Genomic DNA, 49,965 nt, shown 5'->3' with positions numbered 1-49,965 from the left:
GCCGAAGGACAGGGTCATGCGGTACTCCTCGAAAGGGTCACGTCGAATGGGTTGTGAAACTCATAAAACATTTCGAGGCGTGATTTTCAAACGAGGCGAAACTAATTTTCGTAGAGGGATAAGGGTTGTCGCGCAGAGGCATGAGCCGTCGTTGTTTTTGAAACTGGGCCAGGTGGATTTTCATCACACCTGACCCGCGCCGTCAGGCTTTGGCGGCCATCGCGGTGACTTCCACGCGCATGCCTTCGACCGCCAAAGCGGCCACACCGACGGCGGCACGAACCGGCCACGGTTTGGCGAAGAAGCGTTTATAAACCTCGTTGAACGCGGCGCGGTCGGCCATGTCGGTGAGGTAGATGGTCAGGTGCAGCACCCGGTCCATGGAACTGCCGGCGCCTTCTAGCGCGACCTTTAGCGCCTGCAACGTGCATTCGCTCTGCAGGGTGATATCGCCCAGCTCCAGGCTGCCGTCGGCGCGGGTGGGAATCTGCGTGGAGACCAGAATGCCGCCGAAGCCGGTGACGTCGGAGGAGATGGAATCCGCGTCAGGATCGGGGGTGAACGCGATGTCTTGGTTTGCCATGAGGGATCTCTTGCTTGAGGTGGTAAAGAGGCGGTCGATGCCTTTTGCGCGGACAGTTTACAGTCCGAAGCCTGGATTGCGTGCGCGGCTGCTCCCAGGAAAAAATCTCGAACTCCCTCCCGGGTGCTGTATCCAATGTGTAGGTCAACGGAGGTACGCACGATGAACAACGATGACAGTGTCAGTAACAGCGAAAGGGATCGGAAGGACAGGGACGCCGAAGAGGTCGATGAAACAACGCCTCCCGAAGAGAATGAAGCCGAGGCGATCCAACGAAAAGTAGACGAGATACAACGCAAAGTGGCGGATGGGAACTAGCGTGAAGGCCACCCCGCTTATCTTCAGCGGAGGTGGCCAACAGGCTGACCAAATGCTCTGCGCCTAGTTCGGGTCCAACAACCCGCCACTCCAGTTGCGCGAAATACGGCTCCCGGTGAATTTCGCCACCACCATGCCCTGCGACACGAACCGGTCCCGATAGCGTGTGACCATCCGCCCCGCTTGCTCGGCCACCAGCACCACTTCGGAAGAAGGATCACCGGGCCGCCGCAGAATCCGCGCAAAGCGCTGCCCTTCTTCGACGAAGTCGCCCAGTTCCTTTTCAAAGATCAGCACCCCGGGTTGCGGCGCGAGGATGGTCTCCATCTGGCCCATTTCCATCGCTTCGACGGGCCAGTCAGCGGGTGACAGCGCTTCGTCGATGACCCCGTAACTGCACAGCCAGGCGTAAAGTCCCGCGGCATCCTGCTCGGCCAACCTGTCGCTGACATCGCCCTGCCCGCGCAGCTCCAGGGTCGCGGCCATGCGCTGCTCGGTGATGCCGTCACGCAGCCACGGCGCAATGATGGTTTCTTCGAAGGAGCCGTCACCGCCGTCATCCCAGATGATCGCCACGTCCATCTTCATCGCCGCCGCCAATTCGCGGCCACGGGGCCAGAAACGGCGGTGCACGTAGAGGTAGGGCAAGGCTTCGTCATCAGTGTGCAGGTCGAGCATCACCTCTGCGGTAGCCGCCAGTTGCACCAGGCTTTTTTGCCATTCCTGGACGTTGGTCGACGGTTGCTCCATCACGGCCGACTGGTCGAACGAGCGGTTGAAGTTATGCCCGGTCGCGTCGTGAAAACGACCCAGGATTCGCCCTTGGCGGAACTGCCCGATGCCCAGGGGATTGGCTTGCGGCACCACGGTTACACTGCCCTTGAGACGGCCCTCGGCCTCGGCGACCTGAAGCCGTTGCATCAACAGATGCAGCACCAGCATCCCGGCGATTTCGTCGGCATGCACCCCCGCCTGCAAATGCACCTTCGGCCCGCTGCCGTCGCCCTCGAAACGCCAGGCGCCGACCTGCACCGGATCGCCGTTGTTGTTGCGAACACTGAACGAAATATCCTGCGCCATCTGCTTATCCTCCCCCGTCATAAACGTTAAAAACCGATGCATCGCTGCGGCCAACACTGGAGATTGAACGCATGTTCAACTAAGCTCGCCAACCTGGCACTGCACCCAAGGATTCCCTTGTGACAACCCCCTCTCCAAAGAACCGTCGCGCAGAACCCGATGAGCGCCGCGAAATGCTGGTGGCCGCCACGGTACGATGCTTGGTCCGTGATGGTCATGCCGGCATTTCCGTGCGCCGTATTGCCACCGAAGCCGGGGTGTCCGTCGGCCTGCTCAATCACCATTTCGGCAGCATCGATGCGTTGATCGCCGACACGTATCAGAAGATCGCGAACGAACTGACCACCGCCCTGCGCCAGGAAATCCAGCAGGTCGCCACCCCAGCCGAAAAGATGGACGCGTTTCTCAAAGGCTCTTTTTCGCCGAGGGTCATGGACTCGCAATTGCTGAGCGTCTGGGTGGTGTTCTGGAGCCTGATCCGGCACTCCGAACACGTCAGCCAGTCCCACGAAAAAAGCTACCGCGCCTACCTCGATCTACTGCGCCAGTTGCTCGATGACATGGCCGCCAGCGAAGGTTTCGTGATCGGTGACACGCGCCTGGCCGCCATCGGTTTATCGGCGATGCTCGACGGACTCTGGATCGAGTGGTGCCTCAACCCCGAAACCTTCAGCCCCGCCAACGGCCTCCACATCTGTCGCTGCTGGATAAAGGGGCTGCGTCACGGAGCATTCAGCACCGACGACATCCTGTGAGGGATGGCGGCCGAAGATCATCGCCAGGGTGCCGCTGACCGCGATCAGGCCGGCACCGATCATCAGCGACACATCCATCAGCGTGCCCCAGATCAAGCTCGACAGCAGGAACGCCCAGATCAGCCCGGTGTACTCGAACGGCGCCAGCAAGGTGGCGGTGGCCCGCTGAAAACTGGCAAACAGCAGGAACTGACCGATACCGCCCACCAGACCGGCAACCAGCATTCCCAGCCACGCCGGCGTCGGTGCCGGGGTGAACGTCCAGGGCAGCGCGACCGTCATGCACAGCACGAACACCACGTTGGTGATCAGCATCTGCTCCAGCACCGAGGTCTGGTCATCTACCTGGCGCAACTGGATGTAAGTGAACGCCCAGCACATCGCCGCCAGCAGTGTCAGGACAATGGGCCACGGGTCGGCGATGTTGCTCGGGCGGCAGGCGATGATCACCCCGACAAACCCGAGGATCAGGGAAAACCACTGCCAGCCGCTGGCCTGCTCCTTGAGAATCACCGCCGCCAGCACCGTGACCATGATCGGCGCGGAAAAATACAGGGTGGTCATTTCCGCCAGCGACAGGTCCCGGGCGGCCGTGTAATACAGCAGCCAGGCCACAATCGACAGCAAACCGCGCACCACCAGCAAGCGCCGACTCGGCGAACGCCAGGCCCGCTGGACCAGGCGCAGGCGCCCGGCCAACAGGCACGCGACGACCACCACCAGGCTGCGCCAGAACAGGATGGTGACCACCGAATAATCGGCCACCAGCCACTTGATGACCGCGTCCTGCAACGCCAGGAACGCGTACCCCAAGGTGCACAGGCCAATGCCCTGCAGCGATCGGTCGACGACCTGCGACGTGCTCATTACACCGACCTGCGCACAGGCGTCCCGCGCCGTTCGGCAAAGGCAAACAGCGCCTCGATCAGGAAGGTCAGGCAGACGTAGACCCCGGCCACCAGCAACAGCGGCTCATAAACCTGCAAGGTCTGCGCCCGCACCACGTTGGCGGCACCCAGCAGATCGACAATCGCAATCGTCGAGGCCAGGGCCGTGGATTTCAGCAACATCACGGTTTCCCCGGCCAGTGTCGGCAACAGCAACCGCAGCGCCCGAGGCAAACGCACTCGCAACAGCGATTGGCGCGGTGTCATGCCAAACGCCGAGGCCGCTTCCATCTCGCCTTTGGGCACCGCCAACAGCCCGCCGCGAATCACTTCACCGACATACGCGCCCACCGACAACACCAGGGCGAACACGATGTACCAATAACCATCGCGCAAATACGGCCAGAGAAAACTGCCGCGTATCAGCGGGAACTGCGCAAACACGCTGCCGAGCCCGTAGTAGAAGATGTAGATCTGGATCAGCAACGGCGTACCGCGCAACACGCTGGTGTAGAACAGGCTGGCCTTGGCGATCACCTTGTTTTTCGAGATCCGCGCCAGCGCCACCAGCACCGCCAGTGCAAAACCGAACACACTGGAAATCAACAGGATGGTGATGGTCGTTTGCAGTCCCCGGCCCAACAGCGCCGCGTATTCAACTATCCACGCTGGAATCATTTCATTCACTCAGCCAAAGGCATCCAGCGACGAATACGCCGCTCGAGCCGTCCAGACAGGTAGTTGGACACCAACGTCACCGCGTAATACAACGCCGCGGCCGTAAGGTAGAACAACAAGTAATGACGCGTCGAACCCGCCCCTTGCTTGGCGGTGTACAACAGCTCGTTGGTGCCGACCACGCTGATCAAGGCGCTGTCCTTGATCAGGTTGATCCACAGGTTGGCCATCCCGGCCATCGCATACGGTGCCATGATCGGCAGCGTGACGCGTCGGAACAGACCGAAACCGCTCAGGCCGAAGGCCTTCGCCGCTTCAATCTGGCCGAAGGGAATCGCCTGGATCGCCGCGCGGAAAATCTCCGAAGCGTAAGCGCCCTGCACCAGCCCCAGTACCACGATGGCGGCTAACGGGCCGCTGACATTGACGACGCCATAGCCCATCTGCGTCATCAGCGAATTGAGGAGCATGGAGCCGACGTAGTACAGCAGCAGGATCAGCAGCAACTCCGGAATCGCCCGGAACAAGGTTGTGTAACCGCGCATCAGCGCTGCAATTGGCTTTGGCGCGCCGAGCTTCAGGCAGGCCACCACCAGACCGATGAACAGCCCGACCACAAAGGCCCCGGCCGATATTTGCAGGGTCATCCAAAGACCCTTCAACAGCGCACTGCCCCATCCTGTTTCGCTGAAGTTGATCAATTCGAACATGGCTGGCATTTCAGTCTCCAGTTAGCGCACATCCCCTGTGGGAGCGAGCCTGCTCGCGATAGCTATCTATCATTCAACTAAGAAGTCGACTGATCCGCCGCCATCGCGAGGAGGCTCGCTCCCACAGGTTCCGGGTCAGGTCAGAACGCGGGTTTCACGCTGGTACCGAAGTAATGCTGGGACAGGTCGTCATAGTCTTTGCTGGCCAGCAAGGAGGTGATTGCCTTGTCGAGTCTGGCCTTGAGTTCGGCGTCGTCCTTGCGCAGGCCGGCGCCCACGCCTTTGCCGAAGATCGGGTCATAGGGCACGGCGCCCAGGTATTCGAGGTTGCTGTTGCGGGCATCCGGGGTCTGGACGAAAGACGCCATCGCCGTGCCGTCCGCCATCATCAGGTCGATGCGACCGGCAATCAGGTCGGCGTTGGCCGAGTCCTGGGTGTCGTAATACTTCACGTCAGCGATTTTTTCGTAGTACTGCTTGAGGTAGCTGGCGCTCACGGTGGAGTTCTGCACACCGATGATCTTGCCCTTGAGGTCATCCGGATACTTTTTCACCGACGTGCCCTTCGGCCCGACAATCGCAATCACGGAGTCGTAATACGCCTTGCTGAAGGCGATCTGTTTTTCGCGTTCTTCAGTCACCGACATCGACGAGAAAATTACGTCGATCTTCTTCGCCAGCAACGATGGAATGATCCCGTCCCACGCCACTTCCTTGATCTCGCACTCGGCTTTCATTTCGCTGCACAGCTTGTGGATCAGGTCGACTTCAAAGCCTTTCCATTCACCGTTGGCCTGCTTCTCGGTGTACGGCGGATAGGGTTCCGCTGCGACTGCGAACCTGATCGGCTGGGCCTGGGCCGCGCTCATCCCGGCCAGTAATACGCAGGCCACGCCCGTCATCCAGTTTGCCAAACGTCGATTTCCCATGATGTTGCCCCGTCTTTTTATGATGTTATTAGCGAGTCTGATGAGCGTTGACGAATTGTCGGCAACGCTCGCTGCGTGGGTGTACGAAAACGTCGTCCGGCGAACCGGTTTCCTCGATCAGCCCCTGGTGCAGATAGGCGACTTTGGAGGAGACATCGCGGGCGAAAGCCATTTCATGGGTCACCAGGATCATGGTCCGGCCTTCTTCCGCGAGGGAGCGGATCACCCGCAGCACTTCGCCGACCAGTTCCGGGTCGAGTGCCGAGGTGGGTTCATCGAACAGCATGACCTTGGGCCGCATGGCCAGGGCCCGGGCGATGGCCACCCGTTGCTGCTGTCCCCCGGAGAGAAACGCCGGGTACTCGTTGCGCTTGGCCGCCAGCCCCACGCGTTCGAGCAAGGCTTCGGCCCGTTCAGTGGCCTCGGCACGGCTTTCACGCAGGACCTGGGTCGGCGCCTCGATGAGGTTTTCCAGCACCGTGCGATGGGGCCAGAGGTTGAAATTCTGGAACACCATGCCCAGGCTGGAACGGATGCGCACCAGTTGCTTGGCGTCCTTCACCAGCGGCGCGCCCGGACGATCGAAGTTCAGGTGAATGCTTTCGCCGTCCACCAGAATGCGTCCCTGGTCCGGCACTTCGAGCATGTTGATGCAGCGCAGCAAGGTACTTTTGCCCGAGCCGCTGGCACCGATCAGTGAGATCACATCGCCTTCGCGAGCCGTCAGGGAAACGCCTTTGAGGACCTCGATATTGCCGAAGCGTTTGTGCAGGCCATCGACCTCGATCATGGTCTTGGCCTTGACCGGTTCAGCGATCGCTTCGCAAGTGACACGGCTGATCACCGGCCGCGGCGCTTCGCCTTTCAACACCAGGACAAAGTCGCGAATACGCTGGCAGGCCTGGGCCAGTCGTTCTTCACCCAAAGTGAACGAGAGCCGCACAAAGCCTTGGGCAGGCTCACCGAAAGCCGCCGCATCCAGCACCGATACGCGCGCCTCGCGCAACAGCCGCCAGGCGAATTCCAAAGAGGTCAGGCCGGTGTCACGCACGTCCACCAGCACGAACATGCCGGCATCGGGAGTGAGCACAGAAATACCCGGGCAATCCGACAGGCTGGTCACCACCAGGTCGCGACGACGGCGGTAGATGTCGCGCATGCCGTGGGTCACCTCTTCATGGGCTAGAACAGCCTTGAGCGCAGCATCCATGACAAAGCCCGGCAAGCCGTAAAGCATGCTCAACACCAGGGTTTCGGCGTGAGCCACGAGGGCTTCATCAGCGACGATCCAACCGGTACGCCAGCCGGTCATGGCATGGGATTTCGACAGACTGCCGACCACCACGCAGCGCTCGGCCATGCCCGGCAACGCCGCCAGGCTGAGGTGCTCTCGCTCGAACGTCAGGCTCTCGTAGACCTCGTCCACCACAACCCACAGGTCATGCTGGATGGCGAGGTCGGCGATGGCTTGCAGCTCTTCGCGGTTGAGCACCACTCCGGTCGGATTATTCGGATTGGAGAAGAACAGCGCCCGGGTGCGCGGGGTGATGGCCTTGGCCAGCACGGCGGCATCGAGCCGGAAACCTGAATCCGCCGAGCACGGCACGCGCACCAACGTGGCGCCGGACGCCTTGAGCGTTGCCTCGTAGGTCACGTACATCGGGTCCAGGGCAATCACTTCGTCGCCGGTATTGAGCAGGCACATCGAGGTGATGAACAGCGCGTTCTGTGCCCCCGCCGAAATGATGACGTTTGGCGCCGTCACCTCACGGTCGAACAGCACGCTGTACCGAGCGGCGATGGCTTCACGCAAAGCCTGGCGACCGGCGATTTCAGTGTAATGGGTGTCACCCTCGCGCAGCGCATGAATCGCGGCATCGGTGATGAAATCAGGGGTGGGGAAATCCGGGTCGCCGACGCTGAGAATGATCACATCCTCACCGCGGCGCTGGGCTTCAAATGCCGCATTGTGAATATCCCAGGCGGCGACACCGTCGCCTGAAATCCGCTCAACAAAGGGTGAAAACCGCATGCCAGTGCCTCGTTCGAAAAGAAGAAACGCAAGCCCGCGCAACCAGCCGGGGAGGTGGAACGAACATAGTCGAAGCTGAACACTCGTTCAACAGAAAAGTGACCAGGGTTCGCGTTCAGCGTAAACAGGTCGTTTTTACGACAGTCGTGCCGTTTCCAGGTCCTGCGCTTTTGTCGTGAGCAGTGGGTCTGGTCGTTCGTTCGAAGTTGGCCACCGCGGCAATAAAGAATCTGACATTTTTCAAAACATGAAGACTCGGTAACCGATGACCAACTCATCACCAAAAAGACAGGCCGCGCCTTTTTTATCCACTACTTATTTTTTCATCACCTGAACCCGGCATTATTTGTTTCAGAAATGAGTCTATTGTTTCAACTTTGGCACACCTGACTGTAACGCAAGTAAGACAGTAGACAACCAGAAACTGCAGGACGTAATACCCCCCTAAAAACCGTTTGTAAATTCGAACTAAAACAGCCACTTCAACTGAAAATACCAATACCAATCTTTATATTTAATATTTTTTACAATCATCATCTTACACAACAAAAACAACTCGCAATCACTGCCCCCACTGAAAACCAGCTTCTTCATTCCAATTGATCATAAAAAAAATTCGAACGATTTTAACTCTTCTAATATGCTCAATCCGAAACACCTAATAAGCACACTTTAATAACGCTTTCCGCAACACCCTGGATGAATACTTGTTTCCACCTATGGAGTGTTAATAGCCCACCACGTAAAAACATCCGTTTTCTACGTCGCCGGCAAGTTTGCTGTCAGTGCAAGGGAATGAACATGAAAATCAAAATTCTATGTATACATGGCATAGGCCACGAAGAAGCAGACGAGAGTTTTCAGGCGTCCTGGCACCGGGCGATTACTACGGCAGTGGCGCGAGTGGCGCCGAATACCGACGTCGAGCTGGATTATTTTCAATACGACGAACGCTTTTCCTCCAGTGGACTGGGGGCGGCCGACATCGCCGAGGCCACGCTGCGACTTCTGACCAGCGCGGTCATCCATTCAGTGGGTGACGTGTTCCGGCGCAATCGCGGCATCGGGCAGTTTCCCGATCGCCTGCGCTGGACGGCCGGCATGGTTGCCCAGTGGTCCGCGGACGAAGCGCTACGGACCACCCTGCGTAAGGACCTCGCCAGTGTTATCAGCGATTCGCAACCGGACATCGTCTGTGCGCACAGTCTGGGTACGCTGGTTGCCTATGACACGTTTCGTCGGGATCCCTCCCTGATGAACAACCGGGTGCTTATCACGTTCGGCTCGCAGATTGCCAACCCGGCAGTGCGCGAGACATTTGGCGGGCGCATTGAAGGCATCGACGATGCGCGCAAGTGGTATCACCTCTACAACGAGCACGATCAGGTTTTTACGGCGCCGCTGTATCTGCGCGATACCAACTTCACCCAGGTCATGACGCCGTTTGATAAGCCCGGCGACGTCCTCAATCATGACGCGACTTACTACCTCGGCCATGCCGAGACCGTGACCAATGTCTGGGGTCCCCTGTTGCAGGCCGGCAAAGCGAAAGGCTTCGACAAGCGACTCGCCGCCGTCGACAAGTCACTGGGCATTGCTGTCCCCAAGGCGCGCACGGTGCGGCGCTCGCGGGACAAGGCGTTGCTGATCGGCATCAACAACTACCCCAATCCGTCCGATCGACTCGAAGGTTGCGTCAATGACGTTTTCCTGATGAGTTCTTTGCTGCAAGAGTCGAAATTTTCGCCGGACGATATCCGCGTCGTCCTTGATGACCGCGCTACCGCTGCTGGCATTCGCGATCGCCTGCATTGGTTGCTCGACGACGCCCAGGCCGGTGACCGCCGGGTACTGTTTTATTCCGGGCACGGTGCGCAGATTCCCAACACCAATGCCACGGGTGAAGCCGACCGCATCGACGAATGCCTGTGCCCGTGGGACTTCGACTGGACGCCGGAACATGCCATCGTCGACAACGATTTCCGCGACCTCTACATCCAGCTGCCCTACAGAACGCAGTTCATCACGATCTTCGATTGCTGCCATTCGGGCGGCATGACGCGTGAAGGTGCTCGCCGCGCACGCGGGCTGACGCCGCCGGATGACATCCGCCATCGCGCGCTGCGCTGGGAGTCCGGGCTGCAAATGTGGGTGGAACGTGACTGGGTGAAACGGGCCCGCAAAAGCGCACAGAAAGCCGAATCGGCCAACACCGTGAGCAATCGCGACGGTATCCGGCGGGTCGGCCAGGCCATCGCGGTGCGCGGTTACGACGATAAGCTCTACGACAAACGACGCGCCGCTTATAAACACGAAGGGCCCTTTCTGCCGATCCTCATGTACGCCTGCGGCGAATCCCAGTTGTCTTACGAATACCGCCACGGCGTCATTTCCTACGGTGCGTTCACCTACGCGCTTGCCCAAACGCTGCGCTCATCCAAGCACAGACCAACGTTCAATGCCCTGGTTCGCGCGACGGGCAAGCTCCTGGCCGAGCTGGGTTATGACCAGAAGCCGGCGATCGTCGGGCCGAAGGATTTGCTCGGCAAAGTCGTTCCCTGAGTCGCCATCGTCTGGAGATTGATATGAGCAGTGAAACGGTAAGAAGTATTCAACAGGCACTGATTGCCGACGGCTTTTTTCCCGGCGAAGTGGACGGGATCTGGGGGAGAAGAACCATCGCCGCAGTGAAAGCCTTTCAGGACAGCGTTGGACTGGAGGCCGATGGCATCGTCGGTCCCAAAACCTCCTCCGCCTTGTTTTCTGACGTTGACCATATCCCTGCGGGACCACTTTTACCGTGGCTCGCGGAAGCAGAGAATTTGATAGGCACCAGGGAAGTCCTTGGCCGCAAGAACAATCCCACCATTCTGGATTGGGCCGACGATCTCGACCTTCACTATCCCGGCGACGAGGTGCCTTGGTGCGGTCTGTTTGTAGCGCATTGCGTGGGTTCTACGATGCCCGAAGAAGTGCTTCCTTCGAATCCCCTGGGTGCGCGGCAATGGGAAAAGTTTGGCGAATCCACCGTGCCACGACTCGGCGCGGTGATGGTCTTCTGGCGTGAATCAAAAAACAGCGGCAAGGGTCATGTCGGGTTCTATACCGGCGAGGATAGCAACGCGTACCGGATTCTGGGCGGTAATCAAACGGACAAGGTGTGCCTGACATGGGTAGGCAAAGATCGATTTCTCAAAGCGCGCTGGCCGCGCAAGGCAAGCTCTTTGGGTGGAGGCGACGCCATCATCGTCATGAACAGAACCGAGGATTTGTCCAGGAACGAAGCTTGAAATCGAGTGCGCCCGAGCTTTCCGGCGAAGGTGCCCTCAGGCCCACCCTTCCAGGCGCAACGTGGCCCGGACCAGGCGCTGCTCCTCGCTTTCGATTTCCCTGAGGTTCTCGCAGATGCTCTGGATGTGCGCGATGGCCGCCTTGCGCGCCTGCTCCGGCATGCGGCCGGTCACGGCGTTGTAGAGCCGGGCGTGCTGACGGTCGATCTGACGTTTTTGCGGTGCGCGGTGGTAGAGGTTGTTGACCGAGGCGAACACGGTGTTGAGCAGCAAGTCGGTCAGCGAGCGCAAGGTTTGCACCAGCACCGGGTTGTGCGAGGCCTCGCAGATCGCCAGATGAAAGGCATGATCGAGCCGGGCGTGTTCGCTCGCTTCCATCGACCGCGTGCGGGCATCGAGCAACGCTTCATAGCTGCGGGTGATGAGGACAAAATCCGCCTCGGTCCCGCGCAATGCGGCCAGGCGAGCGGACTCTCCCTCAAGCAGGCTGCGCACCTCGAACAAATCGTAAAGCGTGCGCGGTTGTGAGCTGAACAAATGCATCAGCGGCGACGCGGCGCCGTGGCCCGACAGTTCAGCGACAAAGGATCCCTTGCCCTGCTCCGTCTTGATAATCCCCCGGGCGCGCAACAAATTCAGGCCCTCGCGCAGCGCTGTGCGCGAGACGCCGAGCTTCTCCGTCAGGCGCCGTTCCGAAGGCAACAATTGACCGGTCTTGAGGACCCCGTCGACGATCAGGCGTTCTATGCGCTCACAGACCACGTCTGCGACTTGGGGATTACGGGGCACTTTCGCACTCTCCATCGAACCTCCTACTGGTATGACCAGCCTCACCAATAAAACCCGCCACGTTCGAATACAACCCTAAGCTTATGTTTAGACGGTTATTTTTCTCAGAAGCGTGGAAATACCCCCTGAAGAACTGGTTCGACCACTCAAACAACACATGGACAGTAGGACGCGTCAGGCCAATGATGCAAGTGAGCTTTCACCGCAAGCAGACCTCTAATAAAAACAAACGGAGGGTCGTGAACCGCCTATGAACATCCTCTACGATGAACGCGTCGACGGCGTTCTGCCTGATGTCGACAGAGCCGCCCTGCTCCAGGCACTGAGCGCTCGCCTGCCGGACCTGGAAATCCTGCATCAGCGCGAAGAACTCAAGCCGTATGAATGCGACGGACTGTCCGCTTACCGCACTACGCCGATGCTGGTGGTGCTGCCGCGCCATATCGACGAAGTCCAGGGCGTGCTCAAACTTTGCCATGAGTTTCATGTGCCGGTGGTCGCTCGCGGTGCCGGCACCGGTTTATCCGGCGGTGCGCTACCGCTCGAGAAAGGCGTGCTGCTGGTGATGGCGCGTTTCAACAACATCCTGCACATCGACCCCGCCGCACGCACGGCGCGGGTTCAGCCGGGCGTGCGCAACCTGGCGATTTCCCAGGCCGCCGCACCGTTCGGCTTGTATTACGCGCCGGACCCCTCCTCGCAGATCGCCTGTTCCATCGGCGGCAACGTGGCCGAAAACGCCGGTGGCGTGCATTGCCTGAAATACGGCCTGACCGTGCACAACCTGCTCAAGGTCGACATCCTCACCGTCGATGGCGAACACCTTACCCTGGGCTCCGAAGCGCTCGACTCGCCCGGGTTTGACCTGCTGGCGTTGTTTACCGGCTCCGAAGGCATGCTGGGGGTGATCACCGAAGTCACGGTCAAACTGCTGCCGAAACCGCAGACGGCCAAGGTGCTGCTGGCGGCGTTCGACTCCGTCGAAAAGGCGGGTCGTGCAGTCGGCGACATTATTGCCGCCGGCATCATTCCGGGTGGTCTGGAAATGATGGACAACTTGGCCATTCGCGCCGCCGAAGATTTTATTCACGCCGGTTATCCGGTCGACGCCGAAGCCATTCTGCTGTGCGAACTCGATGGCGTTGAAGCCGACGTCCACGATGACTGCGACCGTGTGCGTCAGGTGCTGGAACAGGCCGGTGCGACCGAAGTCCGCCAGGCTAAGGATGAGGCGGAACGCGTACGTTTCTGGGCCGGGCGCAAGAATGCGTTCCCGGCGGTAGGCCGCCTCTCGCCGGATTATTACTGCATGGACGGGACGATCCCGCGCCGCGAGCTGCCCGGCGTGCTGCACGCGATTGCTGCGCTGTCGGCCGAATACGACCTGCGGGTGGCCAACGTTTTCCATGCCGGTGACGGCAACATGCACCCGCTGATTCTGTTCGACGCCAACCAACCCGGCGAACTCGATCGCGCCGAAGCCCTGGGCGGCAAGATCCTCGAATTGTGCGTGAAAGTCGGCGGCAGCATCACCGGCGAACACGGGGTCGGCCGCGAGAAAATCAATCAGATGTGCGCGCAGTTCAACAGCGATGAGCTGACCCTGTTTCATGCGGTCAAAGCCGCGTTCGATCCGGGCGGCCTGCTCAATCCGGGCAAGAATATTCCAACCTTGCATCGCTGCGCCGAATTCGGTGCGATGCACGTTCACCTGGGTCAGATGCCCTTCCCTGAACTGGAGCGTTTCTGATGCGCAGCGAACACGATATCGATGACAGCGGCGCGCTACTGGACCAGGTTAACCAGGCCCTGCAAAACGCCACGCCGCTGCGCATCCAGGGCGCCAACAGCAAAGCGTTTCTGGGCCGTATCGCGGCGGGTGAAGTGCTCGACACGCGCAGCCACCGCGGCATCGTCAGCTACGACCCGACCGAGCTGGTAATCACCGCGCGCTGCGGCACGCCGTTGGCAGAACTGGCCGACGTGCTGGATGCAGCGCAGCAGATGCTGCCCTGCGAACCGCCCTCCTTCGGTGAAGGCGCCACCGTGGGCGGGATGATTGCCAGTGGGCTGTCCGGGCCGCGACGTCCGTGGTCAGGCTCGGTCAGGGACTTCGTCCTTGGGACACGAGTCATCACCGGCCACGGCAAGCATTTGCGCTTCGGCGGCGAAGTCATGAAAAACGTCGCCGGCTACGACTTGTCGCGCTTGATGGCCGGCAGTTATGGCTCGCTCGGCGTGATCACCGAAGTCTCGCTGAAAGTGCTGCCCAAACCTCGGCAAGCGTTAAGCATCAGCCTGGAAATGGACAGCGATCGCGCCTTGCTGCGCCTCGCCGAATGGGGACAGCAACCGCTGCCGATCAGCGCTGCGTGCCACGACGGTCAGCGCCTGCATCTACGGCTTGAGGGTGGCGAAGGCTCCGTGGCGGCGGCGCACGACCGACTGGGCGGCGAGCTGCTGGAGGCTTCGTACTGGGCGGATCTCAACGAACATCGATTGAGCTTCTTTGATGAAGACCAGCCGCTCTGGCGCCTGTCCGTCCCGCACAACACCCCTCGACTGTCCCTGCCCGGCCTGCAAATGATCGACTGGGGCGGCGCCCAGCGCTGGCTCAAATCCGATGCCGAAGCGGCGTTCATTCGCTCGATCGTCGCGGAAGTCGGCGGGCACGTGACCTGCTACAGCCACGGCCTGATTGACAGCCCGTTCCATCCGCTGCCCGCAGCACTGATGCGCTACCACCGCAACTTGAAGGACCAACTCGATCCACGGGGCCTCTTCAACCCCGGTCGCCTGTACGCGGAGCTTTGACCCATGCAGACCACCTTGAGCGAACAGGCCCGCCAACTGCCCCGCGCAGAAGAAGCCGAAAGCATCCTGCGCACGTGCGTGCACTGCGGTTTCTGCAACGCCACCTGCCCGACCTATCAATTGCTCGGCGATGAACTGGACGGGCCGCGTGGGCGCATCTACCTGATCAAGCAGGTGCTGGAAGGCAACGAAGTCACCCAAAAGACCCAGCAGCATTTGGATCGCTGCCTGTCCTGCCGTAATTGTGAAACCACTTGCCCCTCGGGCGTCGACTATCACAACTTGCTCGACATTGGCCGCGCGGTGGTCGATGCGGCCGTGCCGCGCTCGCTCGACCAGCGCTTGTTGCGTGAAGGCTTGCGCAGCGTGGTGCCCAATTCGGGGTTGTTCAAAGCGCTGGTCAGCAGCGGTCAGGTGTTCCGTGCGCTGTTGCCCAACACGCTGCAAGCCAAGTTGCCTCGCCACGTGTACCCGGCCAGACAGCGCCCGGTCGTCCGCCACGCCCGGCAGGTGCTGATGCTCGAAGGCTGCGTGCAGCCGAGCCTGTCGCCGAACACTAACGCGGCCACCGCGCGCGTCCTGGATAGACTGGGGATCAGCGTGACACCGGCGCGCGAGGCCGGTTGCTGCGGCGCGGTCGATTACCATCTGGACGCGCAAGCGGCCGGCCTTGATCGCGCCCGCCGCAACATCGACGCGTGGTGGCCGCGCATTGAGCAAGGGGCCGAAGCCATTGTGCAAACCGCCAGCGGTTGCGGCGCCTTCATCAAAGACTACGGCCACCTGCTCAGCACCGATCCGGCGTATGCCGAGAAGGCCAGAAAGGTCAGCGCACTGGCCAGGGATCTGGTTGAAGTGTTGCGCGACGAGCCGCTGGACACGCTCGGCATTCACAGCGACCAGCGCCTGGCCTTCCATTGTCCCTGCACCTTGCAGCACGCACAGAAACTCGGCGGTGCGGTTGAAGCGCTGCTGACGCGCCTGGGTTTCAACCTCACGTTTGTTCCCGACGGTCACCTGTGTTGCGGCTCGGCGGGCACCTATTCGCTGACCCAACCAGAGCTGTCCCGGCAACTGCGCGACAACAAACTCAATGCGCTGGAAAGCGGTCATCCCGAAGTCATTGTCACGGCCAATATCGGCTGTCAGTCGCACCTTGACGGTGCGGGCCGAACCCCTGTGCGCCACTGGATCGAACTGGTCGAAGCGGCGTTGCCCTCATCGAGCCCTGGAGTATCCCCATGAAAAGCAAAGCCGTCCTCAGCCAGACCGAAGTCAGCCGGATTCTCAGCGCCGCACGCAACGAAGCGCAGAACAATCAATGGGCCGTGACCATCGTGATTGTCGACGACGGCGGCCATCCACTAGCCCTGGAGCGCCTCGACGGTTGCGCCCCGATCGGCGCCTACATTGCCACCGAAAAAGCCCGCACTTCGGCCCTTGGCCGGCGTGAATCGAAAGGCTATGAGGAAATGGTCAACGGAGGACGCTACGCGTTTTTGTCAGCGCCGTTGCTGACCTCCCTTGAAGGCGGAGTACCGATCATCGTCGATGGCCAGGTGATCGGCGCGGTCGGCGTGTCCGGCGTCAAGGCCGAGCAGGATGCCCAAGTGGCCAAGGCCGGGGCGCAGTGCCTGAACTGAGCTGTAAACCAAATCAACACCGCAGAACCTGTGGGAGCGAGGCTGGCTGGCAACAGGCTTCACCCTGTTTTTTCACTTACGCGCCAACTTGTACCGCACGCACTCTTCATAAAAGCTCTGCCGGACGTCCGCCGGCTTGTACCGCGACTTGCTGTCGTAGGTCTGCTCGGTGATGCCCATCGCCATCATGCGCATCCACGCCTTGCTGAATTTGTAGGCCTGTATCTTCTGCCGGGCGGCATACAGGGAGACCCCGGCCAGCTTGAGTTCCTGGGCCCTCGCCGCCGTGCCCGCCCCCCAGCTGCACATATACCGTTCATTAGACGCCAGCTCCTTGGCATGGGCAGAGGCTGCAACGCTGGCCAGGGCAAACGAGATCATCGTGACAAATACTCTTCGCAATTGCATTCCGCCTAACCACCTGAAAATGAAGTGATTTTGGCGACAACTGTGACGCTTCGGGGCCAGCAAAATGCCTCTTTTTCACCCCCCCCGCGACAGCATCGTGGGCGCCTTTGCGTTTTCGGCCGTAATGCCTGCGCCTAAACATGAATCAGCCAGACACTGGCGGTCATGGTTTAAGATCCGTTTGAAGCGTCCTCCGGACTCGACAACACCTCCATGCGCTTAAACCTGAAGGTTCGTATGCCCTCCTCGCTACCCTTGCCAGTTCAATGCCGCCACCTGCCAGCCCGCTCGTGGCTGCGGTCACTGCTGTTGCTGAGCGTCATCCTGCCAGGCATCGCCAGTGCTGAGCCAAGACCCGACAACATGGTCTACCTGCGCACGATTGATCCGACCATCGTGCAAGACATTCGCTACGCCAGCGCCCATAACTTCACCGGACACTCACTCGACGGATACGCCGCTGCCGAGTGCCTGCTGTCGCTGGACACCGCCCAGGCCCTCGCCCGGGTGCAACAGGCACTTCAAAAGCAAGGCTATGGCTTGAAGGTGTTCGACTGCTATCGACCCAGCCGGGCGGTGGCCGATATGGGCCGCTTTGCGACTGAGCCGGGGGACCCGCGCAAAGCCGAGTTCTATCCGCGCGTGGACAAGCAGGACTTCTGGCGCCTGGGGTATGTGGCGCGGGTGTCGAATCACTCCAGAGGCTCGACCGTGGACCTGACGCTCATCGGTCCCAAGGCTCTGCCCGCCGATACCTGGACACCCAAGGCCGCGCAAGTTGATTGCACCGCGCCTTATGTCCAGCGCTGGCACGACGGCGCACTCGACATGGGCACCGGGTACGATTGCTTCGATGAGCGTGCGCACACCGCCAACCCGACGATCAATGCGACGGCGAAAGAAAACCGTCAGCGACTCAGCCGCGCCATGGAAAAAGAGGGTTTTGCCGGCTACTCGAAAGAGTGGTGGCACTTCACTTTCGGTGGAGACGGAGCACCGAAGAATGTGATGGATTTTCCCATCACGCCGTTGAGTGCCAGCGAGGTGCTGGACAGCAGCCACCAACTGATTGTGGTCACCACAAAAAACTGGGATGACATTCAGGGCACTGCCCAGCGCTATGAACGAGACGGGACCAGCTTTCGAAAAGTCGGTGACGGGTTTGCGGTGGTGGTCGGCAAGAACGGGTTGGCGTGGGGTAAGGGTTTGGGCAACGTTGAGCCTGGTGAAGGACCGGTCAAGCGTGAAGGCGATGGAAAAGCACCTGCGGGGATGTTCAAGCTTGGAACGGCGTTTGGCTACGATGCAACGGGCGATACAAAACTGCCTTATCTCGCGCTGACCTCGGCCACCGAATGCGTGGATGACAGCAAATCCGAACGTTACAACGAACTGGTCGACGGCGCGGCGATAACCAAGGACTGGAACAGCTCCGAGCAGATGCGCAAAGAGGCTGGGTATCGCAAAGGGATCTTTATCGAGCACAACACGCCGGCGTCACCGGGTGACGGCTCGTGCATCTTTTTCCATATCTGGCGCGGGCCTGCCTCGCCGACGTTGGGGTGTACGGCGATGGACCAGGGTGATATTTCGCGGTTGTTCGAGTGGCTGGATCCGCGTGAATCTCCGGTTTTGGTGCAGATGCCTGAGGGGCAATATGAGCAATGGCGCGAGCGATGGAAGTTGCCGCAGCGTTGATCGAATGCGGGATAACCACGTTCCAGCGAGGTATCACAGAGCCCCTGTAGCAGCTGCCGAACGCAGCCTCGCAGGCTCGGCAGCTTATTGATGAGGGAGGTTGTTATGCGTTGGTCAACCCTGCTTCAAATCGAGGCAGTAGGTGTAATACCCCGGATCGCGCACGTAACCCAGCGACTCGTATAACCGCTGTGCGCCGAAATTATCCGTGGCCGTTTCCAGCACCATGCCCTTGGCGCCTGTCGACAGTGCAAAGGCTCGGGCAGCGTTCATCAGCAGCCTCCCCACGCCCTGCCCCCGGGCCTCGGGAGCGGTGAAGAGGTCGCTGAGCAGCCAGGTGCGGTGGGCGTCAATGGAGGAGAACGTCGGGTACAGCTGGACGAACCCCAGCGCATTACCGGTAAGGTCCGATGCGAAAAAGATCACGGATTCATCCCGGGCAATGCGTTCAGCGATGAAATCCCGGGACTGTTGAAGGTTCGAGGGCTGGCCGTAGAAGCCTCGATAAGCGTCGAAGAGGTGGGCGATTGTGTCGATGTGCGTTGCCTCGACACGCAAGACTTGAACGGCCATGCCTGGGGTCTCCGTAGGGGTTACTTCGGTTGCGCCACCGTGCGCAAATAAGGTTTCACCGTCTTGAAACCATCCGGGTATTTCTTTTTCGCGTCCTCATCGGACACCGACGTCGGGATGATCACGTCCTCACCCGGACGCCAGTTTACCGGGGTCGCAACGGTGTGTTTGGCGTTCAGTTGAAGCGCATCGAGCAGGCGCAGCACTTCATCAAAGTTACGCCCGGCACTCATCGGGTAGATGAGCATCGCCTTGACCTTTTTGTCCGGCCCGATGATGAACACGGAACGCACCGTGGCGTTGTCCACGGCCGTGCGTGCGCCGCCGCTGGCATTCGGGTGGATCATGTCGTAGAGCTTGGCCACCACCAGGTTTTCGTCGCCGATCATGGGGTAGTTGACCGCATGCCCCTGGGTTTCTTCGATGTCCTTGGCCCAGCTTGCATGGTTACTGACGGGGTCGACGCTGAGCCCGACGACCTTGGTGTTGCGTTTGTCGAACTCCGGCTTGAGCGCTGCCATGTAACCGAGTTCAGTGGTGCACACCGGGGTGAAGTCCTTGGGGTGCGAGAACAGAATCGCCCACTTGTCGCCGATCCACTCATGGAAATGCAGCGTGCCTTCGGTGCTTTCGACGGTAAAATCCGGTGCTTCGTCGCCAATGCGGATGGTCATGATCGTTCTCCTGAGGGTGAGTTCGTAGGGAAGCCGTCGGAACGCGAGTCGCTGTTCCAACGGCATTCGGGATCTGTGTTGAACCGGTCAACGCGGATCAGTATAGGAGACGCTTCAAGACCTGCCGGTGACCGGCGCATTCACTTTGTAAGTCCTTGATTCAGGCCTTTGAAGGCTGCTCAGGCAACACCGCCAGCGCTGATGTTCTCGCCAGCAGGTAGTAGAGAATGCCCGGCACCACCAACCCGACGATCCAGGAAATATCGACACCGCCGAGCTGCGCGACCATCGGCCCGGAGTAGAAATGCGTGTCGACGAAAGGCAACTGGATCAACACGCCGACGACATACACGCTGATGCCGCGCACGTTCCAGCGACCATAACGGCCCGCCGGATCGGACAGCGCCGCAATGTCGTAGCGCTCTTTGTTGATGAAGTAGTAATCCACCAGATTGATCGCGCTCCACGGTGTGAAAAAGGTCAGCAGAAACAGGATGAAGTACTTGAACGAGTTGAGGAACGAATACTGACCGAGCAACGCCAACGTGGTGGACGCCGCGACAATCAACAACACAAACACCATGCGCTGGCGGGCGGTGATCTCGAGACGGCTGCGAAAGCCACTGATGATCGTCGCCACGCACATGAAGCTGCCATACGCGTTGAGCGTCGACACCGTGACCTTGCCGAACACCACGCTCAAATACAGCAGCGAGGCCATCACCCCGGTGCTGCCCAGGCCGACGATGGTTGCCACTTCATGACCGCGGAAATTCGCACCGGCCAACGCTGCCGCGAATACGCCGAGCACCATGGACGCCTGGGCACCGAGCACGGTCCCCAGGCCGACGGCAGCGAAGGTCTTCCAGGACGAGGTTTTGCTCGGCAAATAGCGTGAGTAGTCGGCCACGTAAGGGCCGAAGGCGATTTGCCAGGACGCGGACAGCGACACAGCCAGCAAGAAGGTGCTCCAGCCGAAGTGACGGTTCTCCAGCAACAGGCCAATATCGTTGAGCGTCATCAGCCGGGTAAACAGGTAGGCGAAGGCAACGATGCCCAGCACGCTGGCCACCCGTCCGACCAGGTGAATGACCCGATAGCCGAAGATCGTCAGGAACGCGATGCAGGCGGCGAAAATCAGGATGCCGGCGCTGTCGCTGACATGGATCAACTGGGCAATGGCCTGCCCCGACAGTACCGCGCCGGTAGCGCTGAAGCCGAGGTACATCAGGCACACCAGGACAATCGGGATGGCGGCCCCATAGACCCCGAACTGCACACGACTGGAGATCATCTGCGGCAGCCCGAGTTTGGGCCCCTGGGCGGCGTGCAAGGCAACGACTGCGCCGCCGAGCAATTGGCCGATCAGCAAGCCGATGAGTGACCAGAACACGTCTCCGCCCAGCACCACGGCGAGCGCGCCAGTGACGATGGCCGTGATCTGCAGGTTGGCGCCGAGCCACAGGGTGAACTGGCTGTAGAGGCTGCCATGACGCTCGGCCTCGGGGATGTAATCGATCGAACGGGTCTCGATCAGGGGACTTCGTTGTTGGGTCATTGCGGTGTTCTCTTGTTATGGGTAGACGCCAATGTCCGGCGGTTAAACGCGATCCATGTGGGATCGAGCCTGCTCGCGATGAGGGCGTGTCAGTCGATATTAACGTCGCTTGGCACACCGCCATCGCGAGCAAACTCGCTCCCACAGGGATTAGGTTTGACCCACGGGCCTTGGGGCAGGCAGTTGTTCTTACTGTTGTTGAGTCATGGCCACTTGAGCCGTCCGCTGTTCAAGCCCCACAAACGGCGCCTTCGCCCACACGATCTTGCCTCCAACCATCGTCAGCACCACGTTATTGCGCGCCAGTTCTTCCTCAGGCACCTGCATGAAGTTCTTGTCGAGGACGATCAGGTCAGCAAACTTGCCCACTTCCACCGAGCCGACCACCGCGTCCAGCTTCAGCTGCTCGGCGGCGTTGATGGTGATGGTGCGCAGCACCTCCGTGCGCGACAGCGCTGGGTCGGCATTCAGCCGGCCAGCGTACTTGGGGCCGTAGCTGTGGGGGTTTTGCGGGTCGCCTGAGCGGGTGACGCCGATCTTCAGCGCCAGGAACTCGTCGAGCGGGTCGACGGGCCAGTCGCTGCCATACGCCACGCGCCCGCCGGCACGGGCGATGCTGCCCGACGGCTCCATGCGGGCGAAACGCTGGACGCCCAGGTGATCGCTGGTGCCGTCGACCGTGGACGGCGCCTGCTGGGCCCACTGGAAGGACATGTTGGCAGTCACGTCGAGTGCCTTGAAACGTGGATAGTCGGCAGGATCCACGGACTCGTTGTGAGTGATGGCCGGGCGAAAACCATTGCCGGGTAATTGCTGGCGCACGTATTCGATGCCGTTCAGTGAGTCGCGCACTGCCCGGTCGCCGGTGGCGTGCAGGTGCGGGTCGAGGCCGGCCTGCACGGCTTGCAACAGCAACGGATTGAGCACTTGCGGCGGGAAGTACAGCTCACCGACGTTGGTGCCGGGAGTCCACTTCGGCGCCTTTTCGGTGCCGGCATTGCGCAGGTACGGCGTCAGCATGGCCCCCGTGTCTGCCGGCGCATTGATGATGCCGTCCATGAACAATTTGACGTGGCGCATGCTCACTCCCGGCGCGGGTTTGGCTTCTCCCTGATCGTAAGTCGTGGCCAATGCCTTGGCGTCGGCGATGGTTTTTGTCGGATCCGCAGCGGCGGCAGGGTCCAGTTTGATCGCCAGCAAGGCTCGGGCCGTCAGCTCGCCTGACTGCTGCAGACTGGTGAAAGCTTTGCCGCTTTCGGGCCCCGACAAGGCATCGAAGAAGCTGGTGATGCCTTGCTGGCGCATCGCGTCGAGCGCCGCGCGGGTCTGGTTGAGTTTCTCTGCGTCGGTGGCGGGCGGCACCACGGCAGCCATGGTATCGGCCGCGCCGTCTTCGCAGATGCCGGTCGGGTTACCAGCGCTGTCGCGCACGTATTTACCATCGCTCGGATTGGCGGTGTTTTTGTTGATGCCGGCCACTGCCAGGCCGCGGGAGTTGGTCAGCACGGTATGGAAGTCGGTGGAACGAACCTGAATCGGCCGCTGGGTCTTGAGCGCGTCCAGCGTCGATTTGTCCGGGTCGCCGTCGAGTCCGTCCATGCCCATGCGGTCCCAGCTGCCCACTTCGAGCCAGACATCGGGGCCTTTGTCCTTGTCGGCGTCCAGGCACGCTTGAATGGTTTCCTGGAACACCTTGCGCGTCATTGTCTGGTATTTGAGGTCGCACAAGGTCATGGCGCGGCCGCCGTCCCCCGGGTGCATATGCGCATCGATGAAGCCCGGCATCAGCATGCGCCCGGCCAGATCGATCAGTTGGGTCTGCTTGCCGATGTACGCAGAAACCCCTTCGTCGCTGCCGACATAGACGATCTTCCCACCCGTCACGGCAATCGCCTGCTGTACGGAGTTCTGGCCATCGACGGTGTAGATGTAGCCGTTGCGCATCACCATTTCAGCGGGCATCGAGCCCTGGGTCTGACACCCCACCAGCGCCATGGAAGAAACTGCCGTAGTGGTCGCAATCGCGATAAACAGCCTGGAAAATTTCAACTGCCTCACCTCTGTTTTTATAGTTTTGGAAGTGGCTCGGGCAGACTGCCGTGCAAGCCCCTGATCTGCAGGGCCTACCCTATAGAGCGCGGCCGCCTGCGGGACCTCCACAAATGAGGAGGGGCAACACAAATAGACCAAAAGGAAATAATGTTGATCAGTTAAGCCGAAACGCGATCCGTAGCCGCAGGCTTCGCCAGCAGCTACAAAAGTTGCGTCACCTTAGAAATTGCTTAGCTGATCAGCAATATCCACAGAGCATTTGCATTTTAGTTGGGGAGATTGGCGAAGCTAATCGCGGCGCGTTGCGTCGCGCAGGACGGAACCCAGTTCTACCTTGCTTTTGACGCCAAGCTGCAAGTAGCAGTTGCGCAGATAGGTGCGCACGGTCGCCGGGCTCAAGGTCAGGATTTTCGCGATCTCTTTGTAGGAATGACCGGCAGCAAACAGCATCGCCGCCGTCCGCTCCCGTGGCGCGAGCACTGCTGCGCGTGACTGCGCTTCGAGCGAGAGAATCACATGCTCCGAGTTCGGGCTCAGCGTCAGCGCACAGCGGCCCAGACGCATCACACACGGGGCTTTTTGCAGTTGCGCAATCACCTCGGTCGGCAGCATCGAACCGCTCCACCCGGGCAACTCGCGCTGAATGGCGGCGCACAGGCTTGCGCCGACGTACAACAGACTGCCGTCCAAACGCGCCACGCCGAAGTCGGTCGCGCCGTTGCCGGTGTCGATGCGGATCATGTCTTGCACCTGGAACCGCCACAATTGCAACAGGTGGTCGCAGAAGGCCGAAAACAACCCGGCCTCGCTGTCGTTGAACGCCGGAGCATCAATGCCGCGGTAGAGACAGACGAAAAACATCAAACCGCTCTCCGGCAACTCGAAGGTGATGCACATCGGGTGGTAGAGGTCGTGGCGCCGAGCGAAGGCGTCCACGGCTTCATCGGGGTCGGTGAACCCGCTGTCGCGCACGACCGCACCGGGTTGACTCAAAGTGTCATGGGAGAACTTGTCGCGGCCCGCGCTCTTGTGCCATTCGGCGGCGAACGATTCGGGCAGGTTGATGCGCCCGTGCATCCAGCTTTTAGGCGGTGCGTTGGCGGCTGACGCGGACATCTCGCCCCACCACGCCGACGCAAAGGGCACCAGCTGGCGGAACGCTTGCAGGCCTTCGGCGATGAACTGCGAGGCGCCCCGTTCCCGAGCCAGCCGCCCCAGATGGAGCACGCAACGATTGAACGCTTTCAGCGTTGCCATCGACGGCGTTGCGCCGACTTCATCACCCTCCTCCATCGTTCTGATCCTGTTCGCTGTACGACGTATTTTTTTCGACGATGCCATAGGCGCAGACGCAACGCCATTGGCTTTTTCGACGCCTGCCATTCATGCGTAATCCGGCAACAGTGTTTGTCCAGCGGGCCGCTATTTGAGGGTTCGGTAAACCCCTAGCATCGTCTCTACCCGGTGAGCCAATGGAGTCCGTCTCCATCGGCTCACGCCGGGTCAATCAAGACGAAAAGGTGAACGACATGAAAGCTTTAAAAATTGCGCTGTTCCTGGCGCTGGGCGGTATAGGCGCACAGGCCTTTGCAAGCGACAACCCGTCTAAGGCCGAAGCCATTAAAACGCCGGTTGAAAGCTACTCCTACGGTACAAAACTGGACATCAAGAAAATCATCACCGTGACAGAGATTGCAGACGAGTGCGGCCCGGTCCCGGCCCGAATGACCTATGAAGATTCCAAGGGTCAACGCCATGTCCTTCAGTACCAGGTCATGGGCACTGGATGTTCAAATGGTTGAAGCCAGTCAGGAAAATGGAGGGTCGACACTCCATGCCTGCAACGTCATCTTTTTTTCGCTGAGCCGACGATTTTTTCATCCGCAGCCAGCACGTCCGGAATGGAGTATTTGAGAAACTCCACCCAGGTCTTTATTTTTGCATCGACGAACTTTCGTGACGGATAGATCGCATACAGATTCAGCGCTTCAAGGTGGTGCCCGGGCAATACGCGCACCAAGGTGCCGGCTCGCAGGCCATCGACCGCAGACGCGATGGGCTGGATACCAATCCCCATGCCGTTGGTAATCGCGACGGTCATGCCATCGGCGGTGTTGATGTGGAACGGTGATAGCGGAACGCTGACGGTCTCCACGCCATCCGGCCCCTCCAATACCCAGTTTTCAACCGGCATCACCGTATTCACGATTTTCAGACAGTCATGTTCGGCGAGCGCGGCCGGGGATTCCGGCTGTCCGCGTTTTTTCAAGTACGCCGGCGAGGCGCAGAGAATGCTGTAGGTGATGCCGAGTCGCTGCGCCACGAAGCCTGAATCGGGCAAGTCCCGGGCCAGCACGATCGACATGTTGTAACCCTCCTCCAGCAGATCCGGCAGTCGATTGGTCAGTGTCAAATCAAACATGACCGTCGGGTGCAGCTCTCTGTACCTGGCAACGGCATCGATCACGTAGTGATTGCCGATGGCGGCCATCGCGTGAATCTTCAGGCGGCCCACAGGTTGGGTGTTCGCGGTGCCCGCTTCCTCATCGGCCTCCCGCACCTCTTCAAGAATCCTCTCGCAACGTTCCAGGTAACGCAGGCCGGCTTCGGTCAGCGCCAGACGGCGGGTTGTGCGGTTGATCAGGCGTGTGCGAAGCCTGGCTTCCAGGCTGGAAACCGCTTTGGAAACGTTGGTCGTGGTGGTGTCCAATACCTCCGCCGCCGCCGTAAAGCTGCCGCTTTGGGCCACCGCCACGAAAAACCGCAGGGTCTGGAACACGTCCATGGTTTTCACCTCGCAGGGATGGAAAGAAGAGGCGGCCTTGTAAGGCCGCCCCGTCATCATGGGTTACTTCTTGCGCGGAATAAATCCTGGGACACCGGTTTCCACCACTGAGTTGAATCGAATCCTGGTGGTGATGTCGTTCTGAATTTCAACCATGGCCCTTTGCGGCAAGGTCGAAATATCGAAGTTTTCCCGGATATGACTCGGTGTCGCAGACGTGGTCAGGAACGCCACTCCACGCTGCACCGACCAGGCCAACGCCACTTGCGCCGGGGTCTTCTGCACACGCTGGGCAATCTGGGTGATCACCGGGTCTTGCAGGACATTAGGCTCCATGCCGTGACCCAGCGGCGCAAACGCAAGCACGATAATCCCATGCTGTTTGCAGAACTCGAGCAGTTCCCATTCCGGCAGGTACGGGTGGGACTCGACTTGCACCACGGCCGGTTTGATCCGCGCCACTTCGACTATTTCCTGCAGTTTTTCCAGGGTGATATCCGACAAGCCGATGGCCTTGCAGCGGCCTTCATCCACCAGGCGCTCCATTGCCCTCCAAGTCTCGATGAGCGTAACGCCGTCGTCGTAGATCACGTGGCCCGATTCATCCCTCGGATCCTGGTTGTCGCCGGGTTGAAAGGCAAACGGCGTATGGATCAGGTAGCAATCGATGTAGTCCACCTGGAGGCGTCGGCAACTGGCCTCGAACGCCGGTTCGACGCGCTCGGGACGGTGGTTGGTGTTCCACAGTTTGGTGGTGATGAACAAGTCTTCGCGGCGGACGTTTCCGGCATCCAGCATTTCCTTGAAGGCCACGCCGACCTGTTCTTCATTTCGATAACGCTCGGCGCAATCGAAATGGCGAAAGCCCGCTTCCAGCGCGTCTTTGACCGCTTGGGTGGTGACGCTGAGGTCGCGAAACAGGGTGCCAAATCCCACGGCCGGCATTTCAACGGAGCCGTGGTTCAGTGCAAATTTCGTGTCGCGAAGGTCATCGTTGAAGGGTTCGTAAGTCATGTCTGTACTCCAATCTCTGGCTATTGATACGAAGGTTTCGCTGCTTCACGACTGGCAACGCGCTGCTCGAACGCGCCGACAGAATTACCGCCAAGCGCCACGTACAGCTGCACGGTGTCGAGGTATTGCGCGGTCTTCACGCGGATCTGGCCGAGTAACGCCTGCTCGTAGGCACGTTCGGCTTCCAATACCTGTAGGATGCTGTTCTCACCTTGCGCGTAGGCTTGCTGGTTCAAGCGAAAGCTGGTGTCGGCGGCGCGCAGCGCGTCTTCCTGCGCCAGGTTTTGCTCGGCGTCGTGGTTGATCGCCTGGAGCGAATCCGCGACCTGGCCGAACGACTGAATGACGGTCTGCTGGTAGCCGGCGAGCGTCGCCTTGTAGCCGTCGACCGCCGCCTGACGCTCAGCCTTGAGCGTTCCGCCATCGAACAGCGGCCCTGCAATCCCCGCCGCGAAGCCCCAAAGCGCGGCGCCGCCATTGCCTGATGCGGCTTGCGCCAGCGACGCGGACAGCGTGACGCGGGGATAGAGATTGGCGGTGGCGATGCCGACTGCCGCGCTGGCCATGTGCAGTTCGGCCTCGGCTTGCAGGACGTCCGGCCGACCGTGGGCCATTTCCGACGGCACGCTGACGGGCACGTTCGCCGGCAATACAAACTCGGCAAAATCGAAGTCCGGCGCGCTCCAGTCGCCCGGGCCTTTGCCCGTCAGAATCGACAACGCGTGACGTGCGGCATCGCGCTGCTGAGCGAGGGGCGGCAGCAGCGTGCGGTCCTGGGCAAGCCGGGTTTCGGCCAGGGAAACGTCGATCTGCGTGGTGGTGCCGTTGGTGTGGGCCATGCGCACGAGGTCGAGGTTCTTCGCGTCATTGGCCAGCAGCTTTTCGACGGCCGCGATCTGCGCGTTGGCGGAAGCCACCAACAACGCCTGGCTGGCGACATCGCCGGTCAGGGTCAGGTACGCCGCTTCGTAACGATGCTTTTGCAGCGCGGCAAATGCTTCTTGCTGTTCGATCACGCGTTTGTTGCCACCGAACACGTCAAGGTCAAAGCCGACCCGTGGCCCGATGGCATAGAAGTTGGAAGTGGCAGGCTCCTTCGCGTTGTGTACCCGCTGGCGACCTGCCGTCGCGCCAAAATCGACTTGCGGATACAGTGCACCTTCTGCTGCGGCCACTGAAGACGCGGCTTGCCGGATCGTTGCGTCCGCCGCCACGAGCTCAAGATTGCCCTCGATGGCGCGACGCACCACGTTGTTGAGCTTCGGCGACTGGAAGGCTGTCCACCAGTCACCGCGGACCTTTTTACCCAAGTCGATGCGTTGTTCGCCGGGCGTGTTGCCGCCCTGGCCGAGGCGTTGCTCGGCCTGTTGATCATAGTGCTGCGAAAAGCTCGGCGGCGGCAATTGGTAGTCAGGGCCGACGGTGCAAGCGGTCAGGAATACCAGCGCCGATACCGCACCGAAGGTGGTTTTGAACAGCTGTCTGTTGAGGAAGTGCGCATTGGATTTCATTGGGCAAACTCCACGAAAACTAGTTGGTCGGAACGGGCTTGCGAAGAAAGACAACCAGTGGGCTCACCACCAGCATCGCCACCATCAAAATCTTGAATTGGTCGACCACCGCGATAAACGCCGCCTGGTGGGTGATCATTTCGTTGAGCCCCGCCAGTGCTGGCAGGGACATCGGCGCGACGGAATACGGCGTCACGTTACTGACGAGTGCCATGTGCATCGCTTGCGTGTTGTTGAAGAAATACAACTGCACAATCGCCACGCCCAACGTGCTGCCGTACACACGGGACAGATTGAACAGACCGGTGCCTTCGGGGCGTAACGTCGGGTCAAGCGTGCTGAACGCGACCTTGGTCAGCGACGGCATCAAGATGCCGATGCCAATGCCCTGGACCGCACCGGCCAACGCCACGGGCGACCAGTCCATCAACGGCGAATAACCGAGCATCAGCCAGTTGGCATAAATCACCACGCCAACGCCTGCCGCCACGAACAGCCGACGGTCGAAACGCTCGGGCACACGGTTCATCAGCAGGAACGCGCCGACCAGCCCGATACCACGGGGGATGGTCAGGGAACCGGTGGTGTCCGGCGGATAGCCGAGAATCTCGTCGAGCATTGGCGAGGTCAGGGCCATGGTCGACAGCAGCACGAAGCCGACGGCGAAAAAGATGATCGTCGACAGCACGAAATTGCGGTCGTTGAACAAGCGCTTGTTGAGGAAATGCACCTTCGCGGTCAGCACGTGCACCGCAAACAGGTAGGCCCCCAATGCGCAGCCGATGGCTTCCAGCCAGATTTCGGTCGAGGCAAACCAGTCCAGGCGTTCACCGCGGTCGAGCAGCATTTGCAGGCTGATCAACCCCAGCGTGAAGCTGCCGAAGCCAAAGAAATCGAACGTCGGCCGCTTTTCGGCTTTCTTCTCATTCAGCAACAGCGCCATCACGAGGAAGATAAAGACCGACAGCGGAAGGCTGATGTAGAAGATCGGGCGCCAGTCGAAATGCTCGCCGATCCAGCCGCCCAGGCTCGGGCCGCTGACGATGCCGAACAGCACGATGGCGGTCCAGGTTGCACCGAATTTTGCACGCTTCTCCAGGGGCAATGTCTCCAGCGAAATCGCCATCGACAGCGGCGCCAACACGCCACTCGCCAGGCCCTGGAGAATGCGCGCCCCGATGAATTCCAGCGACGTCGTTGCGTGGGTGGAGAGCAGCAAACCAAGGACGAAAAAGGCCAGCGCGGTTTGATAAACCCGCTTCAGCCCATAACGCCCGGCGAGCCATTGCGCGATCGGCATGGTGATGGCGCTCGCTGCCAGGTACGAGGTGAAGATCCAGCCCGCCTGGTCGTCGGTCATCGACAGGCTGCCTTGAATCAACCTGAGCACAGCATTCGGAAGCGGCAGGTTCGCCGACTGCATGTAAGTCGCGAGCAGCGCGGCGAACCTTAACGTTCCCGCACCTTGAGGTCCGGCAAGGTTGGCGTTCATCAGAAGTTACCTGCGGTCAACAGAGCCTTGAGCGGTTGCCACCACGGCGTGCGGTAGCCGGTATCGACCTTGACCGTGGCGCTGGTGCCCGAGAACAGCGGCAACGCAGGATCGGTCTCATCGAGTTCGAGCCGCACCGGTACGCGCTGCACCACCTTGACCCAATTGCCGGTCGCATTTTCCGGTGGCAGCAGGGCGAAGTCCGACCCGGCACCCGGGCTCATGCTGGTCACGTGGGCTTTGAAAACGTGATCAGGATAGGTATCGATACTGACCGTCGCCGCCTGGCCGGGGCGCATGTGGGTGACGTCGGTTTCGCGGAAGTTGGCTTCCACCCAGATCTCGCGATCCGACAGCAGGGCAAAGGCTGGCGCGCCGTTGTTAACGTAGTTGCCGACCTGCAAATCGTCGACCTTGGCGACGATGCCGTCATCCGGCGCATACACCGTCGCGTAGGAAAGGTAGAGCTGCGCTTCGTCGAGCTGAGCCTTGGCTTCACGAACCGTCGGGTGGGTATCGGCGTCGATGTTCGGATTGCCATTCAGCGCAACAACGGTACTGGCGATCTGTTGTTCAACCGACGCAATCCGTTGCCGGGCCACTTTGAAGTCGGTGTCGGCGCGTTCGTAAATGGCCCGCGAGACGAACTCGGTCGCCACCAGCGCCTTCTTGCGAGCAAATTCCCGTTGATCGAAATCGGCCGACTCTTTGGCCGATTGCAGTTCCGCCTGTTGCTGACGGTAGCTGGCCTTGAGTCCATCGATACGCAGGCGCGCCACGCTCAACTGCGCTTCTGCGCGGTTGACGGCGATCTGCAACGGTTTCGGATCGATGCGGAACAGCACCTGGCCTTTGTGCACCGGCTGATTGTCCTCGACGGCGATTTCAACCACTTGCCCGGAAATCCGCGCGTTGATCGAGGCCTTCGCCACCCGGGCGTAGGCGTTATCGGTCGAGATAATGGCGGCGCCGGCCTGATAACGAGCGAATCCGACGACGGCGAAAATCAGCGGCAGACCGACAATAAGGAACGGCCGCAGTTTCTGTTTGAACGGTTTTTTGATGGGCGTATCGCCAAGGTTCGGTGCGGGGTGCTCGAAGCTCTGCGAAGCCGGGATGTCGAACTGTTTAGTCATGATCGAATACACCTTTAACCGGGACATCGGGCCGGCGAAAAGTGTGGCGGCCCCGACGTCAATAGTTGCTGTGATGAATCAAGCCCGAGCACGGACGGGAGGATCGCTCCGCCGCACCTGTTTCGTCGCCGCAACACTCAGTTCGAGCTCCGCTTCAACAAACCGTAAACCAAGGAATTTCTGGTTCCTTAATTTTGTGCGATGGTGTAAGAATATCCCCACACAAACACTCCATCAAGGTTTTTATACGACATGGCACAAAAAAAGATTACCGAAGGAAAAGGCCGCGGCCGTCCACGCGCTTACGACCCGCAGACAGCTCTGCAGCAAGCGCTTGGTGTGTTCTGGAGCACCGGCTATTCCGGCGCGTCGCTGGACAGCATCGCCACCGCAGCGGGCATGAATCGCCCCAGCCTCTATGCGGCATTTGGGGACAAACACGCGCTCTACATAAAGGCGCTTGAGCAATATTGGGAATTTGCCGCGGCGGCGATGCACGAGGCGCTGACGGACAACACCCTGCCCCTGCGCGATGCGTTGATGCGTTTTTACGAAGGGCAGTTATCGATCTACTTCTCGGGCGACGGCCAACCGCGCGGCTGCTTCGCGATCGGCACAGCGACCACCGAAGCGGTCGAGGATCCGGAAATTCGCGAAGTACTGTCGGACCGGCTCAGCAGGCTCGATGCCGATCTGGAAACGCGTCTGCGCACCGCCATCGATTCCGGCGAACTCAAAGGCGATGTCGACGCCGCCGCCCTCGCCGTCCTCGCGTCCTCCCTGCTGCACAGCATTTCGATACGCGCACGGGCAGGCAAATCCCGAGAGGAATTGACGGAGCTGGCACGCAATGCGGTCGGTGTGATCTGCGGTGCGTGAAGGCCTCGAAGACATTCTGGCTGAACAGCTGGCGGTGATTTTTTGCGGCATTAATCCGGGCATGACGGCCGCCGCTCAAGGGCACCACTTTGCCGGCAGAGGCAATCGCTTCTGGCGCACGCTGCATCTTGCAGGCTTCACGCCTGAGGAAGTGCGCCCGGAAAACGACCGGACGATCTTGAACTATCACTGCGGATTGACGGCCGTGGTGGATCGGCCCACGGCGCGTGCGGATCAGTTGTCCCTGCATGAATTCACCGCCGCCGCGGCGAGTTTTGAACAGAAGATCGCTCGTTATGCGCCGCGTTATGTCGCGTTTCTCGGTAAAGCGGCGTATGGCGCGTTATCCGGCCAGCGCGACATTGCCTGGGGGCTTCAATCAAAAACCTTTGCCAATGCCCAGGTCTGGGTCCTGCCTAACCCGAGTGGGCGAAATCTCGCGTTCAGCCTGGATCAACTGGTGGACGCGTACCGCCAACTTTGGTCGGCAGTGAATTAGCCTGCACCGAGGACTCCCTCGGCAAGGCTCGGCCTGATTCACCCGGCGTCGTTCACCAAAACTTGCGTTCGGCGGCCGTAGGCTAAGCTTAGAGCAGCTTATTGCACACGATGCTCACGTCTGCAGGTTTGGGGTTGTTCTGGAGAGCGTCTGCAACAGCTATTTCAGACAGGCCCAACCTATTCACGCAGGACTACGTGATGACCGAGCCCCTTCTCAGTTTTGATCAACTCAAGCGTGCTGCCGCCTCCGGCGAAATTGATACTGTTCTTGTTTGCATGGTCGACATGCAAGGCCGACTGGTCGGCAAGCGATTCCAGGTCGAGTTTTTCATCGACAGCGGCCACGAAGAAACCCACTGCTGCAATTACCTGCTGGCCGACGACATCGACATGGAACCCGTACCGGGTTACGCCGCCGCCAGTTGGAGCAAAGGCTACGGCGACTTTGTCCTCAAACCCGACATGTCCACTTTGCGACGGGTGCCCTGGCTGGAATGCACGGCGCTGGTGCTGTGTGATGTGCTTGATCACCACCATCGACGCGACCTGCCGCACAGCCCGCGGGCGATTCTGAAAAAGCAGATCGAGCGACTGCGCGAACGCGGCTACACCGGCATGTTCGCCTCGGAACTTGAGTTCTATCTGTTCGACGAAAGCTACGAGGCCATCCACAAGCGCAACTACCACAAGCCGAAAACCGCCGGCCACTACATCGAGGATTACAACATCCTCCAGACCACCCGCGAAGAGCCAGTGCTGCGGGCGATTCGCAAGCATCTGCAAGCCTCCGGCATTCCCGTGGAAAACTCCAAGGGTGAATGGGGACCCGGCCAGGAAGAGATCAACATTCGTTACGCCGATGCGCTGACCATGGCCGACCACCACGTCATCATCAAGCACGCCTGCAAAGAGATCGCGCAGCTGCAAGGCAAGGCGATCACGTTCATGGCCAAGTGGCGGTATGACGCCGCCGGGTCCAGCAGCCACATCCACAATTCGCTGTGGGACAAGAACGCCAAGAAGCCGCTGTTCTTCGACGCCAAGGCCGAGTTCGGCATGTCGAAACTGATGCGCGCGTGGGTGGCCGGGCAGCTTAAATATGCCAACGACATCACCTGCTTTCTCGCGCCCTATATCAATTCCTACAAGCGTTTTCAGGCCGGCACCTTTGCGCCGACCCGGGCGGTCTGGAGTCGCGACAATCGCACCGCCGGCTTTCGTCTGTGCGCGGAAAGCAGCAAATCCATCCGCATCGAATGCCGCATTGGCGGCGCCGACCTCAACCCTTATCTGGCCTTTGCCGCGTTGATCGCTGCGGGGCTCGCCGGTATCGACGAGAAGCTCAACCTCACACCACCCTTCGAGGGCGATGCCTACGTCGACGAACACTTGCCGGAAGTGTCAAAGACCTTGCGCGAAGCCTGCGCCGCGCTCCAGGGCTCGACCATGTTGCGCGAGGCATTCGGTGATGAAGTGATCGACCACTACGTGCACACCGCCGAGTGGGAGCAGAAAGAGTACGACCGGCGCATCACCGACTGGGAATTGCAGCGCGGTTTCGAGCGCTATTGAGACCGCCATCATGACTGCAACGATTCAACTCATTTCACCGGTCAATGGCCGGGTCTATGCCGAACGTCGCTGTGCCAATCCTGCGCAGATCGAGCAGGCGCTGGCGGCTGCCGCAACTGCCCAGGCGTCATGGAAGCGCCGACCGCTGAGCGAGCGCGCCGCCTTTTGCAATGCTGCGGTGGACGCGATGCTGGCCATGAAGGACGAGATCGTCCCGGAACTGGCCTGGCAGATGGGCCGCCCCGTGCGCTTTGGCGCGGGCGAACTGCGCGGCTTCGAAGAGCGCGCCCGGCATATGATCGCCCTTGCACCTGAAGCGTTGGCAGCCATTGAACCCACGCCTGTCGACGGTTTCCGCCGCTGTATCAAGCGCGAGCCGATGGGGACGGTGCTGGTCGTCGCACCGTGGAATTACCCCTATCTGACGGCGGTGAATACGATTATTCCGGCGTTGATGGCCGGCAACAGCGTCATCCTCAAACACGCTTCGCAAACGCTGCTGGTGGGTGAACGGTTCGCCGAAGCGTTTCGCCGCGTCAATCTGCCCGAAGGCCTGTTTCATAACCTGCTGCTCAATCATGACCAGACCGCCGCGATCATTGCTTCCGGCCGTGTGCAACAGGTGAACTTCACTGGTTCGGTCGGCGGTGGCAGAACGATGGAAAGCGCAGCGTCAGGCCACTTCCTCGGCCTGGGCCTGGAACTCGGCGGCAAAGACCCGGCCTACGTCCGCGCAGACGCCAACCTCGACCACGCAGTGGAAAACCTGGTGGACGGCAGCTTCTTCAACTCCGGGCAAAGCTGCTGCGCCATCGAGCGCATCTATGTCGATGAAAAAATCTACCCGGCGTTTGTCGAGCGATTCGTCGCGCTGACGAATCAATACGTGCTGGGTAGTCCACTGGACGAAGCCACCACACTCGGCCCGATGGTGAACCCAGGCGCTGCGGAATTCGTGCGCGGACAAATCGCCGATGCGCTGGCCAAAGGCGCAAAAGCGCTGATCGATCCGAAGGCCTTTCCCCTCGACGCACCGGGCAGCGCCTACCTCGCGCCGCAGGTGCTGATCGACGTCACCCATCACATGTCGGTGATGCGCGAAGAAAGTTTTGGCCCAGTGGTCGGCATCATGCCGGTGACCGGCGATGACCACGCCATTGCCTTGATGAACGACAGCGAGTTCGGGCTCAGCGCTTCCATCTGGACCCAGGACCTCGCCGCCGCCGAACACCTGGGCAACGCGATCGACACCGGCACCGTGTTCATGAACCGCTGCGATTACCTGGACCCGGCCCTGGCCTGGACCGGGGTGAAGAACAGCGGCCGCGGCGTGACCCTGTCGCGCCTGGGTTACGAGCATCTGACCCGAGCAAAATCCTTCCATTTGCGCCATGAGATCTGAGCCATGAGCCTGACCGGGAACTGGAACTACCCCACGAGCATTCGCTTCGGTGTCGGCCGCATCAGCGAGCTGGCCGAGGTCTGTCGCAGCCAGGGTATCCAGCGACCGCTGCTGGTCACCGACAGCGGCCTGGGGCGCGCGCCGATCACCACGGCGGCTTTAGACTCCTTGCGTGCCGCCGGCCTTGGCGTCGCGCTGTTTTGCGACCTCAAGCCCAATCCGGTAGAAGCCAACCTCGCGGGCGGGCTCGATGCCTGGCGCGCCGGCAAACACGATGGAGTGGTCGCCTTCGGCGGCGGCAGCGGCCTGGACATGGGCAAGCTCATTGCCTTCATGAGCGGCCAGACCCGGCCGGTCTGGGATTTCGAAGACATCGGCGACTACTGGACACGCGCCGACGCCAGCCAAATCGCCCCGGTCATCGCGGTACCGACCACAGCAGGCACAGGTTCGGAAGTAGGCCGCGCAGCGGTGATCATCGATGAACGCACCCACACCAAACGCATCATCTTCCACCCGAAAATGATGCCACGCGTGGTCATCAGCGACCCGGCCCTGACCGTCGGCATGCCGGCCAAAGTCACCGCCGGCACAGGCATGGATGCCTTGGCACACTGCCTGGAAGCCTACTGCGCGCCTGGTTTTCACCCGCTGGCCGACGGCATCGCGGTGGAAGGCATGCGCCTGGTGGCCAACGCGTTGGTGCGGGCCGTGCACACCCCGTCCGACCTCGACGCGCGCGCGCAAATGCTCGCCGCCGCCGCGATGGGCGCCACCGCATTCCAGAAAGGCCTGGGCGGCATGCACGCCCTCTCGCACCCGGTCGGCGCGCTGTACGACACCCATCACGGCATGACCAACGCCACCTTTATGCCCTACGTACTGCAATTCAATCGCCCCGCCATCGAAGAACGCATCACGCGCCTGGCGGCTTATCTGCGCCTGCCCTCGCCCGGCTTCGACAGTTTTCTGGCCTTTATCCTCAAACTGCGCAAAGACATCGGCGTGCCGCACACGCTGGTCGAGTTGGGCGTGGATGACCAACAGGCCGACCTGATCGCGGACATGGCCATTGTCGACCCCTCTGCCGGCGGCAACCCGCTGCCATTGACCCGGACTGGCGCGGCAAGCATTTTCGACGCGGCTTATCACGGCCGTATTTAGAGCAGTTGTCTGTCCAGACATAGGGCATGGACAGGGTGTACCGGTTGGAAAAGGAGCAGTACGACAAGGGGTTGAAAGCCAGCCCATCCGGGACCCGGATGGATGCGTATCAAAACCTGAAGGGGCACACAACATGAAGCCAGCAAGCCAAGCCGGCACCGACGCGTCGCACGACGATGACGTCAAGGTGCTGCACAGCATGGGCTATGCCCAGCAACTCTCGCGACGAATGGGCGTTTTCTCCAACTTTGCCATTTCCTTTTCGATCATCTGCATCCTCTCGGGTGGCATCAACTCACTCGCCCAGGGCACCTCGGGCGCGGGTGGCGCGTCCATCGGCATCGGCTGGCCGATCGGTTGCCTGATCTCCGGGGTGTTTGCCATGGCCATGGCGCAGATCTCATCAGCCTACCCCACCGCCGGCGGCCTCTATCACTGGGGTTCGATTCTCGGTAACCGCTTCACCGGCTGGCTGACAGCCTGGTTCAACCTGCTGGGGCTGGTCACCGTTCTCGGCGCGATCAACGTCGGCACTTATTACTTCTTTTTCGGTGCTTTCGGACCAGCACTGGGGATGGAAGACACCATCACGACACGGATGATTTTCCTGGCGATCCTCACGGGCCTGCAAGCCTTGTGTAACCACCTGGGGATTGGCCTGACTGCGAAACTCACCGACTTCTCGGGGTACCTGATCTTCGCCACGGCACTGGCGCTGACCATCGTCTGCCTGATCTCGGCGCCCAGTTATGAATTCGCCCGGTTGTGGACCTTCGGCAACTACTCCGGCGAAGCGGGCGGCAGCGTCTGGCCGCAGGTGTCGAACGGCTGGATCTTCATGCTCGGCCTGCTCTTGCCGATCTACACCATCACCGGCTATGACGCCTCCGCGCACACCTCCGAAGAAACCCGCAACGCCGCCCTGTCGGTACCGCGCGGCATGGTCATGTCGGTGGTCTGGTCGTTGCTGTTCGGCTGGGTCATGCTCAGCTCCTTCGTGCTGATGCTGCCGAACATGGACGAAGCCGCGAAACATGGCTGGACCGTGTTTTTCTGGGCGATGGACACGCAAGTGAACCCGACAGTAAAAATGGCGCTGTACGTGGCCATTTTCATCTCGCAATTCCTCTGCGGACTGGCGACCGTGACCTCGGTGTCACGCATGATCTTCGCCTTCTCCCGTGACGGCGGCCTGCCGTTCTCCAGAGCTCTGTCCTCGGTTTCGCCAACCCTGCGCAGCCCGGTGGCTGCAATCTGGACCGGCGCCACCCTCGCCGTGTTATTCGTGTGGGGCTCGTCGGTGATCTCGGTCGGCGAAACACCGGTCTATACCATCGTGGTCTCCTGCACGGTGATCTTCCTGTTCTTCTCCTTCATCATCCCCATCGTGCTCGGCCTGTTCACCTACGGGACGTCGAAGTGGCCGACCATGGGGCCGTGGAACATGGGGCGCTTCTGGTACACCGTGTTCGCCCTCCTCTCGATCCTTTCGATGGTCATCATCTTCGTCATCGGCATCCAGCCACCGAACGAATGGGCGCTGTACATCACCATCGGCTTTCTGGTGCTGACCGCCATCGTCTGGTTCGGCTTCGAAGCCCGCCGCTTCCAGGGCCCGCCGATAGGCGACGTGATCATCAGGCGCCAGGCTGAAATCGCTGCGGCGGAAGAGGCGCTGAACAAACACGCCGGAGGCTGATACCGACCACCGCCATAAAAAAACGGGATGCCAAGCGTCCCGTTTTTACGAAAACAGATAGCACAAACAATCAGCTACCTGTGGCGAGGGAGCAAAATAGTCGCCCCCGGAAAACACCCAATGCACACACTTCCCCCCACGCAACAGCGGCATTGTCATCGTAATGGGGGCAGATCCGATCGTGATACGAACAGTGCAAGTACGGCAGCCACCAGAAGAAATACTCCACTCGCGATGAATGTTGCCTGGTAGCCAACTCCGTCATAAAGCAGCCCACCCAGCGTCGCGCCGAGTGTGATAGCCAACTGAATAACCGCCACCATCAAACCGCCTCCGGTTTCGGCATCACGGGGAAGCGTGCGTGATAGCCAGGTGAACCAGCCCACAGGCGCGCACGTAGCAATCAGGCCCCACACACCCAGCAAAACGGCTGTCGCCCACATCGAGTTGCCGAAGACGAGTAGAGCCACAGCAATCCCCGACATCAGCAGTGGAATGATCATCAGCACTCGATTAAGGCTTCTGTTCAACACCGGGCCGATCACCATGGTGCCCACCAATCCGGCCATTCCGATAATCAGTAAAAGCAGCGAGAGTCCGGACACATTAACCCGTGTCACCGACTCAAGAAACGGACGCAGATAGGTGAATAACGCGAACTGCCCCATAAACAAAAATGCCACTGCGGCCATGCCCAGCGAGACTTTGGCGCTACCTAACAGCCGAAATACATCAAGTGCAGATCCAGATTCATTTTGGTCAGGCATTTTCGGCAGCGTGAATGCTTGCCAACAGAGCGCCAGAGCGGCGAGCGGAACCACGCAGAAGAATGCACCTCGCCAGCCGATCAACCCGCCCATGAAACTGCCAATGGGGGCTGCGACTGCAGTGGCAAGTGCGGTACCGCCCTGAATCAAAGCGATGGCTTTAGGCACAAAACTCTCGGGAGCAATCCGCATCATGACGGCGGTCGACATTGACCAACTGCCACCTATGGCGATCCCCAAAATGGCTCGACCCACCATCAGTGTCGAGTAGTTCGGGGCAAAAGCGACGAGCGTGCCAGAGGCAATCATCAAGGCTGTCAGGAAAAGCAAAACGGGTCTTCGGTCGAGCCGGCGAATGACTGAGGAAATGAAAAGACTGGTGATGACCGCGAAGAGGCCAGAAATTGAAATCGCCTGTCCGGCCTGCCCCTCTGTCAGCGCGAGATCGGTCGCAATCGGTGTGAGCAAGCTCACCGGCAGAAACTCCGAAGTCACCAAGGCGAAGGCGCACAGCGACATCGCCAGGACGGCTCCCCATACCTGTCGGCTCGCGGCTTGAATAGGTAAGGCAGTGCTGCTCATCTAATTTCCTTCAATACGTAAAGCGCCAACGCCTGTTGAGAGCGCATGGCCTGATAGCCCAACGATCAGTGTCACTTAAGGTTGGTTTGGAAGAACGAGGTCAGCTTGGCAAACGGGATAAGATCGACCCGATCATAGAGATCCACGTGGCTTGCACCTGGAATGATGACAAGCTCTTTGGGTTGACCAGCCAGACGATAGGCCTCTTCACTGAACTCACGCGAGTGAGCATTTTCACCGGCGATGAACAGCATTGGGCGCGGCGAGATCGTCTCGATATCGTTGAACGGATAGAAATTCATGAACTTGGTATTACTGGCCAGCGTCGGGTGAGTGGTCAGTAACGGCGACTGGCCTTTGGGGGTGAACTCACCGCGTGGCGTGCGGTAGAAATCGTAGAACTCACGCTCGATAGGGTTGGAGTTGTCCGTCAGCACATGGACAGTTCCGCTGGTGTGTTGGGTTTCGCCTCCGGTGAACTCGACATAGCGCTGCTCGGCAGCAGCGGCGATCACTTGTTTCCTCTGCTCGACAGTGTGCTTCAGGCCATTTCGGTTGGCCGCGCCCATGTCGTACATGCTGACCGTGGCAATGGCCTTCATCCGAGGGTCGATCTTGGCAGCGCTGATGACGAAGCTGCCGCTACCGCAAATGCCCAGGACACCCATCCGGTTCCGATCAATGAACGTCTGTGTGCCAAGGTAATCAACAGCGGCACTGAAGTCCTCAGCATAAATTTCTGGCGAGACCGCGTTGCGCGGTTGTCCTTCACTTTCGCCCCAGAACGACAGATCGATGGCGAGGGTCACGAAACCTTGCTCCGCCAGTTTCTGGGCATACAGGTTCGAACTCTGCTCTTTGACCGCGCCCATGGGATGGCCAACGATGATCGCTGCGGTTTTGCTGCCGGGTTTCAAATCTTTAGGAACAAACAGATTCCCTGCAGTTTTCATCTGGTACTGATTGTTGAAGGTCACCTTCACCATCGTGACCTTCTCACTTTTGTAAAAGTTATCGGCTCCGTTAGACATGTCGGCTCCCAGTGCAGAGAGCGACGCCATCAGAAGGCCGAGCAAGATAACGAGTTTTCTCATGTGCTGCTCCCATCAGTGAATAGGTGCTGATCGACGTGGTTGCCGGGTCTGGATCAGCGGATCGTGTGGGCCCTGCCTGTGACCACAGGTGAGGCTTGCCCTATTCTCTGGGAATACGCAGTGCTTGATAATCTAATGAAAGCTTGTTGAAGTTATAAGTACAGCTAATCAATTGCGCTAGGCAGGCTCCGATGCCACGACATAATCTGAACGACCTTTTGGCCTTTGTAACGGTCGCCAGGGAAGGCAGCTTCACCCGAGCGGCCGCCCTCTTGGGTGTCACGCAATCCGCCCTGAGCCAGACTGTTTCCGGGCTTGAAAAGCGGCTAAAAATCCGCCTGCTGACGCGTACCACTCGTAGCGTTTCGCCGACTAGTGCGGGGGAACGCCTGATGCAAGCCATTGGTCATCGTTTCGACGAGATCGAGGCCGAACTGGATGCTTTGACCGAGCTTCGTGACAAGCCGGCGGGCACGGTGCGCATTACCTGCGGCGATTTTGTCCTGAAGACAATCCTCCTTCCGCGACTCACGCCTTTGCTCCTCGAATACCCTGACATCAAGGTTGAGTTTGATATCAACTATGGCTTCCGGGACATCGTTGCTGATCGCTTCGATGCGGGAATCAGATTCGGCGACACCGTTGATAAAGATATGATCGCCGCGCCTATCGGACCTGAAGTACGGATGGCTGCGGTGGCATCGCCTTCGTATTTCGCACGCAACAGCATGCCCAAGAAACCGCAGGATCTGGTGAATCACACATGCATCGACATACGCTATCCAACGCTTGGCGGAGTTGACGCCTGGGAATTCGAAAAGCGTGGTCGAAAGATCAACGTGCGTGTCGTGGGCCAGGTCATTGTGAACACCAGCGCACATGTCCCGGCAGCGGCAGTTAACGGTTTGGGCATCGCATACTTACCGGAGGAAGAATTTGCACCGCACATTGAAGAGGGCCGCTTGGTGCGGGTACTGGAAGACTGGTGCCCTTTGTTTCCGGGTTATCACCTGTACTACCCAAGCCGTCGTTTGCCGACTCCGGCCTTTTCGCTGGTTCTTAGCGCTCTACGCGGTGAGGCTTTCTATTAACGCGGCGCGTGGGATGGAGGGGGGCTTTGGATCGAATGCGGTTACCACCTTTGATGCAGGGCATTGGAAGGCGGGAACCAAAACTATCGGGCGGTAAATCTCTAAACGAGGGCATTACGAAGCCGCCCTTGGGACTGGACGAAATGTGCGGGTGTCGTCTTCCGACACATAAGAAACAGGACGCACCAACGCCCGGATCTACCGGGCGCTGGCCAAGTTGAGAAGCCGCAGGTTCAGCCAGGCATTGATTCGCGGCTGAAAGCCTCCACCTCCCGCACCAGGCTTTTTGCTGCCAACATCACCAGTTCACGACCTTTTTCTGGCGTCGCCAGCGCCGGGTCCGAGCCCATGCGGCCATCCGGATGGCGTGCGCGGAAGTCCATCGCTTCGCGGATCGGGCCCCAAGGGGCGATCTGCGGCGAGTATTCAGCCGACTTGATCGAATCCGGGTAGGCCCATTGTGTGACCGCGATCTCGGACGGCGTGGCATGAACACCGTGCCCCGTAGGGAACTGCTCGCGCGCAAGCTCCCCTACCCCCTCAAGGTCCCACCAATTGCACAACTTCAGCGCGAACCCTGACGGGCGTCGAGCGAAGCTGGCTTCGGCGTAGAGCTCCGAGAACGCCGCCTCAATCGATGCAACGTTGCCACCGTGGCCATTGAGAAAGAGGATTTTTTCAAACCCGTGAGCGGCCAGCGAGCGCACCCAATCGCCAATCGCCGCAATGAAGGTCGACGGACGCAGCGAGATGGTTCCCGGGAACCCAAGATGGTGCTGGGCCATGCCGATATTGAAGGTCGGTGCGATCAGGATGTCTGCGTTTTTTTGCGCTTCACCGGCAATGATTTCCGGGCACATCCAGTCAGTCCCCAGAAGACCGGTAGGACCGTGCTGTTCGTTCGAACCGATCGGGATCACGATGGTGCGGCTGCGTTGAAGAAATTGACCGATCTCGGCCCAGGTCGACAGGTGTAAAAGCATTTGAGTTCTCACTTTTAAAGGGTTCCTTGCGGAACATGACAAAGGACGCGGGTGGCAGCAGATCAACCCGCACTGTATTCCGGAATCGCGCCGTCACGGGTTTTCGGCTTGGTCGACAGGATCACCAACGCTGCGCACAAAAATACGCAACCCACGATAACGATGCCAAGATTCGCGCTGCCGGTTGCGGTTTTTGCCCAGCCGATCATGGCCGGCCCCCAGAAGCCGCCGGAAAGACCGATGGTATTAATCAAGGCAATGCCGCCCGCCGCCGCCTCGCCCTTGATGTGTTCGGAGGGCATCGCCCACAACACGGTGTAGGCCATGAACATCATGGCGGTTGCCAGGGTCAGCAGCGCCAGCGCGGCCATCAGGTTGCCGTCGGCAAAGGGGTACACAAGCAGCAGGATCGCGCCGATCCCCGCAGGCACTGCGCAGTGATAGCGTCTTTCACCGACACGGTCCGACCGGCGCCCTATCCAGTACATGCCGCAAGCGGCGGCGACATAGGGAATCGCGGCGTACCAACCCAGTTGCATGGTGTCGTTGACGCCCTGGGCCTTGAGGATTGCCGGCAGCCAGAAACTCATGGCGTAGATCGAAAAGATGATGCAGAAATAGGCGCTGGCGAGAATGTAGATTTTCGGGTCGCGCAACACCGCACGGAACGAATGGACGCGCCCGGTCGATTCACCCAGCTCACTGGCCAGCAAGGCCTTTTCTTCATGGCTCAGCCAGCGCGCCTCAGCGGGTCGATTGGAAAGGATGAAGAAGGTCAGCACACCAAGGAAGACGCACGGCAAGCCTTCAATCAAGAACATCCACTGCCAGCCGGCCAGACCGCCAACGCCTTCGAACGTGGTGATCAACCACGCAGACAGTGGGCCGCCCACAATGCCGCCAATGGGGCCGGCGATAAACACGATCGCAATGGCCCGCGCCATACGCTTCGGGCCGTACCAGCAGGACAGGTAATAAATCATGCCCGGTGCAAAACCGGCTTCGAACACACCCAGCAGAAAACGCATGGCGTAAAACATCGGCACGTTGCGCACGAACAACATGCAGGCCGAGGTGATGCCCCAACACACCAGAATGCGGCTAAAGGTTTTCCGTGCCCCTACCCTCGGCAACATCAGGTTGCTCGGCAACTCGAACAACACATACCCCAGAAAGAAAATACCGGCGCCCGCGCCATAGGCCGCATCGGAAAGTCCAAGGTCATTCTGCATCTGAAGTTTGGCAAAGCCGACGTTGATCCGGTCCAGATACGCAAATACATAACAGATGAACAGGAGGGGCAGCAGCCGCCAGTTGAGCTTGCGGTAAAGGGCTGAAATGGCATCACTTCGTGCCGGCGTCTGAAGAGTTGACATGCGAATCTCCCGTTTTTCTTGTTGGTCTGCGTTCGTCCTCAAGAATGTTGCACCGGCACCTCATGACCAGCAAGAGCAACTAAGTTCGTGTAGTGTTGCTCTACAGGCAACGCTACATCTCTGGAGAGAGTTCCCGGCATGCGCGAAATCAATCAACAACGGCTTCGGTATTTTCATGAGGTGCTGACGCACGGATCGATTCGTGGCGCGGCCGACAACATCAACACGTCGCCCTCGGTCATCACACGCCAGATCAAGCTGCTGGAAGAGGAAATCGGCGCCAAACTGTTCGAGCGCCAGGCACGTGGCGTTCAGCCCACCGAGGCCGCGGCGCACCTGCTGGAGTTCTGGCGCGGCTATCGATCGCACCAGGAGAAACTCGAAGATCAGTTGCAAGCGATCAAGGGCCTGCAGCAAGGCCATGTACGTGTCGTCATCAGCGAGGGCTATGTCGATGTGTTGGTCGACAACGTGCTCGCGCCGTTCTGCAAGCAGTACCCCAAACTTGATGTACGGCTGGACATCCTGCCCGTCGACGACGTCCTCAACGAAGTCGCCGAAAACCGTGCGCACATCGGCCTTGCGTACAATCCGCCGCCGCATCCGCACATCGACTACCGCGCGACGTTTTCGCAACCGGTGATGCTGTTGGTTCGCCCGGATCATCCATTGGCATTGCGAGGCGCGGCGGCAACCGTCGAGGATATCCTCGCCTGCCAACTGGTCCTGACGCCCACGACATTCGGTATCGGTCATGCGATCAAGATGCTCGAGTACGCCGAGAAAATCGAGATCCGCCCGGTACTCGTCAGCAACTCCCTCGCGGCGCTCAAGCGCATGGTGGAGGACGGAGGTTTCGCTTCGCTGCTTGGCGAATTCGCGGCCTATCGGGAAATCGCCAACGGCAGCCTGGCAGCGGTAGCGATCGACCATCCGTTGTTTCTTGGGGTTGAAGCAAAACTGCTGGTGAAGTCCGGTCGACCGTTAGCCGCTCCTGCTCAAGAGCTGCTGAACTGGATGCTGCAGCGCTTGCCGATGTTTGCGTCTGGTACAGGAGTGTCGAGTGCATGACCAGAGACAAGTCATCCCTATTCCCTTGCCTTCTCTCTTATTGGAACAGACGTGTTCGAGATGATCGGAAGACCAAAGGACAACCTTCCCAAGTTGTAGAACAACGAAACAAGATCCGCTCAGCTCAAACCATCAGAAAAATGTGATCTCGTAGCCGAATCGTGAGGCTGCGTTGACGATATGTTCCCCCATGATCTGCCGTGCCGCCGTCGCATTTCGATCGACAAAAGCCTGCACGAGCTCTTCATGCTCCCCGCGCGCAGCATGCGGAATGTTGCTGAACACCGGGCCTCGCCGCGCGAAGTTCAGGGTGATCAGTGCGCGCATTGGCTCGAGCACTGTGCGAATCATCGTCTCGAGATAGTCGTTGCCCGACGCTGCCGCAACGGCCCTGTGAAAATCGAGGTCGGCGTTGACGGTTTCCAGGGTCGGTTCGCCTTCGTATTGCATGCGCAGGACCGCGGCCTGAATGATTTTCAGCTTGGCCGGAGTCATGTGCGACGCGGTGAGCGCGGCGGCCTGGCTTTCCAGCACCGCACGCACTTCAAACATGTTTCGGATGGTGTTGTCACCGTCCAGCATCGGCGCACTCGCCTGCGGTACCAAAGGCTCTGACGCTTGGGAGGCGGCGGAGACAAAGACGCCAACGCCCTGGCGAGACTGAATCAGCCCCTGCGCCCGCAGCGTGGCGATGCCCTCGCGCACCACGTTGCGGCTGACGCCGAAGTTCTGCGAGAGAAACTGTTCAGTGGGCAAACGGTCTCCCGGCCGCAGCCGCCCGGAAGCAATCTCGTCACTCAGCGAGCGGGCGATGTGCTCGGCCAGATGAGGTCGCCGCGTTACGGGTTGCACATTCATTTCACTCATTCTTTTTCTCCCCTCACTTGTCTTCTTAATCTACATCAGAAGACTTGTTCCTGACAGTTGAAACTGAAATTCGCCAAACACATCAATCATATTTCCTTTTAAAAACAATTAATTAGTAAACACATAGGCCGAAATCTACCGAAACGGCACAGTTGTTCCGTTGAAGGACAACAGGATGTTGTGTACGTTGCCCTCAACCTGGCTCGGACGAATAAAAAATCGCCGTGCCAGCTTCGCAACCCGCCTGAGGCGCAATCCTATGAAAATTGCCAGCATTGAAACCATCCCGCTTCGTATTCCCTTCACCACGGGTGGCCCTTCGGCCGGCGGGGTCTGGGGGCCGAAAGACCTGCAAATGGTCGACTCTCTCGTGGTCAAGATCACCACCGACGACGGTATCGTTGGCTGGGGCGAAACCTTCGGCTTCACCGCGATCCCTGCAGTAAAAGTGGTGATCGACACCATCCTTGCACCTGAACTGATTGGCAGCGATGTCACTCGACGGGAGAAGCTACAGGGCGATCTGCAGAGGAAATTTCACGTTTTCGGTCGCAGCGGCGCGTTCATCTATGGCCTCTCGGCGATTGACATCGCGCTGTGGGACATCGCGGGCAAAGCCGCCGAAAAACCGATCTACCAATTGCTGGGCGGCAGTGAGGCCACGTCTCTTGCGGCGTATGCAAGCCTGATCCGGTATGCAGATCCCGAACTCATCCGCGTCAATGTGCAGCGCGCGGTCAACAGCGGTTTCCGCCACCTCAAGTTGCACGAGGTGGATATCGACGTCATCCGCGCTGCGTGTGAGGCCGCTGGCCCCGGCGTGGAAATCACTCTCGACGTCAACGCTCCGTGGACGGTGCGCGAAGCGCTGGACATGACCGAAAAACTTCGTCCGTTGAACCTGCGCTGGATCGAAGAACCGGTGTGGCCGCCGGAAGACTATTCAGGGCTGGCAAGGGTGCGCGCGCACGGCGGCATCCCGGTTGCGGCTGGCGAGAATGCCTCGACACTCATGGACTTCCAACACCTGCTTGAGGCCGGCGCTGTGGATTTCGTGCAGCCAAGCCCCGCCAAAATGGGCGGCATCACCGAACTGCAAAAAGTCTATGCGCTGGCCAACGCCCACGGCGTCACCGTGATGGTCCACGCCTTTTATGACGGCCCCGGCCTGCTGGCGGCGGTGCATGGAAGTGCAGCCCTGGGCGGCGCCAAGTCACTGGTCGAATGGCGTTACTTCGATCTCGAAGCGCAACTCTATGGCGACGCCATCATTCCGCGTAACGGACGCATCGACGTACCTCAAGGGCCGGGGCTCGGCATCGAGCCAGACCAGGACGTCATCCGGGACTACCGCTTCAAACCTTGACCCCATAAGCCGCTGGCTCATTGCAGCGTTGATCGACGCCGACGTGTCGGCCTCGATCAGCCATGACGACATTCTTGATAAAAATAAATACGAGGATTGATGACATGTTAGACAGGATCGTAGGACCCATCTTGCCCGTCGCCTTTGTGATCGCGCTGGGCTATATCGCCGGCAAGCGCGGACGACTGACCCATTCGGACAGCCTGCTGATCAGCCGCCTGGTGCTGGGCTGGATATTCCCGGCGTTGCTTTTTGTCGGGATGGCGAGCACGCCCCGTGAACAGCTCTTCGACTTCAAGTTCATCGTGGCGACGTTCATCGGCATCATGGGCATGTACACGATAGCGCTGGCGATCGGCTGGTTCAGCACTCGCGATCTCAAGGTGGCAACGCTCAAGGGCTTCGTCAACGGTTATCCGGACGCCGCCTTCATGGGCATCCCTATCCTGGGTGCAATGTTCGGCGCGGGCAGCATCTACTCGGTGCTGGTGCTCAACCTGGTCGCAAGCCTGGTGATGATCCCGCTGACAACCATGTTGCTCACCATCGCCGATGGAAAGGCCAGTGGCGGCCAGGCGTTTTTGTCGAGCCTTTCAGGGGCGGTACGTCGTCCACTGATGTGGGCGCCGGCCTTGGGGATTCTACTGTCCGTGCTGCAGGTCAAGTTACCTCCGCTTGCGGCGGAGTCTTTCACCCTTCTCGGCAAGGCCACGCCCGGTGTATCCCTGCTGTGCCTGGGACTGATCATGTCGTCGGAGAAACTGAAAATGTCCGGTGAAGTCTGGGGCAACCTGGGGCTCAAGCTGCTCATTCACCCAGTGTTGATGTTCGGCGCCACGGTACTGCTCGGCACTCATGGCCTGTACGCACAACAGATGATCCTGCTTTGCGCCCTTCCATCGGCGACGATTCCGGCGATGTTTGCGAACCAGACCGGCGCTTATCAAAGCGAAGCCGCAACCTCGATTCTGGTCAGCACCGTGCTGTCGATCGTGACGTTTTCTGCGGCGATCTACCTGATTGATGGAGGCCTTGCCGCTGCTTGATTGCGGGCTCGCGCAGGCCAGGCTGAAATCGCTGCGGCGGCAGAGGCGTTAAATAAACGCGCCTGAGGCTGATACCACCACCATAAAAAACGGGACGCCAAAGCGTCCCGTTTCTATGAAAACCGATAGCACAAACAACAAACAACCTGTGGCGACGGAGCTTGCTCCCTCGCCACAGAACAGCGGTTACACGGATGGCTCAACCTTATCCAACACCCGATTCGCCGCAACCTCCGCCACCATGATGCTGTTTGAAATGCCCAGCAAGGCATAACGCGACTCCCCCTCCAAATGATCCACCAACTGATGAACCATCACATCCACCGACGCCAGCGTCTCGACCAAAAAAACCGCCAGGGTTTCGGCCGTGGCTTCTGGGTCTACGGAAAATAGCTTGCTGGAGGTACGCGGGGTGGCTTTTATGTCGGCGCTTGATGGGAAGTGGAAATCAAGAGCGCGTTCGGCGGCGTCGTTGAGTTTTTTTGAATCGGGTTCGTAGGGGGAAACTGGATCGGTGTCGGGTGGGTTGGGCGTAATTTTGAACATACCTTAGGTTCCTAATGGTGTGCCAACCCTCTTGCTGCTAAACGAGAGGGAGGCAGCTGCACGCAGGTTAGCAGACCGGGAAACCTAAGAAGCCGGCGCGCCCAAGGGCGCCCTGCGCACAGCCACCATCAAAATGCAGGCGAAAACCTGACTGATAGAAGCGTCGTGCGTCTTAGGTTATCCATGGGCTGCTAAACCCGATCACTGATGAGCAGTGACACGGATCAAGTTACCGAGCGACCTAAAAGCGCACAAGCCGGCGGATTCTGGTGCAGTCGTAGGCAACGGCGCAAGGTTTTGTAGCTTTCAGGACGTAACCTTGAGGGCGTTTAAACACGCGCTCTCAAGAGTTGTTGAAAAAGCTGATACGCGCTTCCTACAGACGGAGAAAGCTTCGAAAAAACTTAGGAAGCCACTGCCGAATTTACAAGATTACCGTCGCAAGTGTGAAAGCAACGTGCTCTATTGAATCAGTCAGCTATCGGCCAGAAGCGGACATTCTATTCAGAGTGATTGGCACCGCCAGCCAGTCCGCAACCTCTCGCCTTTT

The 49,965-nt window shown here is 59.7% G+C and carries 44 protein-coding genes and 1 pseudogene; 20 read left to right on the top strand and 25 right to left on the bottom strand.

The annotated features are described in order from the left end of the window. Positions 1–202 precede the first annotated feature (202 nt). Positions 203–583, bottom strand: a complete 381-nt coding sequence (locus K0F88_RS30310; protein WP_109632739.1) for a RidA family protein — start codon at positions 581–583, stop codon at positions 203–205. Between the two features lie 162 nt (positions 584–745). On the opposite strand from K0F88_RS30310, the gene K0F88_RS30305 reads away from it, so the two are divergent. Continuing rightward, positions 746–901: a hypothetical protein gene (locus tag K0F88_RS30305; RefSeq protein ID WP_176457663.1), complete on the top strand. Its 156-nt coding sequence runs from the start codon at positions 746–748 to the stop codon at positions 899–901. Positions 902–964: 63 nt separating this feature from the next. Here the strand turns inward: K0F88_RS30305 and K0F88_RS30300 are convergent, their stop codons facing one another. Beyond that, positions 965–1,981, bottom strand: coding sequence for a succinylglutamate desuccinylase/aspartoacylase family protein (locus tag K0F88_RS30300; protein WP_094467970.1), 1,017 nt, complete (start codon positions 1,979–1,981; stop codon positions 965–967). 173 nt (positions 1,982–2,154) lie between these two features. On the opposite strand from K0F88_RS30300, the pseudogene K0F88_RS32720 reads away from it, so the two are divergent. Beyond that, positions 2,155–2,640, top strand: a pseudogene (locus K0F88_RS32720) (TetR/AcrR family transcriptional regulator); the annotation flags it as partial. Here the strand turns inward: K0F88_RS32720 and K0F88_RS30295 are convergent. The 5 genes from K0F88_RS30295 to K0F88_RS32840 form a co-directional block, all read right to left on the bottom strand. Continuing rightward, positions 2,596–3,603 carry a DMT family transporter gene (locus tag K0F88_RS30295; RefSeq protein WP_219097631.1) on the bottom strand — a complete coding sequence of 336 codons (1,008 nt, stop codon included), beginning with the start codon at positions 3,601–3,603 and terminating at the stop codon, positions 2,596–2,598. The pseudogene K0F88_RS32720 and the gene K0F88_RS30295 sit on opposite strands and share 45 nt — an antisense overlap. Continuing rightward, positions 3,603–4,301 (bottom strand): ABC transporter permease, encoded by a 699-nt coding sequence (locus K0F88_RS30290; protein WP_219097633.1) that lies wholly within the window; start codon positions 4,299–4,301, stop codon positions 3,603–3,605. Before K0F88_RS30290 ends, K0F88_RS30295 begins: the two co-directional genes overlap by 1 nt. A gap of 5 nt (positions 4,302–4,306) precedes the next feature. After that, positions 4,307–5,020: an ABC transporter permease gene (locus K0F88_RS30285; protein ID WP_077748790.1), complete on the bottom strand. Its 714-nt coding sequence runs from the start codon at positions 5,018–5,020 to the stop codon at positions 4,307–4,309. A 131-nt stretch (positions 5,021–5,151) separates the two neighbouring features. Next, on the bottom strand, positions 5,152–5,940 hold the full coding sequence (locus K0F88_RS30280) for a transporter substrate-binding domain-containing protein (RefSeq protein ID WP_219097630.1): 789 nt from the start codon (positions 5,938–5,940) through the stop codon (positions 5,152–5,154). 28 nt (positions 5,941–5,968) lie between these two features. After that, positions 5,969–7,972 carry an aminotransferase class I/II-fold pyridoxal phosphate-dependent enzyme gene (locus K0F88_RS32840; RefSeq protein WP_219097629.1) on the bottom strand — a complete coding sequence of 668 codons (2,004 nt, stop codon included), beginning with the start codon at positions 7,970–7,972 and terminating at the stop codon, positions 5,969–5,971. A gap of 801 nt (positions 7,973–8,773) precedes the next feature. On the opposite strand from K0F88_RS32840, the gene K0F88_RS30270 reads away from it, so the two are divergent. Both K0F88_RS30270 and K0F88_RS30265 read left to right on the top strand, forming a co-directional pair. Beyond that, complete coding sequence (locus K0F88_RS30270) at positions 8,774–10,534, top strand: caspase family protein (RefSeq protein WP_176457664.1); 1,761 nt, start codon at positions 8,774–8,776, stop codon at positions 10,532–10,534. 23 nt (positions 10,535–10,557) lie between these two features. Beyond that, positions 10,558–11,262: a TIGR02594 family protein gene (locus K0F88_RS30265; RefSeq protein WP_094467977.1), complete on the top strand. Its 705-nt coding sequence runs from the start codon at positions 10,558–10,560 to the stop codon at positions 11,260–11,262. 36 nt (positions 11,263–11,298) lie between these two features. On the opposite strand, the gene glcC is transcribed toward K0F88_RS30265, so the two are convergent. Continuing rightward, positions 11,299–12,066: a transcriptional regulator GlcC gene (gene glcC, locus K0F88_RS30260; RefSeq protein WP_094467978.1), complete on the bottom strand. Its 768-nt coding sequence runs from the start codon at positions 12,064–12,066 to the stop codon at positions 11,299–11,301. 235 nt (positions 12,067–12,301) lie between these two features. On the opposite strand from glcC, the gene glcD reads away from it, so the two are divergent. Genes glcD through K0F88_RS30240 form a run of 4 tightly spaced genes read left to right on the top strand, consistent with a single transcriptional unit; the run spans position 12,302 to position 16,508 of the window. Continuing rightward, complete coding sequence (glcD, locus tag K0F88_RS30255; protein WP_094467979.1) at positions 12,302–13,801, top strand: glycolate oxidase subunit GlcD; 1,500 nt, start codon at positions 12,302–12,304, stop codon at positions 13,799–13,801. After that, a complete protein-coding gene (gene glcE, locus K0F88_RS30250) occupies positions 13,801–14,865 on the top strand; it encodes a glycolate oxidase subunit GlcE (RefSeq protein WP_094467980.1) in 1,065 nt (354 codons plus the stop codon). The genes glcD and glcE overlap by 1 nt, the downstream gene beginning before the upstream one ends. A gap of 3 nt (positions 14,866–14,868) precedes the next feature. Beyond that, on the top strand, positions 14,869–16,110 hold the full coding sequence (gene glcF, locus K0F88_RS30245) for a glycolate oxidase subunit GlcF (RefSeq protein ID WP_094467981.1): 1,242 nt from the start codon (positions 14,869–14,871) through the stop codon (positions 16,108–16,110). After that, positions 16,107–16,508: a heme-binding protein gene (locus K0F88_RS30240; RefSeq protein ID WP_010459048.1), complete on the top strand. Its 402-nt coding sequence runs from the start codon at positions 16,107–16,109 to the stop codon at positions 16,506–16,508. Before glcF ends, K0F88_RS30240 begins: the two co-directional genes overlap by 4 nt. Positions 16,509–16,580: 72 nt before the next feature. Here K0F88_RS30240 and K0F88_RS30235 read toward each other — a convergent pair whose 3' ends face one another. Next, on the bottom strand, positions 16,581–16,916 hold the full coding sequence (locus K0F88_RS30235; protein WP_374039761.1) for a hypothetical protein: 336 nt from the start codon (positions 16,914–16,916) through the stop codon (positions 16,581–16,583). A 237-nt stretch (positions 16,917–17,153) separates the two neighbouring features. Between K0F88_RS30235 and K0F88_RS30230 the strand changes: the two genes are divergently transcribed. Further along, positions 17,154–18,614, top strand: coding sequence for a M15 family metallopeptidase (locus K0F88_RS30230; RefSeq protein ID WP_094467984.1), 1,461 nt, complete (start codon positions 17,154–17,156; stop codon positions 18,612–18,614). Positions 18,615–18,728: 114 nt separating this feature from the next. Here the strand turns inward: K0F88_RS30230 and K0F88_RS30225 are convergent, their stop codons facing one another. The 5 genes from K0F88_RS30225 to K0F88_RS30205 form a co-directional block, all read right to left on the bottom strand. After that, positions 18,729–19,187, bottom strand: a complete 459-nt coding sequence (locus tag K0F88_RS30225; RefSeq protein WP_094467985.1) for an N-acetyltransferase — start codon at positions 19,185–19,187, stop codon at positions 18,729–18,731. Positions 19,188–19,207: 20 nt separating this feature from the next. After that, positions 19,208–19,861 carry a peroxiredoxin gene (locus K0F88_RS30220; protein ID WP_094467986.1) on the bottom strand — a complete coding sequence of 218 codons (654 nt, stop codon included), beginning with the start codon at positions 19,859–19,861 and terminating at the stop codon, positions 19,208–19,210. Between the two features lie 160 nt (positions 19,862–20,021). Next, positions 20,022–21,419 carry a cytosine permease gene (locus K0F88_RS30215; protein ID WP_219097628.1) on the bottom strand — a complete coding sequence of 466 codons (1,398 nt, stop codon included), beginning with the start codon at positions 21,417–21,419 and terminating at the stop codon, positions 20,022–20,024. A gap of 189 nt (positions 21,420–21,608) precedes the next feature. Then, a complete protein-coding gene (locus K0F88_RS30210) occupies positions 21,609–23,468 on the bottom strand; it encodes an amidohydrolase (RefSeq protein WP_219097627.1) in 1,860 nt (619 codons plus the stop codon). Positions 23,469–23,759: 291 nt separating this feature from the next. After that, on the bottom strand, positions 23,760–24,764 hold the full coding sequence (locus K0F88_RS30205; protein ID WP_219097626.1) for a helix-turn-helix transcriptional regulator: 1,005 nt from the start codon (positions 24,762–24,764) through the stop codon (positions 23,760–23,762). Between the two features lie 236 nt (positions 24,765–25,000). On the opposite strand from K0F88_RS30205, the gene K0F88_RS30200 reads away from it, so the two are divergent. Beyond that, on the top strand, positions 25,001–25,273 hold the full coding sequence (locus K0F88_RS30200) for a DUF2790 domain-containing protein (RefSeq protein WP_094467987.1): 273 nt from the start codon (positions 25,001–25,003) through the stop codon (positions 25,271–25,273). Between the two features lie 44 nt (positions 25,274–25,317). Here K0F88_RS30200 and K0F88_RS30195 read toward each other — a convergent pair whose 3' ends face one another. The 5 genes from K0F88_RS30195 to K0F88_RS30175 all read right to left on the bottom strand — a co-directional run bounded on the left by K0F88_RS30195 (position 25,318) and on the right by K0F88_RS30175 (position 31,472). After that, positions 25,318–26,256 carry a LysR family transcriptional regulator gene (locus K0F88_RS30195; RefSeq protein ID WP_094468041.1) on the bottom strand — a complete coding sequence of 313 codons (939 nt, stop codon included), beginning with the start codon at positions 26,254–26,256 and terminating at the stop codon, positions 25,318–25,320. Positions 26,257–26,319: 63 nt separating this feature from the next. Further along, positions 26,320–27,270, bottom strand: a complete 951-nt coding sequence (locus K0F88_RS30190) for an aldo/keto reductase (RefSeq protein WP_094467988.1) — start codon at positions 27,268–27,270, stop codon at positions 26,320–26,322. A gap of 20 nt (positions 27,271–27,290) precedes the next feature. After that, positions 27,291–28,781 carry an efflux transporter outer membrane subunit gene (locus K0F88_RS30185; protein WP_094467989.1) on the bottom strand — a complete coding sequence of 497 codons (1,491 nt, stop codon included), beginning with the start codon at positions 28,779–28,781 and terminating at the stop codon, positions 27,291–27,293. Between the two features lie 19 nt (positions 28,782–28,800). After that, a complete protein-coding gene (locus K0F88_RS30180) occupies positions 28,801–30,273 on the bottom strand; it encodes a DHA2 family efflux MFS transporter permease subunit (RefSeq protein ID WP_094467990.1) in 1,473 nt (490 codons plus the stop codon). Continuing rightward, complete coding sequence (locus K0F88_RS30175; protein WP_374039762.1) at positions 30,273–31,472, bottom strand: HlyD family secretion protein; 1,200 nt, start codon at positions 31,470–31,472, stop codon at positions 30,273–30,275. Before K0F88_RS30175 ends, K0F88_RS30180 begins: the two co-directional genes overlap by 1 nt. 189 nt (positions 31,473–31,661) lie before the next feature. Here K0F88_RS30175 and K0F88_RS30170 point away from each other — a divergent pair, with 189 nt between their 5' ends. The 6 genes from K0F88_RS30170 to K0F88_RS30145 all read left to right on the top strand — a co-directional run bounded on the left by K0F88_RS30170 (position 31,662) and on the right by K0F88_RS30145 (position 38,626). Next, complete coding sequence (locus K0F88_RS30170; protein WP_094467992.1) at positions 31,662–32,288, top strand: TetR/AcrR family transcriptional regulator; 627 nt, start codon at positions 31,662–31,664, stop codon at positions 32,286–32,288. Continuing rightward, positions 32,281–32,787 (top strand): G/U mismatch-specific DNA glycosylase, encoded by a 507-nt coding sequence (gene mug / locus K0F88_RS30165; protein ID WP_094467993.1) that lies wholly within the window; start codon positions 32,281–32,283, stop codon positions 32,785–32,787. Before K0F88_RS30170 ends, mug begins: the two co-directional genes overlap by 8 nt. 200 nt (positions 32,788–32,987) lie before the next feature. Next, positions 32,988–34,361, top strand: a complete 1,374-nt coding sequence (locus K0F88_RS30160) for a glutamine synthetase family protein (RefSeq protein ID WP_094467994.1) — start codon at positions 32,988–32,990, stop codon at positions 34,359–34,361. 10 nt (positions 34,362–34,371) lie between these two features. Next, positions 34,372–35,763 carry an aldehyde dehydrogenase family protein gene (locus tag K0F88_RS30155; RefSeq protein WP_094467995.1) on the top strand — a complete coding sequence of 464 codons (1,392 nt, stop codon included), beginning with the start codon at positions 34,372–34,374 and terminating at the stop codon, positions 35,761–35,763. Between the two features lie 3 nt (positions 35,764–35,766). Further along, complete coding sequence (locus tag K0F88_RS30150; RefSeq protein WP_094467996.1) at positions 35,767–36,927, top strand: iron-containing alcohol dehydrogenase; 1,161 nt, start codon at positions 35,767–35,769, stop codon at positions 36,925–36,927. A 133-nt stretch (positions 36,928–37,060) separates the two neighbouring features. Next, entirely contained in the window at positions 37,061–38,626 is a 1,566-nt protein-coding gene (locus K0F88_RS30145) for an amino acid permease (protein ID WP_094467997.1), read from the top strand. A 155-nt stretch (positions 38,627–38,781) separates the two neighbouring features. Here the strand turns inward: K0F88_RS30145 and K0F88_RS30140 are convergent, their stop codons facing one another. Together K0F88_RS30140 and K0F88_RS30135 are read right to left on the bottom strand one after the other, a co-directional pair. Then, a complete protein-coding gene (locus K0F88_RS30140) occupies positions 38,782–39,975 on the bottom strand; it encodes an MFS transporter (protein ID WP_094467998.1) in 1,194 nt (397 codons plus the stop codon). Positions 39,976–40,046: 71 nt separating this feature from the next. Further along, positions 40,047–41,069, bottom strand: a complete 1,023-nt coding sequence (locus tag K0F88_RS30135) for an alpha/beta hydrolase (protein ID WP_219097625.1) — start codon at positions 41,067–41,069, stop codon at positions 40,047–40,049. Positions 41,070–41,260: 191 nt separating this feature from the next. Here K0F88_RS30135 and K0F88_RS30130 point away from each other — a divergent pair, with 191 nt between their 5' ends. After that, positions 41,261–42,160 (top strand): LysR family transcriptional regulator, encoded by a 900-nt coding sequence (locus K0F88_RS30130; RefSeq protein WP_094468000.1) that lies wholly within the window; start codon positions 41,261–41,263, stop codon positions 42,158–42,160. Between the two features lie 233 nt (positions 42,161–42,393). Here the strand turns inward: K0F88_RS30130 and K0F88_RS30125 are convergent, their stop codons facing one another. Continuing rightward, positions 42,394–43,143, bottom strand: coding sequence for a creatininase family protein (locus K0F88_RS30125; RefSeq protein WP_219097624.1), 750 nt, complete (start codon positions 43,141–43,143; stop codon positions 42,394–42,396). Positions 43,144–43,205: 62 nt separating this feature from the next. Beyond that, a complete protein-coding gene (locus K0F88_RS30120) occupies positions 43,206–44,519 on the bottom strand; it encodes an MFS transporter (RefSeq protein WP_094468002.1) in 1,314 nt (437 codons plus the stop codon). A 138-nt stretch (positions 44,520–44,657) separates the two neighbouring features. Here K0F88_RS30120 and K0F88_RS30115 point away from each other — a divergent pair, with 138 nt between their 5' ends. Further along, positions 44,658–45,590 (top strand): LysR family transcriptional regulator, encoded by a 933-nt coding sequence (locus K0F88_RS30115; RefSeq protein WP_094468003.1) that lies wholly within the window; start codon positions 44,658–44,660, stop codon positions 45,588–45,590. Positions 45,591–45,722: 132 nt separating this feature from the next. Here K0F88_RS30115 and K0F88_RS30110 read toward each other — a convergent pair whose 3' ends face one another. Next, positions 45,723–46,457 carry a FadR/GntR family transcriptional regulator gene (locus K0F88_RS30110; RefSeq protein ID WP_094468004.1) on the bottom strand — a complete coding sequence of 245 codons (735 nt, stop codon included), beginning with the start codon at positions 46,455–46,457 and terminating at the stop codon, positions 45,723–45,725. Positions 46,458–46,716: 259 nt separating this feature from the next. Here K0F88_RS30110 and K0F88_RS30105 point away from each other — a divergent pair, with 259 nt between their 5' ends. Continuing rightward, positions 46,717–47,823 (top strand): mandelate racemase/muconate lactonizing enzyme family protein, encoded by a 1,107-nt coding sequence (locus K0F88_RS30105; protein WP_083377142.1) that lies wholly within the window; start codon positions 46,717–46,719, stop codon positions 47,821–47,823. A 62-nt stretch (positions 47,824–47,885) separates the two neighbouring features. Then, on the top strand, positions 47,886–48,869 hold the full coding sequence (locus tag K0F88_RS30100) for an AEC family transporter (RefSeq protein ID WP_306823158.1): 984 nt from the start codon (positions 47,886–47,888) through the stop codon (positions 48,867–48,869). A gap of 186 nt (positions 48,870–49,055) precedes the next feature. On the opposite strand, the gene K0F88_RS30095 is transcribed toward K0F88_RS30100, so the two are convergent. Further along, complete coding sequence (locus K0F88_RS30095) at positions 49,056–49,415, bottom strand: DUF6124 family protein (RefSeq protein ID WP_094468006.1); 360 nt, start codon at positions 49,413–49,415, stop codon at positions 49,056–49,058. Positions 49,416–49,965 lie beyond the last annotated feature (550 nt).

Source organism: Pseudomonas sp. UMAB-40, assembly GCF_900095275.1.
Classification (GTDB): Bacteria; Pseudomonadota; Gammaproteobacteria; order Pseudomonadales; family Pseudomonadaceae; genus Aquipseudomonas; species Aquipseudomonas mandelii_B.
Note: the sequence above shows the minus strand (reverse complement) of the source record. Positions and strands in the feature narration are given on the sequence as shown.

What these genes read in the sequence shown, in the direction of transcription:
- K0F88_RS30310 (WP_109632739.1), bottom strand. Translation starts at nt 583, where the DNA reads ATGGCAAACCAAGACATCGCGTTCACCCCCGATCCTGACGCGGATTCC.
- K0F88_RS30305 (WP_176457663.1), top strand. Translation starts at nt 746, where the DNA reads ATGAACAACGATGACAGTGTCAGTAACAGCGAAAGGGATCGGAAGGAC.
- K0F88_RS30300 (WP_094467970.1), bottom strand. Translation starts at nt 1,981, where the DNA reads ATGGCGCAGGATATTTCGTTCAGTGTTCGCAACAACAACGGCGATCCG.
- K0F88_RS30295 (WP_219097631.1), bottom strand. Translation starts at nt 3,603, where the DNA reads ATGAGCACGTCGCAGGTCGTCGACCGATCGCTGCAGGGCATTGGCCTG.
- K0F88_RS30290 (WP_219097633.1), bottom strand. Translation starts at nt 4,301, where the DNA reads ATGATTCCAGCGTGGATAGTTGAATACGCGGCGCTGTTGGGCCGGGGA.
- K0F88_RS30285 (WP_077748790.1), bottom strand. Translation starts at nt 5,020, where the DNA reads ATGCCAGCCATGTTCGAATTGATCAACTTCAGCGAAACAGGATGGGGC.
- K0F88_RS30280 (WP_219097630.1), bottom strand. Translation starts at nt 5,940, where the DNA reads ATGGGAAATCGACGTTTGGCAAACTGGATGACGGGCGTGGCCTGCGTA.
- K0F88_RS32840 (WP_219097629.1), bottom strand. Translation starts at nt 7,972, where the DNA reads ATGCGGTTTTCACCCTTTGTTGAGCGGATTTCAGGCGACGGTGTCGCC.
- K0F88_RS30270 (WP_176457664.1), top strand. Translation starts at nt 8,774, where the DNA reads ATGAAAATCAAAATTCTATGTATACATGGCATAGGCCACGAAGAAGCA.
- K0F88_RS30265 (WP_094467977.1), top strand. Translation starts at nt 10,558, where the DNA reads ATGAGCAGTGAAACGGTAAGAAGTATTCAACAGGCACTGATTGCCGAC.
- glcC (WP_094467978.1), bottom strand. Translation starts at nt 12,066, where the DNA reads ATGGAGAGTGCGAAAGTGCCCCGTAATCCCCAAGTCGCAGACGTGGTC.
- glcD (WP_094467979.1), top strand. Translation starts at nt 12,302, where the DNA reads ATGAACATCCTCTACGATGAACGCGTCGACGGCGTTCTGCCTGATGTC.
- glcE (WP_094467980.1), top strand. Translation starts at nt 13,801, where the DNA reads ATGCGCAGCGAACACGATATCGATGACAGCGGCGCGCTACTGGACCAG.
- glcF (WP_094467981.1), top strand. Translation starts at nt 14,869, where the DNA reads ATGCAGACCACCTTGAGCGAACAGGCCCGCCAACTGCCCCGCGCAGAA.
- K0F88_RS30240 (WP_010459048.1), top strand. Translation starts at nt 16,107, where the DNA reads ATGAAAAGCAAAGCCGTCCTCAGCCAGACCGAAGTCAGCCGGATTCTC.
- K0F88_RS30235 (WP_374039761.1), bottom strand. Translation starts at nt 16,916, where the DNA reads ATGCAATTGCGAAGAGTATTTGTCACGATGATCTCGTTTGCCCTGGCC.
- K0F88_RS30230 (WP_094467984.1), top strand. Translation starts at nt 17,154, where the DNA reads ATGCCCTCCTCGCTACCCTTGCCAGTTCAATGCCGCCACCTGCCAGCC.
- K0F88_RS30225 (WP_094467985.1), bottom strand. Translation starts at nt 19,187, where the DNA reads ATGGCCGTTCAAGTCTTGCGTGTCGAGGCAACGCACATCGACACAATC.
- K0F88_RS30220 (WP_094467986.1), bottom strand. Translation starts at nt 19,861, where the DNA reads ATGACCATCCGCATTGGCGACGAAGCACCGGATTTTACCGTCGAAAGC.
- K0F88_RS30215 (WP_219097628.1), bottom strand. Translation starts at nt 21,419, where the DNA reads ATGACCCAACAACGAAGTCCCCTGATCGAGACCCGTTCGATCGATTAC.
- K0F88_RS30205 (WP_219097626.1), bottom strand. Translation starts at nt 24,764, where the DNA reads ATGGAGGAGGGTGATGAAGTCGGCGCAACGCCGTCGATGGCAACGCTG.
- K0F88_RS30200 (WP_094467987.1), top strand. Translation starts at nt 25,001, where the DNA reads ATGAAAGCTTTAAAAATTGCGCTGTTCCTGGCGCTGGGCGGTATAGGC.
- K0F88_RS30195 (WP_094468041.1), bottom strand. Translation starts at nt 26,256, where the DNA reads ATGGACGTGTTCCAGACCCTGCGGTTTTTCGTGGCGGTGGCCCAAAGC.
- K0F88_RS30190 (WP_094467988.1), bottom strand. Translation starts at nt 27,270, where the DNA reads ATGACTTACGAACCCTTCAACGATGACCTTCGCGACACGAAATTTGCA.
- K0F88_RS30185 (WP_094467989.1), bottom strand. Translation starts at nt 28,781, where the DNA reads ATGAAATCCAATGCGCACTTCCTCAACAGACAGCTGTTCAAAACCACC.
- K0F88_RS30180 (WP_094467990.1), bottom strand. Translation starts at nt 30,273, where the DNA reads ATGAACGCCAACCTTGCCGGACCTCAAGGTGCGGGAACGTTAAGGTTC.
- K0F88_RS30170 (WP_094467992.1), top strand. Translation starts at nt 31,662, where the DNA reads ATGGCACAAAAAAAGATTACCGAAGGAAAAGGCCGCGGCCGTCCACGC.
- K0F88_RS30160 (WP_094467994.1), top strand. Translation starts at nt 32,988, where the DNA reads ATGACCGAGCCCCTTCTCAGTTTTGATCAACTCAAGCGTGCTGCCGCC.
- K0F88_RS30155 (WP_094467995.1), top strand. Translation starts at nt 34,372, where the DNA reads ATGACTGCAACGATTCAACTCATTTCACCGGTCAATGGCCGGGTCTAT.
- K0F88_RS30150 (WP_094467996.1), top strand. Translation starts at nt 35,767, where the DNA reads ATGAGCCTGACCGGGAACTGGAACTACCCCACGAGCATTCGCTTCGGT.
- K0F88_RS30145 (WP_094467997.1), top strand. Translation starts at nt 37,061, where the DNA reads ATGAAGCCAGCAAGCCAAGCCGGCACCGACGCGTCGCACGACGATGAC.
- K0F88_RS30140 (WP_094467998.1), bottom strand. Translation starts at nt 39,975, where the DNA reads ATGAGCAGCACTGCCTTACCTATTCAAGCCGCGAGCCGACAGGTATGG.
- K0F88_RS30135 (WP_219097625.1), bottom strand. Translation starts at nt 41,069, where the DNA reads ATGAGAAAACTCGTTATCTTGCTCGGCCTTCTGATGGCGTCGCTCTCT.
- K0F88_RS30130 (WP_094468000.1), top strand. Translation starts at nt 41,261, where the DNA reads ATGCCACGACATAATCTGAACGACCTTTTGGCCTTTGTAACGGTCGCC.
- K0F88_RS30125 (WP_219097624.1), bottom strand. Translation starts at nt 43,143, where the DNA reads ATGCTTTTACACCTGTCGACCTGGGCCGAGATCGGTCAATTTCTTCAA.
- K0F88_RS30120 (WP_094468002.1), bottom strand. Translation starts at nt 44,519, where the DNA reads ATGTCAACTCTTCAGACGCCGGCACGAAGTGATGCCATTTCAGCCCTT.
- K0F88_RS30115 (WP_094468003.1), top strand. Translation starts at nt 44,658, where the DNA reads ATGCGCGAAATCAATCAACAACGGCTTCGGTATTTTCATGAGGTGCTG.
- K0F88_RS30110 (WP_094468004.1), bottom strand. Translation starts at nt 46,457, where the DNA reads ATGAGTGAAATGAATGTGCAACCCGTAACGCGGCGACCTCATCTGGCC.
- K0F88_RS30105 (WP_083377142.1), top strand. Translation starts at nt 46,717, where the DNA reads ATGAAAATTGCCAGCATTGAAACCATCCCGCTTCGTATTCCCTTCACC.
- K0F88_RS30100 (WP_306823158.1), top strand. Translation starts at nt 47,886, where the DNA reads ATGACGACATTCTTGATAAAAATAAATACGAGGATTGATGACATGTTA.
- K0F88_RS30095 (WP_094468006.1), bottom strand. Translation starts at nt 49,415, where the DNA reads ATGTTCAAAATTACGCCCAACCCACCCGACACCGATCCAGTTTCCCCC.